The 45,333-nt window shown below is 43.8% G+C and carries 40 protein-coding genes; 19 read left to right on the top strand and 21 right to left on the bottom strand.

The genetic code is table 11. The features are described 5' to 3' along the window. Window positions 1-334: 334 nt before the first annotated feature. The 4 genes from F9817_RS18095 to F9817_RS18080 all read right to left on the bottom strand — a co-directional run bounded on the left by F9817_RS18095 (window position 335) and on the right by F9817_RS18080 (window position 3,892). Window positions 335-658, bottom strand: a complete 324-nt coding sequence (locus F9817_RS18095) for an HrpW-specific chaperone (protein WP_161157566.1) — start codon at window positions 656-658, stop codon at window positions 335-337. A 79-nt stretch (window positions 659-737) separates the two neighbouring features. Next, window positions 738-1,550, bottom strand: a complete 813-nt coding sequence (locus F9817_RS18090; RefSeq protein WP_161157565.1) for a hypothetical protein — start codon at window positions 1,548-1,550, stop codon at window positions 738-740. 171 nt (window positions 1,551-1,721) lie between these two features. Next, entirely contained in the window at window positions 1,722-2,357 is a 636-nt protein-coding gene (locus F9817_RS18085; protein WP_161157564.1) for a response regulator transcription factor, read from the bottom strand. Then, window positions 2,354-3,892 (bottom strand): sensor histidine kinase, encoded by a 1,539-nt coding sequence (locus F9817_RS18080; protein ID WP_161157563.1) that lies wholly within the window; start codon window positions 3,890-3,892, stop codon window positions 2,354-2,356. Before F9817_RS18080 ends, F9817_RS18085 begins: the two co-directional genes overlap by 4 nt. Window positions 3,893-4,365: 473 nt before the next feature. On the opposite strand from F9817_RS18080, the gene F9817_RS18075 reads away from it, so the two are divergent. The 6 genes from F9817_RS18075 to F9817_RS18050 all read left to right on the top strand — a co-directional run bounded on the left by F9817_RS18075 (window position 4,366) and on the right by F9817_RS18050 (window position 8,283). Then, complete coding sequence (locus tag F9817_RS18075; RefSeq protein WP_161157562.1) at window positions 4,366-4,587, top strand: type III secretion system major pilin HrpA; 222 nt, start codon at window positions 4,366-4,368, stop codon at window positions 4,585-4,587. 86 nt (window positions 4,588-4,673) lie between these two features. Next, complete coding sequence (locus F9817_RS18070; RefSeq protein ID WP_161157561.1) at window positions 4,674-5,690, top strand: hypothetical protein; 1,017 nt, start codon at window positions 4,674-4,676, stop codon at window positions 5,688-5,690. 68 nt (window positions 5,691-5,758) lie between these two features. After that, window positions 5,759-6,145: an EscI/YscI/HrpB family type III secretion system inner rod protein gene (locus F9817_RS18065; RefSeq protein ID WP_161157560.1), complete on the top strand. Its 387-nt coding sequence runs from the start codon at window positions 5,759-5,761 to the stop codon at window positions 6,143-6,145. A gap of 13 nt (window positions 6,146-6,158) precedes the next feature. Further along, window positions 6,159-7,016 carry a type III secretion system inner membrane ring lipoprotein SctJ gene (gene sctJ, locus F9817_RS18060; RefSeq protein WP_202436516.1) on the top strand — a complete coding sequence of 286 codons (858 nt, stop codon included), beginning with the start codon at window positions 6,159-6,161 and terminating at the stop codon, window positions 7,014-7,016. Next, a complete protein-coding gene (locus F9817_RS18055) occupies window positions 7,013-7,585 on the top strand; it encodes a hypothetical protein (RefSeq protein ID WP_161157559.1) in 573 nt (190 codons plus the stop codon). Before sctJ ends, F9817_RS18055 begins: the two co-directional genes overlap by 4 nt. Window positions 7,586-7,599: 14 nt before the next feature. Continuing rightward, window positions 7,600-8,283, top strand: a complete 684-nt coding sequence (locus tag F9817_RS18050) for an HrpE/YscL family type III secretion apparatus protein (RefSeq protein ID WP_161157558.1) — start codon at window positions 7,600-7,602, stop codon at window positions 8,281-8,283. Between the two features lie 145 nt (window positions 8,284-8,428). Here F9817_RS18050 and F9817_RS18045 read toward each other — a convergent pair whose 3' ends face one another. Then, window positions 8,429-13,354 carry an AvrE-family type 3 secretion system effector gene (locus tag F9817_RS18045; RefSeq protein ID WP_161157557.1) on the bottom strand — a complete coding sequence of 1,642 codons (4,926 nt, stop codon included), beginning with the start codon at window positions 13,352-13,354 and terminating at the stop codon, window positions 8,429-8,431. 67 nt (window positions 13,355-13,421) lie between these two features. Beyond that, the gene (locus F9817_RS18040; protein ID WP_202436515.1) at window positions 13,422-14,630 is read right to left on the bottom strand and encodes a pectate lyase; all 1,209 of its coding nucleotides are present in this window, start codon (window positions 14,628-14,630) and stop codon (window positions 13,422-13,424) included. A gap of 193 nt (window positions 14,631-14,823) precedes the next feature. On the opposite strand from F9817_RS18040, the gene F9817_RS18035 reads away from it, so the two are divergent. Then, window positions 14,824-16,404, top strand: coding sequence for a hypothetical protein (locus F9817_RS18035; protein ID WP_161157556.1), 1,581 nt, complete (start codon window positions 14,824-14,826; stop codon window positions 16,402-16,404). A 63-nt stretch (window positions 16,405-16,467) separates the two neighbouring features. Here F9817_RS18035 and F9817_RS18030 read toward each other — a convergent pair whose 3' ends face one another. The 5 genes from F9817_RS18030 to F9817_RS18010 all read right to left on the bottom strand — a co-directional run bounded on the left by F9817_RS18030 (window position 16,468) and on the right by F9817_RS18010 (window position 21,126). After that, the gene (locus F9817_RS18030; protein ID WP_161157555.1) at window positions 16,468-17,703 is read right to left on the bottom strand and encodes an NRAMP family divalent metal transporter; all 1,236 of its coding nucleotides are present in this window, start codon (window positions 17,701-17,703) and stop codon (window positions 16,468-16,470) included. Between the two features lie 148 nt (window positions 17,704-17,851). Then, window positions 17,852-18,802, bottom strand: a complete 951-nt coding sequence (locus F9817_RS18025) for a 5-oxoprolinase subunit C family protein (RefSeq protein ID WP_237476287.1) — start codon at window positions 18,800-18,802, stop codon at window positions 17,852-17,854. After that, complete coding sequence (gene pxpB, locus F9817_RS18020; RefSeq protein WP_161157554.1) at window positions 18,802-19,554, bottom strand: 5-oxoprolinase subunit PxpB; 753 nt, start codon at window positions 19,552-19,554, stop codon at window positions 18,802-18,804. The genes F9817_RS18025 and pxpB overlap by 1 nt, the downstream gene beginning before the upstream one ends. Continuing rightward, entirely contained in the window at window positions 19,545-20,294 is a 750-nt protein-coding gene (locus tag F9817_RS18015) for a 5-oxoprolinase subunit PxpA (protein ID WP_161157553.1), read from the bottom strand. Before F9817_RS18015 ends, pxpB begins: the two co-directional genes overlap by 10 nt. Before the next feature lie 37 nt (window positions 20,295-20,331). Continuing rightward, window positions 20,332-21,126, bottom strand: a complete 795-nt coding sequence (locus F9817_RS18010) for a putative hydro-lyase (RefSeq protein WP_161157568.1) — start codon at window positions 21,124-21,126, stop codon at window positions 20,332-20,334. Between the two features lie 172 nt (window positions 21,127-21,298). Between F9817_RS18010 and F9817_RS18005 the strand changes: the two genes are divergently transcribed. After that, a complete protein-coding gene (locus F9817_RS18005; protein ID WP_161157552.1) occupies window positions 21,299-22,207 on the top strand; it encodes a LysR family transcriptional regulator in 909 nt (302 codons plus the stop codon). A gap of 19 nt (window positions 22,208-22,226) precedes the next feature. Here F9817_RS18005 and xylB read toward each other — a convergent pair whose 3' ends face one another. Beyond that, window positions 22,227-23,678, bottom strand: a complete 1,452-nt coding sequence (gene xylB / locus F9817_RS18000; protein WP_161157551.1) for a xylulokinase — start codon at window positions 23,676-23,678, stop codon at window positions 22,227-22,229. 199 nt (window positions 23,679-23,877) lie between these two features. Here xylB and F9817_RS17995 point away from each other — a divergent pair, with 199 nt between their 5' ends. Then, on the top strand, window positions 23,878-25,050 hold the full coding sequence (locus F9817_RS17995) for a XylR family transcriptional regulator (RefSeq protein WP_161157550.1): 1,173 nt from the start codon (window positions 23,878-23,880) through the stop codon (window positions 25,048-25,050). Between the two features lie 44 nt (window positions 25,051-25,094). Here F9817_RS17995 and F9817_RS17990 read toward each other — a convergent pair whose 3' ends face one another. Next, window positions 25,095-26,486: a sugar porter family MFS transporter gene (locus F9817_RS17990; RefSeq protein ID WP_161157549.1), complete on the bottom strand. Its 1,392-nt coding sequence runs from the start codon at window positions 26,484-26,486 to the stop codon at window positions 25,095-25,097. Window positions 26,487-26,768: 282 nt separating this feature from the next. Here F9817_RS17990 and xylA point away from each other — a divergent pair, with 282 nt between their 5' ends. From xylA to F9817_RS17955, 7 genes are all read left to right on the top strand, one after another. After that, window positions 26,769-28,085, top strand: coding sequence for a xylose isomerase (xylA, locus tag F9817_RS17985; protein WP_161157548.1), 1,317 nt, complete (start codon window positions 26,769-26,771; stop codon window positions 28,083-28,085). Window positions 28,086-28,605: 520 nt separating this feature from the next. Then, window positions 28,606-29,238 carry a hypothetical protein gene (locus F9817_RS17980; protein ID WP_161157547.1) on the top strand — a complete coding sequence of 211 codons (633 nt, stop codon included), beginning with the start codon at window positions 28,606-28,608 and terminating at the stop codon, window positions 29,236-29,238. A gap of 395 nt (window positions 29,239-29,633) precedes the next feature. Continuing rightward, window positions 29,634-30,341, top strand: a complete 708-nt coding sequence (locus tag F9817_RS17975; RefSeq protein ID WP_161157546.1) for an ABC transporter permease — start codon at window positions 29,634-29,636, stop codon at window positions 30,339-30,341. Beyond that, window positions 30,338-31,057 carry an ABC transporter permease gene (locus F9817_RS17970; RefSeq protein WP_161157545.1) on the top strand — a complete coding sequence of 240 codons (720 nt, stop codon included), beginning with the start codon at window positions 30,338-30,340 and terminating at the stop codon, window positions 31,055-31,057. The genes F9817_RS17975 and F9817_RS17970 overlap by 4 nt, the downstream gene beginning before the upstream one ends. Window positions 31,058-31,065: 8 nt before the next feature. After that, window positions 31,066-31,842, top strand: coding sequence for a histidine ABC transporter ATP-binding protein HisP (gene hisP / locus F9817_RS17965; RefSeq protein ID WP_427916722.1), 777 nt, complete (start codon window positions 31,066-31,068; stop codon window positions 31,840-31,842). A 190-nt stretch (window positions 31,843-32,032) separates the two neighbouring features. Continuing rightward, window positions 32,033-32,968: an L-lactate dehydrogenase gene (locus F9817_RS17960; protein WP_161157544.1), complete on the top strand. Its 936-nt coding sequence runs from the start codon at window positions 32,033-32,035 to the stop codon at window positions 32,966-32,968. Between the two features lie 26 nt (window positions 32,969-32,994). Continuing rightward, window positions 32,995-34,089, top strand: coding sequence for an iron-containing alcohol dehydrogenase family protein (locus tag F9817_RS17955; RefSeq protein ID WP_161157543.1), 1,095 nt, complete (start codon window positions 32,995-32,997; stop codon window positions 34,087-34,089). Here F9817_RS17955 and F9817_RS17950 read toward each other — a convergent pair. Continuing rightward, window positions 34,059-34,937 carry a LysR substrate-binding domain-containing protein gene (locus tag F9817_RS17950; RefSeq protein ID WP_161157542.1) on the bottom strand — a complete coding sequence of 293 codons (879 nt, stop codon included), beginning with the start codon at window positions 34,935-34,937 and terminating at the stop codon, window positions 34,059-34,061. The genes F9817_RS17955 and F9817_RS17950 overlap by 31 nt on opposite strands. 129 nt (window positions 34,938-35,066) lie before the next feature. Here F9817_RS17950 and F9817_RS17945 point away from each other — a divergent pair, with 129 nt between their 5' ends. The 3 genes from F9817_RS17945 to F9817_RS17935 are packed head-to-tail and all read left to right on the top strand — an operon-like array spanning window position 35,067 to window position 37,855. Further along, complete coding sequence (locus F9817_RS17945) at window positions 35,067-36,233, top strand: methionine aminotransferase (protein WP_161157541.1); 1,167 nt, start codon at window positions 35,067-35,069, stop codon at window positions 36,231-36,233. Between the two features lie 12 nt (window positions 36,234-36,245). Beyond that, window positions 36,246-37,049, top strand: coding sequence for a carbon-nitrogen hydrolase family protein (locus F9817_RS17940; protein WP_161157540.1), 804 nt, complete (start codon window positions 36,246-36,248; stop codon window positions 37,047-37,049). A 32-nt stretch (window positions 37,050-37,081) separates the two neighbouring features. After that, window positions 37,082-37,855, top strand: a complete 774-nt coding sequence (locus F9817_RS17935) for an ABC transporter substrate-binding protein (protein ID WP_161157539.1) — start codon at window positions 37,082-37,084, stop codon at window positions 37,853-37,855. Window positions 37,856-38,127: 272 nt separating this feature from the next. Here the strand turns inward: F9817_RS17935 and F9817_RS17930 are convergent, their stop codons facing one another. The 7 genes from F9817_RS17930 to F9817_RS17900 all read right to left on the bottom strand — a co-directional run bounded on the left by F9817_RS17930 (window position 38,128) and on the right by F9817_RS17900 (window position 45,018). Continuing rightward, a complete protein-coding gene (locus F9817_RS17930; RefSeq protein WP_161157538.1) occupies window positions 38,128-38,466 on the bottom strand; it encodes a cytosolic protein in 339 nt (112 codons plus the stop codon). Window positions 38,467-38,546: 80 nt separating this feature from the next. Then, window positions 38,547-39,026: a MarR family winged helix-turn-helix transcriptional regulator gene (locus F9817_RS17925; protein ID WP_161157537.1), complete on the bottom strand. Its 480-nt coding sequence runs from the start codon at window positions 39,024-39,026 to the stop codon at window positions 38,547-38,549. A gap of 180 nt (window positions 39,027-39,206) precedes the next feature. Further along, window positions 39,207-39,965, bottom strand: a complete 759-nt coding sequence (locus tag F9817_RS17920) for a class II aldolase/adducin family protein (RefSeq protein ID WP_161157536.1) — start codon at window positions 39,963-39,965, stop codon at window positions 39,207-39,209. A gap of 95 nt (window positions 39,966-40,060) precedes the next feature. After that, entirely contained in the window at window positions 40,061-40,834 is a 774-nt protein-coding gene (locus F9817_RS17915) for an ABC transporter ATP-binding protein (protein WP_161157535.1), read from the bottom strand. Then, entirely contained in the window at window positions 40,831-42,648 is a 1,818-nt protein-coding gene (locus F9817_RS17910) for a branched-chain amino acid ABC transporter ATP-binding protein/permease (RefSeq protein ID WP_161157534.1), read from the bottom strand. The genes F9817_RS17915 and F9817_RS17910 overlap by 4 nt, the downstream gene beginning before the upstream one ends. Then, a complete protein-coding gene (locus tag F9817_RS17905; RefSeq protein ID WP_161157533.1) occupies window positions 42,645-43,685 on the bottom strand; it encodes a branched-chain amino acid ABC transporter permease in 1,041 nt (346 codons plus the stop codon). Before F9817_RS17905 ends, F9817_RS17910 begins: the two co-directional genes overlap by 4 nt. Before the next feature lie 181 nt (window positions 43,686-43,866). After that, window positions 43,867-45,018, bottom strand: coding sequence for an ABC transporter substrate-binding protein (locus tag F9817_RS17900; protein ID WP_161157532.1), 1,152 nt, complete (start codon window positions 45,016-45,018; stop codon window positions 43,867-43,869). Between the last annotated feature and the right edge of the window lie 315 nt (window positions 45,019-45,333).

Genomic DNA, 45,333 nt, shown 5'->3' with positions numbered 1-45,333 from the left:
TGATGATGTCAGTGAAGTCTATTTTTCCTTCATGAAAATAGGATTATTGGATGAAAGACAGAAGAGAATTGTTCGACTAAGCTAGGTACAGGTGTAAACCATGTCCCCGGTTTAAAACGTAAACGATGTCCACTTTGTACAAGGGGGATTGCAGCGAGTTAGTGGGCGAGGGGATTTCGTATCTTGAAGAGTGTTTTTATAACTTATGTAAACGAAGTCTCCAGATCATTTTGTAAAGTATGTCTCCAGTTTGTACACCCCCTCTAACTCCCCCTGAAGGGGGAGAACCAGATCGAGCAGGCAGGGATTGCAGCGAGTCCGTGGCTCAAGAAAACTAAGCGTTTTTCTGAATGATCTCAGCAATATGAGTGACAACTCGCGCAGCGGTCAGAGCGGCATCTTGCTCGAGTTCATTTTCACCTTCTGCATCAGCGATAAAGCGAGCTTCAAGCCCCTCGATATAACGGGCGAAATCAAAATTGTCTGGGGCTTCTTGAGTCTGGTTGCCTTTACCTAGCGTAATCGCTAAACGTTCAACGACCATATTGATCGCTTTTTCAAAGGCTTGTCTTTGTTCTGGGGTTAAATAGCCATCGCCTTGTTCGACGAGTTCTAGCCAAGTTTTAGGCGAAGTTGGATTAGAAAGTAATTGAGTCATTGATAGGGTCTCTTTGAAGTAGTAACCACAAGCTCTGCCCAAGTCAAAGCGAGAGCTTGGGTTTTATAACTAAGGTTGATTAACTCATTCCAATGGAAAGAGAAACAGACGCGTCTCCGCCCATTGAGTTCCCCATGCCTCCACCTAAACCAAGTGAAGAGCTATCAAGGCCGGAACTACCAAATGATGAACCATTGTTATCCATCATTTTGGCAACCATTTTTAGCACATCGGTGAGCATTTCATTCATTTGACCGCCACCGTCTTGAGTCGGGCTAATGGCACTATTAAGTGCACTTTCACCAGAGCCTTGCATCAAGCTGTTACCGATATCAACCAAGCTTTGACCTAGGTTCTGCATCAAGCTATCTGAACCTGTGCCGCTTGAATCGCTTAAGCCACTGCTGCTACCTAAGCCACTATTGCTGCCTAATCCACTGACACCACTACTGTCTGAACCTGATGAGCTGGAATCTCCCATCATCATTTTCATCATTAGCATCAGCATTTTCATTAGGTCTTCAGTGCTCATTTGTCCTTGAGAACCAGAGCTGCCATCTGAACTGCCTGATGATGAATCTGACGTGCCATTGCCTTGAGTTAGCTGTTGCAACATGTCTTTTAGCATATCGCTAATATCACTACTGCCACTGCTGCTACCGTCTTGCGAACCAAGACCTTGGCTACTACCACTACCACCTTGCATCAAGGCTTGAACCATCATACCAACCAGTTGTTCTAATGGATTGGATTGGCCACTTTGACCCAGTAGGCTCGATTGACCTAAAGACTGTGAACTTGAATTTGAAGAGAGATCTGATGAACCTAAACCACCAAGGCCTCCACCCATTCCCGCGCCGGACGTTCCGGCTTGAATAGTTAACGACATCATCCGTTATGTTCCTATTACCGTTTCATTGATTGTGCAGCTGGTGGTGTTGATACCAGTGCAATGGGGGAGCAAACATCACAGCTCAACGAAGTAGTGATGTTGCTCTTTGGGTAAGTGGCAGAAATAACGAGGAGGTTCCACCTAAACAGGAGGAATTGAATGTTTTATAACTTATTGAATTAGGTTGTGATTGAGGGCGTAACGCACGATTTCACTATTGCTCGACAAGTCCATTTTTTGCATTAAACGAAACTTATGCGTACTCACTGTTTTATTGCTTATATGTAATTGATCGGCAATGTCATTGACCGTTAATCCACGCGCTAACAGGCAAAAAACATGAAATTCACGTTTGGAAAGCACTTGATGTTTTTCTTGGGTTTCAAACGGTTCTGGCTCGAAAGCCAATTTTTGAGCCACTTCTCGTTCGAGATAGCGGCCGCCGTTTGCAATTGAACGAATAGCTTCAAGTAAGGTTTGTGCATCACAATCTTTGGTTAGATAACCTTGCGCCCCAGCGCGTAATGTACGGCGAATAATTTGTGTTTCATTATGCATACTCAAAATTAAAATCGGCACTTGAGGATACTGAGATTTAATGTTTTCAATCAAAGGTGTACCGCTCAACCCCGGCATAACAATATCTAAGGTAATAATATCTGGCGTTTGGTGTTGAAGCTTTTCTAACAGCTGTTCGCCGTTATTCGCTTCATTAATAATGTCGATATCTCCATAGAGGGAAAGTAACTGTTTTAGTCCTTCGCGGACAATCGAGTGATCATCAACAATTAGCAGCTTAATACTCATTCCCATGACTCCTTATCTAAATGGCAAATGGTAAGCGTGATTTGTGTACCGACGTTAGGCTTGCTCGTAACCTCTAAATCTGCAGACATGTTGAGCACTCGCTCTTTCATCCCAATCAAACCAAATGAGTCATGATGAACTTGAGAAGGGTCAAAGCCACAGCCATTGTCTTTAATGATCACAGAGAGCTGTTCCCTCTCTTTGTGCAAGGTGATCTGTACTTGATCCGCAGAGGAATGTTTTAAGGCATTGTTAAGGGATTCTTGAACAATTCGAAAAATAGCGACGGCACTATCTTCATCAAATTCCACATCGATATGGTTATGGCGCAGGGTATAACAACAGGTTGGATTACGTTGCCGAAAATCATCAACCAGCCATTCCAGGGCTGCCATTAGCCCCATATCTAATGCACCCGGCCGCAGGCGAGAGACAAGGTGACGAGCAAAGGTAATGGTTTCAGTTAGGTGGTCATGTAGCTGAGAAAATAAACGCTCACTGGTTTCTGAAGGCGGTAACTGAAGAGCCAAACTTTGAATGCCCATTTTTAAAGCGGTTAGGCGCTGACCAAATTCATCATGCACTTCTCGGGCAATATGTTTACGCTCATTTTCACGTACTTTTTCGTTATGTGCGGTAAGGCGACGCAGTTGCATTTCAGATGCTTTCAGTTCCTGAGAGCGAGCTCTGCGCTCTTGCTCACGTAAAATTTTATCGGTGATATCACGTTTCACCACCACCACTCGTTTGATTTCAAGATGATCGTCCAATAGGGGCGTCATAGTGAGGTCGTAATAGAGATGGTCTAAGTGACAAAAAATGTTGTATTGATGACAGGTCGTCTTTGTAGATAAGCATTCGCGTTGTAACTGTTTTAAGTCATCGATATTTTCTTTAGGCAGTAAGTCAACGAGCTTTTGACCAATGTACTGTTTTACGGTGCGATGCTCAGGGAAATGTTTGGCCGCCGAATGATTAATATCTACGACTCTGAGGTCATTATTTTCATCGAGCTCAAGCAACAAAATATCGTCTGCCATATGGGAAAACACATTATGGTATTGCTGCTCAATGTGCAGCGTTTGGCTATGAATACATTGTTGAGCGTGTTCAAGTTGAACGGCCTTTTCTTGGGTGATATCTCTTAAATACACAATGATTTTGTGTGGTGAAGGACCGGAAAAATCGTTAGCAATAATCTCGATTAAACGTGGCTCTTGTCCTTCGAGATGAGACGTCATTTCCAGCCGGAGTGTTCCTTTACGCCTTAGTTCCATCCATTGTTCGACCACATATTCCCGATTAAATTCTGGATTAATATGCCACGGCTGAAGTTGATAAAGCTGAACTTTATCTAATTGAAATAGGCGGCAAAATGCCTTATTGACGAAGGTGAAATGAAAATCACTGTCTGGGTCGATAATCGCAATGGCGGGTGAATATACTTGTTCTACTAATGTATTTAATAACGCATTTTCTTGACGAAGAGCGGCGAGGGGTTCCACGTGTAGTGAAGAGGAGGTTAATCTATCCATAATACCTAAAACTTATCTGTGAACTGATAAAAAATTCATATAATAACTAATTTGTTAGTAATTACAGTGATTAAAAAAGATGCGAATCTAACATAATATGTGGCACTAAAATGAGTGTCTGAGACAAGCAAAGGATGATTAAAAATTAATCCTCTGCATTATCGGACTATCTCCACTGATATTCTTAATGCAGAGCAAAAGAGTTAGGTCATTTATGTTGGAGATGACGCTGACAAACCGCTTTAAAGCAGAGCAATTACCTTTCCATATCTCACCCAAGTGACTTGAGTATAAGTAACAAATGAAATCAATCAGTTCCTGTTGATGAAAAAGACAATGAATAAAAAATCTTGGAAAAATGTAATTCGTTATGGAACTGAACGAGATGGCCTACCACTTAGAAAGCGAGACATGCATGAGGCATGTTGAGTGAAAATTAAGTTTTTAATTGTCTGATATAAAAGGAATATACCATGAGTCTATTAAGTGGTTTAGGTGGTGCAGGTCTAGCAGCTTCTCAATCAGCACTAACAATGTTGGATCAAACATCAGCACAAACAACAATGATGAATGCGACAGCTCAAGCTCAAAAAATGCAAACTGATACCGTGAACAGCATCATGAACGGTTACGTTGACTCTGCGAACAAAGCGAACAACGCTGCGACCCAAAGTGGTAAAGCAATTAACTACTAATCTTCGGATTAGCTCTATGGCGGCCACTGTGTCGCCATTTATTTTGAGCTAGCTATGAATAAACGTAACTCCTCAAGGAGGAATGTATGATTAATGCAACGCTTACCCTTTCTATTACCAGTTCTTCTGGTTTTGGACAAATGGGTGGTTTGAACTCATCAGGTATGGGCTCAAGCCGTGGCGGTATGAGTTCTAGCTTTGGTGGTTTGGGCTCTAGCAGCAGTAGTATTGCTGACACAATGGCAGACATTCTGACTAAAGCACTATTTAAGAAGAATGATAACGGTGCCACGTTCGATGACACGACCGATAATCCAATTATGGAAATGGTCGCGAGCTTTATGGACAAACAAAGCGCTAAATACGCAGGTCCAACTGGGGCTTTTGGTGGAAAAGACCACTGGAAAAATGAACTGAAAGAAGATAATGGTCTTAACGCAGATGAATTTAAGCAATTTAAACAGGGCTTAAAAGATGCGCTTAACAGCATTATGGATGGCAGCTACTCGCAAATTATGAGTGGTGGCTCTTCAAGTTCAAGTTTAGGTGGGGGCTCTAGCCTTGGTGGGGTATCTGGCCATTCTTGCGGTGATCTAGGACAGAATAGTTTTGGCTCATCAAATGGTTTTGGTTCCATGGGGATGGGATCAAGCGGTTTTGGTGCAGCTGGTTTTGGCTCTTCGTCTATAGGGGGAACATCCCAAATAAGCTCAGATCTCACTACTGTGGGTGAATCGGGTTTCTCTATGGGAGGCAATTTCGCTGCTCATGTTGGGGAAACGGCGATTGATGGCCTCGATATCAAAGAGCGTCACGGTCGTTATAAATTTGGTCGAGAAGATAAAGATTTAGCTAAATCGATTGGCAAATTTATGGATCAACATCCAGAGAAATATGGCGAGCCACCGAAAGGGGGGTGGGCGAATCGTATTGAAAAACGCAAAGACTTTAATAGTGAAGAAATGGGTCAGTTTAAAAATGCGATGCAAGACGTTAAAGGGTTGATGAATGGCAAAAGCATGGGCAATTCACAATTGGATTCCGATGGCATGATGCTATGTAACTCAATCATTAGTGATTCACTGTATAAAGTGTCTCAGTAAAACGATATAGGATGGGCAGGTTTGGCCGCATCCAACCTGCTTTTTCCATGGGCCCAGGAGAGGAACTCATGTCATTTGAAGCTATTAAATCAAATCATTCGGCTGTTACAGCGACTCACACCGAGTCATCATCTTTATCACTTTCTCGCCCTACTCAATCACCGACTCAAGATGATATTTCTTGGTTTAGTGCCACGATAAAAAGCCAAAATACGGCAACCGATCCTAACGTGGCTGAGAGAATTGTCGATCAGTTAGCTGGATCATCTAAAGAACTGCAGAATCTGTCTAATGATGCCAACCGCGCACTGAGAAAAGCATCGCGATCGAGTGATCCCAAGGATGTTATTCAAGCTAACCGTGCTTTGTCATCTTTTTACCTGGAAAGTTTACTGACGACTAAGTTAATCAGCAAAGGTACGCAAGCCATTGAAAAAGTAACGAGTTTGCAGTAGTTGGAGGAGAGTTATGCGATCTCTAATGCACAGTTTGTTGTTTAATAGTCGCGGTTTATTGTGTCTGCTAGTTTTAATTCTGTGTGGCTGTCAGCAGAGCGTAGAACTGCATAGAAAATTATCTGAAAATGATGCCAATGATGTGATTGCTGAATTGGCATTTCATCATATTGAAGCGGATAAAACAGCGGATAAAGAAGGGGTTACGGTATCTGTTGATGCTAGCGATATGGCCCGTGCTGTGCGTATTCTAGAAGCCGCTGGACTGCCAAAGAAAGCGCGAGCGAATTTAGGTGAAGTGTTCAAAAAGGAGGGGGTGATTTCATCTCCGCTGGAAGAGCGAGCTCGTTACATTTACGCCTTATCACAAGAGCTGGAATCAACTATTTCTCAAATTGATGGTGTGGTTGTTGCCCGTGTGCACGTGGTTTTACCTGAACGAGTTGCCCCTGGTGAACCAGTTCAACCTGCATCTGCTTCCGTGTTTATTAAGCATCGCCAAGGTTTGGATCCTGATGTTATCCGTCCGCGTATTTTACGTTTAGTGAGAACCAGTATTCCTGGCTTATCGGATCACCCTGATGACCTTAGTGTTATCTTTGTACCTGCTGCGGTCTACCATGAGCAGCAACAGTGGGTGAACTGGGGGCCATTTTTAATCGAGAAAAGCCAAATTGCCTTTTGGAAGACGATGGCCGGTGTTTCGATTATCAGTGTATTCATTTTGTTTATCGCTTTGGTGTTCGGCCTAAAACCTGAGTGGCGTGAGCGGGTGTTTTCGCGTAAGAAAACTCAAACAGGTGCAGAAAACCGCGGTGAAGTGACCAATACCGCTCAAAGTTCAGATCCTGTTTCAGGTGAATCTTTATGACAATAGAGCACGATGCTGTTTGGCTCACGTTTTGGTATACACCTTGGAGAAATATGGATGCCAGTTGGTTAGCTGAGCTTACGGAATATCATGATCTTATTGCGACGTCGCAATGTCTTGATGCCATGACACCGCAAGGGTTAAGAGCTAAATTGGCCCTTAACTCTTCTCATGCTCCAAGCCCTGATAACACGCTAATAAGCTGGTTACAAGTTGATGAGCATCAGCGGCAAAGAGCATGTTATTTAGCGTCTGAAATTGCGCAAAGAGGTAGTGCTAATGAGCGGCTATCTCCATCAGATACGGAGTGGTGTCGGCATATTGCTAAAGCATTACGTCCCAATGTCTGGTTACCTGCTGAGATGATGAGTAATCACCAAGATATCCTTGGTCTTTGGCTTCTCAAACAATGGGTTGCTGAGGATATCTGGCAGCGTCTTCGGTTATGGTTACCGTATTCCCAGATTGGTAAATTGAATCAACTTGCCGATGCCACATTGCCAGAGCTACGCATACAACCGCTTTGGCACAGTATTCTTTGGCGTATCAATTCTTCCCCACAAGCATAGAAAGAGTAATGGTCATGTTTATTAGACGAGAGCATAATTTTGCATGCCTACAAGGCCGGCAGATTCCAACGCAGCTTAAAGCGCGCGATTTTCGCTTGCTCTATCAAGCTGATTCTATGTTAGATGAGGCTCGTGAACAGGCACAAACGATTATCGACCAAGCCCAGCAAACGGCGCAAAATATTATTCAGGAAGCAAAAGAGCAAGCTCAACAGCAGGCTGCTGAGCAAGTGACAGCGATCGAACAGGATACGTGGCAACAAGCCAATTCGTTGCTCCAAGCTTTGCATGACAGTGATGAGCAGCGTTGGACCATGATTGAACAATCAGCCAGTCAGGTGCTCCATTCATGCTTAAATCAATGGTTTAGCTCGTTAGATAGCAGCGAAAAAATGCGTGCCGTTGTGGAAAGGATCATGGCAACCCAAAAGCCTGTTTCAAGTGGTAGCATCGCTTGTCATCCACAAGATGAGGCAGCGATTCAAACTTTGCTTGATGAATACACGCAACTGCCTTGGACATTAGAAACGGATACAAATATAGCCCCAGAAGCCATTTGCTTATCTGTTGAATCTGGGCAATTTACCTGTTCATGGAAAGCGATTGAAACCGCCATTCTTAATACGTTGACCAGTGATGTGGAATCCGATTCATCGGAGAGCGAACTAATATCGAATGAACATTTACCACTGGATTAAATTATTCTGAGCACCGCATGGGCTGAATTTCTGATTGTCTGGCAATCTAGATATAAAAAATCACCGTTTTTGCGGTGATTTTTTATATCTATGGTTATTTTAACGGGTTGTAACGCGGTTAGCAGACATACCCACCGCGTTACGTTTACGCTTTCACTTCCATTCCTTGTTTTTTCAGATCAACCAACGCAGAGGTAATATCTGTTTGATGGTTGGTGATTTCCCCTCCCACTGTATAGGTGCGGGGCACTTCTTGGTCGCGGCCATATTTGAAGTTGATACTGCCTGCATCACGTTCCATGTAAATAGTGGCGCTGCTTGAGCCGCTGATTAGTGGCGTTGGAGCCGAAAATCCTTCTTTATGAGAGCCTTTCTCCATTACCGCAATCGACTTTATGCGGCGGTTTTCTGGATTTTCTAGTGTCTTTTTCACCTCATCCATATTGATCTTACCTTTCGCGAAGTTCTTTTCTAACTTCTGGCGCACATCATCTTTGAGCTCTAATGTCACCATAGTGTGCGTGTTAGGATGTGAACGTGCTTTATTTACTATCGAGGCAAAATCTGGGTCTTGCTGCATCATATGAGTGATTTTCTCAGTTAACGCACGTTTATGTGATGGGGCGATAAGTGATGCGAGGAAGTCAATCGCACCCAGTTTATCCATCTGCTGTGGGTTGTAGTTAGTGACGGCCATTTTGCAGTCGCCCAACATAGAACCGTTAATTTTAGCAGCATCATGTTGGATGTTGGTTTTGTGCAGATCATTAAGGGCGGAATGCTGAGTATCATTAAGCGCTATGCGTGGTGAATCGCCAGCAAACAGTTTATTTATTGCCTCTAATTTTTTATCCACGGTGGGAAGTTTTTCGATTTCTTTAATCGCATGAGCGGTTGATTTATCTGGGAAGGCACCGGTGAGTGTTTCACCTAATTTGGTGATGGCTTCATCGGTGACGGGCTCAGCTTGCTTAGTACGCATTTCACCTTTGACACGCACGGCATTATCAATGGCTGCTGAGGCACTGACGGCCATTTTGCCCGGCATAGGTAATAGCCCTGCGTCGAATGATTGGTTATTACCTAGGGTGACATCAGCACTAGCCCCGGCTGTAGCTGCATTGAGTAGGCCATTTTTAGAGGTGACCGCTGTTTTACCATTATCGATGCCCTGAGTTTGCAGGTGATCTTTGGTGGCCGTTGCTAAGTTTAGTCCAGCACTTAAACCAACGCCTGCACGCAAATATGTGGTGTGATCGTCGGTTTTTTTTAGGTCCAAACGGGCGCGAGCACCAATGTTAACCGCCATATCTAAAGTAAAGCTGGTTTTCGTGCCATGAATGGATGCGTGCTCTTGTCCTTTAGCAATTAAGTCATTGGCCTTGAGCGTGCCATTGGTGAGGCCATCGACAAATTCATCGATATCGTTCCCTTTAAGGGTAAATGTGATTTCATTGTCTTTTGCGTGACTGGCATTCGCAGTAATCCCTGCGCCGACCATCACGTCTGGCTTAAAGGATTGTTGGCCGTTATTAAGGCTCGTTTTGAAGTCATTTCCTGGCTGATTCAGAATATAAGGCAGCGTATTTTTGCTGATCCCGAAGTTGGCCGATGCTGCTGGGCCTAAGTTTCCTGCGAGTGTCACCTGAACGCCATCTTCTTGACCGTTAAAATCGATAGAATAGTTACGTTTTTCACTGACGCCAGCAGTAGGGAACATATTGACCGCTTGGCCTTGTAACGGGGTCGGAACAAATGTGACGGAGGCGTCGACACTGTATCCGCGGCTGACATTCACATCATCACTTGGCTTAAGGCTATGCAGTAGTGACTTAAGATCTTGATTGAGCTCAGTTTGGTTTTTTGATTCAAGTGACGTTCGTGTTATTAAATTAACCCCATGATTTTCATCTTTCATCGCCCGGGTAAAATACTTAGTGACGTCGTAGTTTTCTTCAGCTTGCTTACTGCTTTGCATGCCTTTGTCGGATGCTTGTTTGACTGGTGATTGCTCGTAGCCTTTATCTGAGATGGCAAGGAAATCTTTTTCCAATTTAGCTAACTGCTCTGTTGACGGTTTACTGCCAGATAACAGCTCGGCTTTTTCGACTAATCCGTCGAGTTTTTGCAGGGTTAAAGAATCGAGCACCAAACGGGCTTTCACCAGTGACATCTGATCGTTAGGATCGCGTCGACGGCCGAGTGGTATCTCCGTTTGCTCATGGCTCATATTCAGTTTTAATGCTGAAAATGAGGTAAGAATATCGCCAGGAACAGACTCTTTCGACGCTGGAGTGTGTTTCCATAAAGGAAGAAGTTCATCCGTTAGGCTGTGACCACTACGGTTGATATTGAACGATTGGGTAAACGCTTTTGTTTTCGATGGTTTGTAATCAAACTTCATCGCGCCTTCGTCATCAATGATGCCTTGGTGTTGTCCAAGCGTCATCAATTGATGTTCAGCACTGCTCTCTGCATGGTGTCGCAAGTTTTCGATAGCCGCTTTCAGCCCTTTGGCCCCATCGCCCAAATCCAACTTCTCTAAGCGGGTTTTAAGATCGATAGGTGGACGTTCAGGCACATCGCCCGCTTGGATTTTTTTGCTGGTTAGATCGAGTTCTTCATAAAGCGCATGTTGCTGTTTATATAATCCATCGAGGCCGTTACGACCTTTCCAGTTATGTTGAGTTGAATCTGCAAAGGTTTTCAGTGGACGTGGTACATCCATCGTGGGCTGAAATACGTGTGCTTTAAGGCGAGATGTCCATTTACTATTTATTTTTCCGCCTTCCGCGCCAGACATTCCGCCCATCTGTGCTGTGACGTTAACTTGTGCCCCATGCTTGGTGACTTTTGTTCCTTTGGTTGCGTGTGACAAACGTGAAAAGAGATGATCACGCTTACTAATGTTGGTGGTTGGATCTTCCGTGTGGGTTGATTTCCAATCAGCTTTGCCGAGTTCTAACGTTTGGTGATTATCGGTAGTTAGGGTGACTTTACGTTTGGCGTTCAGTGATAGTTGTTGAATCTCGCCATCACTTTGAGGCACATCAACAGGTTTCCACGTATGATTCTCCTGCGGAGTTAACACACCTTGCCAATCTTTTTTACTGAGCTTAAACACTTTGCCTTCATCGTTAAGCGCATAAAGGTTGGCATTTTTATCGATAGTCAGCTGTTTGACTTCACCCGTTAACCCTTTTTGTGTGACAGGGTGGGCTGGGTTGATGGGCTGACTAGTGCCCGAGCGTAAGTGTGTATGTACTAACTCACCTTTATCTGTCAGTGCTACATGTTGGTTACTGTTGATGACCGCTGCCGCTTTGATTTTTCCTTCCGGCATCGCTTTCGGACCATCATCTAAGCTTAAATCGCCTTTCGTGTGGTGCAGAGAAAATAGGTTGTCTTTACCAAAGCGAATGGCACCAGATTTTTCGTTGACTGTGACTTTTTTTAACTGGCCTTTTTGTAAGGCGTAAGCTTGACCATCTTGACCACGTTGTAATGAATCAATGTTGTCGGCTTGTTCGCGCCATGTTTGTGTTTGCGGATCTTTCGCGAACAGTTTGTTGTCGTGTAAGGCCATTTTTCCTTGACGACCAAAATCTTCAACATCCAGTGTTTGCTGGTCAACGCTTTTTAAACCTTGTATATTATCAATGTGTAATACATCCGAAAGGTTCCACCCAGGGGTAAACGCTTCACGATGGTTCATCATCGGACACGCATGTTCTTGACTTGAATGATCTTTGACTAATAACGCGACCTTACCATTGTCATCGGGTAAAAATCCTTGTAGCTGAATGTCATCACCTAAATGCGTTTTCAGTTCAGACGGTTTCATCTCATGGAAAGTGAGCTCATTTTGACCTTGTTGGGGTAAATCCGCTTTTAAAAGGCGATTTTCTTTATCGATGGCATAGACATGATGGTCGTCTATTCCCAAAGATTGGATATCTGGTGATTCATCTTTTGTCTGCTCAGTTTTTAACGCCGGTTCAAAATGTAGCTTGGGTGATTGGGCATTTTTATCATCGATTGATGAATGAAACTCGATGGTTGCGGGTTTGTCATCGCCACTTTTAAATAGCAAAGCAATCTTGCCTTGTTGGTTGACACCAAAGCCATCAATCGATTTATCTTCTGAATTGAGTGAAGATTGAGTGCCGAGTTGAGTGAGGTGCTTGCCGTCAGCAACCGCAAATAATGCCCCTTGAGGCTGTTTGGCCAGTTTGCTCAGCTTTCCTTGGGCGTGGTCTTGTTCTTGCCATGTACCATGTTCGCCTAGTGTGTACAGCTTACCATCGTGCAAACGCGCTTGTTGGCCGGACTCATCTTTATGAATACCGCTGGTATGACTCAACATCGCATTGGAAGGTGTGTGGGTGCTTTCAAGATCTCGACCCATGACTGGCATATGCGCCGTCGTAATGGGTTTGGACTTGTGCATTGCCAGCAAACCAGCCTGTTTATCTGTTTCTATAAAGGTAATGCTACCTTTGGTGTCTTGTAGCCACTGGTGAGCGCCATCTTGAGCAGAATGATGAACCATGTAGGACTGCTGAGATTTTCCTAAAGTGCCTTTTAGTAATGCCGCTACCGGTTTTGCTGTTCCTTCGCCGATAGAGATTTTGCCATTTTTCAGCGTGAGTTCCGGTGCATCTAACACATCGGGCTGTTGCGTTTGAGAAGCTGAGTGGGCAGACGTTGATGTTTGATCAGGCTGTTCAGCCATGACGGCTGATGAAGAACTCGCTTTATTTGATTGCCCTGATTCTACCTGTGCATCGTTTTGTGCTTCTTTTTTTAACAATTCCGCTAGGGAGTGATGCTTTTTATGTTGATGCTTAGCAACAGGGAGACCATCTGGTGCGCTTTCAAGCTGTGCGACATCTTTGGGAAGCGGTAAATGACTTCCTTCTGCGGCAAGTGTCGCAACTTGATTATGCTGTGGCTGGGCGTTTTGTTGCACAAGTTGGAGATTCGGGTGATTAGATTGGGTAGTCGATTGTGCGGCCTGACTGGCTTGTAATGTTTCAGCCAATATATGGGCACTGTTACCTATTTTCATGAGTAATCCTTATCTGTGAGCGATGCAAAAAAGCTTATGCTGCTCAAGGCGACATAAGCTTAAATCGTTAGGAGATATTGAGTGAGGCTGAATCGGGTAGTTTGTACATACCTTTAACGTTATCAGTCGTGACATTATTGGCATTAACGTTGACGGTATTACTGTCACTTTGTACCAGCGCACTGTGACCGTTGGTAGCTTTAACGTTGTTGAGATTAATATCCCAATCGGCTTGTTGGCCGCCATTGGTGCGCACCAGTTTGCCAAAATCATCCGCTTGAACGTTATCAAGTGTTAAAGTCCCGGCGGCATTCAGCTGGAATATTTTGTCGTCTGCACCTTTAGCACTACTATTTTTGATAGTGACATCACCACTGTCTTTCATGGTCAGTGCATCTTCACCGACGTTAGTCCAGTGCACATTATCGACGGTGGCATCGCCATGGGTATGAACGCCATCAGCTCCGTTATCACCAATCACAACATTCTTCAGGGTTGCCCCATCTTCTAATTCAAACAGAGGTTTTTGATCTTCCGCTTGGTCACCACTACCTAGTTTTGAACCTGCTGTGAATGTTTTACCTTGTCCATCAAAGGTTTCTCCGGCCTTAACGACAATCGGTTTGTTGACGACCGTGGCATCCGATGATGCGGTTGGGAACATATTGACGCTGGTACTGCTGGTATCGCTGGTGGCATTGGAAAGGGGTTGGGCTGCTGTAGAATCCGGTGTTATTTGGGTTGTATCGCTGCTTTGAGTGGTGACTCCTGCGCCAGATTGAGGCGTGACCGCGGAAGTATCGGCGAGTGATGATGTTAATGCACTCGAGTCTGTGGTTGATGGGCTGGATAAGTCGGTTGGGGAAGAAAAGGTTGAGGATTGGTTATCCATCATCTTCCCGACCTCTTGATTGAGTGGACTTGCCGCTTGAGAAAGCTGGCTTCCTCCTCCTTGGGTTCCTGTTGAACTGCCTTGCAATAATTGGTTAGTTAGCTGCTGTAACGCATTATCAGAAGAAGATGATGAGCCAAACGGATCAGAACTTCCGCCCTGATTGCTTCCTTGGTTAGTGCTTCCTCCTTGCTGCATCATTTGCATCGCTGCCATTACCAGCATCGCAAGTAGCATGGTTGCACCGTCACTATTTCCTTGAGACTGAGAGGTATTATTCTCCCCTAATGCTGACGCTGAGCTTTGCCCTTGATTATCTCCCGAGGTCGCGGAGTTTTGCTGCCAACTCGATGAGTCAGAGAGGCTAATACCCAAATTAATCATGTTGTACATTCCTTTTGTTGGGGTAACAGTTAGTTTAGATAGTTGAGAATGAGGGTTTGGTGTATGTGTGGGTAGCGGTAGGTAATGGTTCCCATAAGTAATCAATATGAGAACTCTCTTATTTACAAATAAATCAATAATGGAACTATATGCAATCTGTTTCTACATAAAAGAGAAAAGGAGTCATTTAGTAATGAGTTTGATTCATTCTCTTTTCCCTTCGCATCATCACGCAATTTCAAGTACTTCCGATGCCGAGCCATTAAAAACGAAATCGACTCAAGCCGAGACCGTTGATACATCAGCCCATCTGCAAGCGAAACGCAGTCCCATCGACAAAATGATGGCAAAATTTCATGGTGAGAGGATGGCCTACGAATTAAATCTGCAAGTGGGTGACAAAAAAGGAGGGGAACAAACCAGCAAAGGATCCGAAGCAGAGGCCTTAAAACCGGTTCTTAATGAGGATTACCAGCGCCAATTCAAAACGCATTTAACGTTGTTTAAAGATATCGCTGCAATATGTGATGCTCTAGAGCAGCAAGGTGAACCATTTTCTAAGCAACAGAATTTGCAGCGTCAAGAGCTGAATACAACCATTGATAAATTAGAGTCGATGGCACCGTTACTATTACATGGTGTAAGAGGGGCTAATGAGGATCTGTCGAAAAACAGTTTGGCTGATGTAAAAGCGATGGCGCAGTATGCGAAGCAGGATGTGTTGTCGGAACGTAATGTCATAGCTCTTTTACAAGAAAAACCAAGGCAAATTTTACCATTAGTCAATAATATGGATAGTTTGTCGCTGTTGTCTAAATATGTAAAAGATCAGATGTCTAGCTTAGCGGGTTCTTTAAGAAAACAGTCGCCGGAGGTGATTCACTTTTTGGCGCAACGTAAACAGGCGTTAGGTCAGCGTACGGACAAGTCTTTATCGGAAGCAGGTGTGCAACAAAATATCTCACAACTGCTCAGCAGTGCTGTAGAAGGTTTTAATCAGGCTACGCTTGATAGTCACTCTCATGGCGGGCGTGGTTGGTTGGCAAAACACGCCAAGGCTCTTCATCATCTTGGTTTTCATATCAAAACGCCGGATGAATTTCGTACCAAGATAAAAGATCATATTGAGTCTGAATATGGCCGCTTATTTCAAGTTGAGATAAATAAAGATAAGACCTTAAGTGTTCATGTTAACGAGAACACGATTGGCGCATTGCCAACCAAAGATTTCGTCCGTGGTCTTGATGATATCTACCATATGATGACAAAAAACTATGATAAAACGACAGTGAAAGAAGCCATTAAAGCGAGTGATGATGTTGAATGGCGTAAAGGCACTGGTGGTGAAAAAGTGCTGTCATTGACGGATAAAGCGGAGCAAGCACTAAAAGAGGCGCATGCCATTGATGAATTAGCGCCTCAGAACAAATTGCAAAGTAGCATTATGCGGGGAGTGAATGACTTAAAACTGAGCCATCTTAAAGTCGGCCTGCAGCAAAGTTTTCAGCAGCGGGCCAACGATATCAAAAATAGTGCGGATAGTTGGCTCAACCTTGACTCGAAAGTAGCGGCAGGTAAGGCATTGATTGTGGATAGTCTGATGAAAGATTTGATGGATAGTGAATCGCCACAAGATATGCTGAATTTGATTCGTACCGCCTTCGATATGAATAACCAGTTATGTGACAGTTCACCTTTGATTCGTAATTCGGGTAAAACCGGTGAGTTAATTAATGATCTTTATCATGCGATTTCGCGTTTTATGTCTGAGTAAATAAGCGATTGGATAATAAAAAGGGCTTCTCTGGAAGCCCTTGTCACTTAATGAATAACAGAATTATGCCAAGACCATTTTATAGATACTGTACAGGCTCATTAGTGCCATCATAATCGTGATGATCCAACCGATAGCAGATAGCCATACAGGGTGTTGATAGTCACCGACAATGCGTTTTTTATGTGCGGCTACTAGCATCGTGCCCAGTGTCACTGGAAGAATGAAGCCGTTAATCGCTCCTACCAATACCAATAGCGCAATTGGCTTACCTATTGAGCAGAAGATAAAGGTGGAAATAACAATGAAACCAATAATGAATCCTCGGCTATGGCGTTCAATGACTGGGTGGAGTGTTCTTAGGAATGACACTGAAGTATACGCAGCGCCGATCACAGATGTGATGGCCGCAGCCCAAAGCACTAAACCAAACAGCTTGTAACCAATATCGCCTGCGGCGTGTTGGAACATTGAAGCAGGGGGATTGCTTGGATCCAGTGTCACACCTTGACTCACGACACCTAATGCTGCCAAAAATAGAATAATACGGACAATCGATGCCACACTAATAGCAGATAAAGACCCACGGGTCACCTGTGGAAGAGACTCTTTGCCCACCACACCTGCATCAACTAGGCGGTGTGCCCCCGCAAACGTAATGTAGCCACCGACGGTGCCTCCGACTAACGTGACAATCGAAATCACATCTAAATGCGCTGGCGCTACCGCGCGATATGCGGCTTCAGCAACGGGAGGGTTGGTTGAAAACAGCACGTATAAGGTCATCAAAATCAAAGCACCGCCCAGAATAATGGTAAAACGGTCCATGACCTTAGTGGCATCTTTGAGTAGGAAAATCGCAACTGCGATGACCGCACTCAATGCTGCGCCACCAATAGGGCTGATACCTGGAAAGAGAACATTAACGCCAAGGCCGGCTCCGGCAATATTACCGATGTTAAATGCTAGACCGCCCAATGCGACGGCCGCTGCAATAGCAATACCAAGGCCGGGTAATAGATCATTGGCAATATCTTGGGCACGTTTTTTAGAGACGACAATAACACGCCATATGTTGAGCTGAGCACCGATATCAAGCAAGATGGAAATGAGAATAACAAAGGCGAAGCTGGCGCCAAGTGTTTGAGTAAAAACAGTGGTTTGTGTTAAAAACCCGGGACCTACTGCCGATGTGGCCATAAGGAACGCGGCACCCATGATAAGCGACCAATCAAAACCAGATTTACTCTTGGTTTGAGAACCGACGCTCGTTTGCGTAATGACTCTTTCTGAGGACATAGTATCAACTCCTGTATTGTGCTTGTCACGATCCTGTGACAAGGGCTCTTGGGGTTCTTTTCAGAGTGAAATCGTTTCAAACTCTCAATAATTGAACGACAAAATTCATCTCTTTCACTTCTAAATAAAGAGAAAGGTGTGCACTCCTTTAAACCGTTGTGCGTTGGTTTCGACTCACATAATGATTGAAGAACTGCAGTTCCAAACGGCGTTCTTGAGTCGCTTGCTCTAAGCTCTTTTCCACAAAGCGCACGGTAGTACCGGGTTGGCTTTGGGCGAGTTTACTTAAATCTTTGGCGCAGACGCAGCCCATTTTTGGATACCCGCCAATGGTTTGTCTATCGCGCATCAAAACAATGGGTTGCCCATCGGCTGGAATTTGAATCGCGCCGAGTGCAATACCTTCTGATATTAGTTTCTGTTCTTGGCATTGAATGGACTCGCCAGATAAACGATATCCCATACGATCGCAGTTGGTTGTCACGGTATAGTCATGATTAAAGAATCGCTCACGTTGTTCTGGAGCAAAGCGATCGAACTGATAACTTGGAATAACATCTAATTCAATATTGGGTCCATATTCAGGGACAAACTGGCTTGGTACTTGGCGCAGTGGAGCGTCATCTTGCTGAGTGATGTATGGCACTTCATCGCCAGCCTTTAAAGCGCTGCCATGTTGATCTAATCCACCAAGTTGATCGCGAACCACCGTGGTGCGGCTATGTAAAATAGGATCTGATGTAAATCCGCCTTTAACGGCAAGATAGCAACGTGTACCGTAACGTGCGCCTCGAAGAGCAATGGTATCTCCGGGCTGGGCGTGATAGCTCTGCCAAGGTACTATGGATTTATCGTTGAGTTTTGCGCCCATATCTGCGCCAGTCAGAGCAAAGGTGATCTCTGCGGTAAACTCTGCACGAAATTGTCCCATCGTGATTTCGATTTGCGCATCATTTAACATGTTGTCTAATAGACGGTTTGCCCATAAGAATGCGTGCTCATCCATTGGTCCGCCAGGGCTAACACCAATATGTTGATGACCCTGACGACCTAAATCTTGTAGCAGACTCAAAGGGCCGGGGGAAAGAATACGTAACATCAGGCGATCTCCTTATCACGCTGAGGCTTTTTTGCCGAATTGCCCTCGTGGCGATGGTTTAACTCCGAGTCGAGTGAGCCTCCTAGCTCAATAAACTCTTCTCGAGTGATTGCTTTAAATATCACTTTTGCACCCATCTCAAACAAAGACAGATTAGCGCGCTGATAATCAATCAGTTCCATTGGCGTTTTACCAATGACTTGCCATCCACCCGGCGAGACTTTTGGATAAATTGCAGTTTGTCGATCGGCAAGGGCAACACTGCCTTTAGGAATCGATAAACGCGGTGTTTTCTTCCGGGCAATTTCTAACTCAGCGGGCGTATTACCGAGGTAAGCAAAGCCCGGAGTAAAGCCAATTGCATAGACTCGGTATGCCTCACTGGTGTGCAGACGTACCACTTCTTCAAAATTCAATCCAGTATGTTCACAGACGTCATCGGCATCCAGTGCTACTTCTTTTCCGTAATACACCGGAATTTCAATCAAACGTGACGGTTCTTTATCACTTTGCGCAGAAGTTATATTGGCTAATACAGGAGTCAGCTTGGCAATGCATTCAGTGCAATCCATCGCCATTAAATCAAATGTCACGAGGATCGATGTGTAAGATGGAACAATATCGACCAAGTGTTCATTCAATTCTGCACGAATTAAAGGTACAGCCGCACCGATAGCATCGGCAACTTCAGCGCTAATGACGTCACCAAAATAGAGAATGACTGAATTTTCATTAACCGCGTTTATTTGCATACGGCTTGTCCCTGATGAATCAAGCTATCCAACAATTTCGCCGTTGGGAGTGCTTGTGGGCCATCACCGTGAATACATAGCGTATCTGCTCGAACTGGAATAACGGTACCAGAGAGTGTGGTCACTTGTTGGTGTTCAATCAGAGATTGTGCTTGTGCTCCGATGGTGTCTAGATCGGCGTATGCCGAGCCGGGAACGGAGCGAGGAACAAGGCGTCCATCTTCACCGTATGCGCGGTCTACAAACGCTTCAAACCACAAGGTAATCCCATATTTTTCAGCAGTTGCTTGATACTGTTGGTGATTAGGTACAGCCATGACAACGAGTGGTAATTCTGGCGCGGCTGATTTCATCGCTTTTAATAGCGTCTCAAATAGTTCGTCATCTTTCATCATGGTGTTATAAAGCGCGCCGTGAGGTTTTACATAACTCAGTGGAACGCCTTCACTGGCACAAATGAGTTTTAATGCCCCAATTTGATAGATAAATAGGGCAGTGAGTTCGTCACTGCTCAATGCCATATTTCGGCGGCCAAAGCCTTGCAAATCAGCATAGCCGGGGTGAGCGCCAATAGTGACACCGTGTTGTTTGGCTAAACGGACAGTATTTAGCATTACTGTTGGGTCAGAAGCATGCATACCACAAGCGATATTAGCCATATCGATATATGGCATGACCTCACTGTCATGTCCTATTTTCCAGTTACCGAAACTCTCACCCATATCGCAATTGATCTTCATCCTTGTCTCCTGTATTGCTTCAGATGTTGTTATCAGGTTAAAGCACTGCGTGTGCATTATTCAATAGATCAGTGATTAACATCTTGCCTGGTGAGTGAGTGATACAAAAGGGTGGCTTACTGTGGCGTACCACGTTTTGTGGTGTCACGCCGCAAGCCCAAAATACTGGCACTTCGCCATCATAAATATCGACAGCTTCACCATAATTAGGTTGCGTAATATCTTTAATGCCAATGGTTTCTGGAGAGCCAAAGTGAACAGGGGCGCCATGCGCTTTGGGAAAACGACTGGTGACTTGAATCGCGCGAATGGCATCTTTAGGCGTAAATGGTCGCATCGAGACCACCATGTTGCCCGAGAATTTTCCAGCAGGTAAGCATGCAATATTGGTGTCATACATGGAGACATTGGTCTTCTGTTCGATGTTACGAACTTTCAATCCTGCTTGCATCAAGGCATCTTCAAATGAGAATGAGCAGCCTAAAGCAAAAATCACCAAATCATCACGCCAGTGCTGGCCGAGATCGTTTACTGCTTCGGAAAATTCGCCATCATGGAACACATGGTATTCCGGTACATCGCGGCTAACATCGATATCATAGCCAAGCTCTGGAATGTAAGGATTACCAGGTTCAGACACCCCAATCAGTGGACAAGCGACCGGGTTTTTTTGACAAAACAGCAGAAAATCAGCGGCCCAATCAGCAGGAAGAATCAGTAAGTTAGCTTGTAAATAGCCTTTAGCTAATCCACTGGTAGAACCTTTATGTTCATTGGTTCGAATGAAGGCACGCACGTCGGCGGGAGAAAGAGAAGCTAGTCCATTTGTCATCGTCATATAACCAGTCCTTGGTTTATTTATTCGTTATATACAAAATAACGATTATGGTGATAATGTCTATTAATGAATATTTAGTTATTCNTAGTTATTCTGATAAATATTTTTTATGAAGTGTCTGAATAACGATTTATCACCTTGGTCTTGGCATGAATAGGGAGATTAAATGCTAAACCTTAAACAGTTGGAAACGTTTGTTTGTATTGCTAATTTGGGGAGTTTTCGCCAAACAGCTGAACAGCTATGTACCACTCAACCTGCTATTTCGACCCGGATTGTCAATTTAGAGAATTCATTGAATACCGTGTTATTTCACCGCGATGGTGGCAAGGTCTCTTTAACGGCGAAAGGTCGAGAATTATTGCCATTGGCAGAGAGTATCGTATCGGGCAGTCAGAATTTATTACAAAAAGCGAATCGAGGGATAGAACTCTCCGGCTTATTGAAAATAGGAGTGTCTGAAACCTTAGTTCATACTTGGATTCCGCATTTTTTGGAACAGCTCCATCAACTGTTACCTCAAGTTGAAGTGGAACTGTCAGTTGATGCCACCGTTAACCTAACCAAAGATTTATTAGCCCGCAACTTGGATATTGCGATGATGATGGGGCCGGTTAATGAGCCATCTGCGGTCAATAAACCGCTCAGTAGTTATGAACTGTTTTGGGTTGCTCGTCCTGATATCGCCGAACAAATAGAACATAAAGTAAGTAATTTTGTGAGTTGGCCAATTATTACTTACGGACGAAATACATCGCCATACCATGAAATTGCTCATTATTTTAAGCTGAATAATATTCACAATATTCGCTTTTATTCTTCCGCTTCTTTATCCGCAAGTTTGAAGTTGGTTGAAAATGGGGTAGGAATTGCTTCCTTACCTAAGGAAGTGGTTCAGCAGCAATTAGATAACGGACAACTGGCGGTCATTAATGCCGATTGGCAGCCCAACCCGCTGAATTTTACCGTGACCTATTTAAACTCGAGCGAAAGTATACGTAATAACACGTTGATCAATCAGGCGGTTGATATGGCTTTGACTGTAGCTAATACAAAGGCCAGCTCTATGAGCTAGGCCTTTGTCGATGTTGTGATTAAAATAAGGATTTCAGTTGGTCGTATAAGGCTTTATATAGCTGGCGTTTTGCTGCATATCCTTGGTGTTGTTCTAAATCTGGATGATGTTCTGCCAATACTGGTGGTTGAGGGCAAATATCTCTCGTGTTAGTTCCCGGAGTGGCGAGTGCTAACTGGGCTAAACGTGCAGCACCTAAGGCAGGGCCAACATCACCACCTTGACGGTAAACAAGAGTTTGATTAAAGATATTTGCTAACATCTGGCGCCAATATGGGCTTCGAGCACCTCCACCAATTAAAGATATCTCATTAGGATGTTTACCTTTGGTATGCATCGCATCTAAGCCATCAGCAAGTGCAAATCCGACACCTTCTAATACTGATTGTGCTAATTGATAACGGTCAGTGGTATGAGTCATTCCAAAAAAAACGCCCTTTGCATCAGGATTATTGTGTGGCGTTCTTTCCCCCGATAAGTAAGGTAAAAATACAATATCAGTGGTGGGTTTTCTTTGTTCTAGTTCTTCCATCATACTTGGTACATCATTGAAATTAGTCAGATTAGCTACCCAATTCAAACAAGAAGCTGCACTTAAGATCACCGACATTGTGTGCCAAGTGTTAGGAAGTGCGTGACAAAAGCTGTGCAGTGCTGCTTCAGGGTTGGTTACTACACCATGACTGACAGCGAAATAAACCCCAGAAGTACCTAGTGATATCATTGCTTGTCCTGGTTCAATAGTACCTACTCCGATCGCTCCTGCAGCATTGTCACCACCACCAGCTATAACGGGAATTTTAGACAATCCAAGCTCTTCGGCCACGTTAGGAAGTAAAGTGCCAGTCACCTCAGAACCTTCATATAGCTTTGGCATATTTGAGCGGTTTAATCCGGTCGCCGCTAGCAACTTATCGCTCCAATCTCTTTGATCTATATCGAGCCACATGGTGCCTGCTGCATCAGACATGTCAGATGCGTATTGTCCGGTTAATCGAAAGCGTAAATAGTCTTTAGGTAGCAGAACCTTAGCAATCTTGGTAAATACTTCCGGTTCATTATTTTGTACCCACTTAATTTTAGGTGCACTAAATCCAGGCATCATTAAGTTGCCGGTTATTTCTCTACTATCGGGAACGGCTTCTTCCAACCATTGGCATTCTTTAGCGCAGCGACCGTCGTTCCAAAGAATTGCAGGCCGTAGGATGTTGTTGTGGCTATCAAGTAATGTCACACCATGCATTTGTCCCGACAAACCAATAGCTTTTACGTTTGTTAACGAATGCTTTTGTCCCAATTCTTGAATAGATTGGCAAGTTGCTTTCCACCATTGATTTGGATCTTGTTCTGACCAAAGTGGTTGTGGACGAGAGACAGACATAGAAACCGTAGCAGACTGCACTACCTCTCCTTCTTCAGTCATTAGAATACTTTTAACGCCTGAGGTGCCTAAATCAATACCGATATACATCGTTGTACCCCTTTTGTTTCACTAAATTTGTTATGAGTTTTTATCCTTTTGTTTCGATTTTAACTCGTAAATTCATGACCTCAATTACGTTTTTTAGCAACCAAATTAACGGATTTAACGACTGAGTTAAGGATCACATTGATAGGGAACAGCGGTTGTTAAAATCCTGTGTTTCAATAAGGGAGTGCTAAAGTTGGCCATGAATAAGAACTATCAGATCTCGTTATTGTTTAATGCCAATAAAGCTTATGACCGTCAGGTCATAGAAGGCATTGGTGAATATTTGCAAGCATCTCAGTGTCATTGGAATATTTTTATTCAAGAAGATTTTACGACTGATATAAAGCAGTTCCAAAATTGGAAAGGAGATGGCGTTATTGCCGATTTTGATAATCCTCACATAGCAACATTACTTGCCCAATCTGATATTCCTGTCGTTGGAATTGGCGGTTCCTATGACAATTTAGAAGATTATCCTGCTGTTCCTTATGTTGCGACGGATAATGCATCTTTAATTGAGGCGGCTTTCGTTCACCTTAAGCAAAAAGGTTTACAACGTTTTGCTTTTTATGGAATACCTCATGATTCTTGGGAGCGTTGGGCATGTGAAAGAGAAAAAGCCTTCGTTAATTTGGTTAGTAGAGAAGGGTATTACCATTCTATTTTTCGCGGTAGTGAAACTAATTCTGAAACATGGCAATTCGACATGAATAGATTATCTGATTGGTTACAGCAGTTACCAACACCAATCGGTATTATCGCTGTGACGGATGCCAGAGCACGCCATTTATTACAAGCTTGTGATGCACTTAATCTTGTTGTGCCAGATAAAATTGCCGTAATCGGTATTGATAATGAAGAAGTGACTCGATATTTAACTCGAGTTTCCCTTAGTTCTGTTGGTCAAGGGACCAGAACCATGGGGTATTCAGCTGCAAAGTTGTTACAAAAGATGCTTGAAGGAGAGCGATGGGTTGGGAAATCTTTTCCTCGTATTCTTATCCCTGCTACTCGGGTATATGAACGTCAAAGCTCCGACTATCAAGGCGTTGATGATCCTTATGTAGTTCAGGCTATGCATTACATTCGTCAAAATGCTTGTAAGGGAATAAAGGTTGAACAAGTTTTAGATCATATTGGTATTTCTCGAACCAATTTGGAGGCCCGTTTTAAACAAGAAAGAGGTCACTCAATTCATCATGAAATTCATCAAGTCAAATTAAATAGAGCGAGTTATTTGCTGGCAAGTAGTGAGCTAACTATTGCCGATGTGGCTGAGGTGTGTGGCTACCCATCAATACAGTATATGTACTCGGTTTTTAAAAAGGCGTTTAATCAAACGCCTAAAGAGTATAGAACTGAACGTAACTGACAGCGATCTAGAGTGTAGATCGCTGCAAAGAAGCGAAAGGTAATTTAGTGAAGGGCAGCTTCACCATGAATGTGTTGTTTTTTGTGCCAGAGCTGCTCTAGTTGTTCTAAAGAACGACCTTTTGTTTCGGGAACCCACCGATAAATAAAAAATACTGTAAATAAGCCAAAAATCCCATAAAGCCAGAATGGGAAACCACCATTAAAGGTCTGATAAATAGTGCTTTGATGGTCATTCATCATCGGGAAGGTTTGTGATACCAAGAAGTTTGCAGCCCATTGAGCAAAAACAGCAATTGATAATGCTTTAGAACGGATGTTGTTAGGAAAGATCTCTGCTAAAAGTACCCAAACAACAGGGCCAAGAGATAAAGCAAAAGCAGCAATATAGAGCAACACAAACACGAGAAGGTAGCCACCAATAGCGTTCATATATGCAGCAGTACCAATGGCTATCATACTAATTGCCATTAAAAATGCACCAATCATCATGAGAGGACGGCGACCAAATTTGTCCACGGTAAAAATCGCCACGGCGGTAAAGCTCAGGTTGACCGCACCAACCAAAATAGTTTGCAGTAATGCTATATCTATTGAAGAAGAACTAAAGCCTTTCAAGATAGTAGGAGCATAATACAAGAAGACGTTAATACCGGTAACTTGTTGTAAAACACTTAACATAATCCCAATGATGAGTACTCCTAGCATCCCTGCAGCTACAATTGACGGTTTGTCTTTGTGACTTAAAGAAGCTTGAATTTCATGCCATTGGTTTGAAACATTTTCACCAGGACTGAGCGCTTGCAATAGCTTTTGAGCTTGTTCATCACGGCCTTTCATTGCGAGCCAACGAGGTGTTTCTGGAATAAAAAATAGCAGAACAAGGAACAGGCCCGCAGGGATGGTTTCAGAGGCGAACATGTAACGCCAGCCAGTATGATTTAGCCATTGCTCAGTGCCAATAAGTGCGATGCCGTAGTTGACAAAATAGACCACTAACATGCCAAAAATTATTGCAAATTGGTTACACGCGACCAAACCACCTCGACGGGCTGGTGGTGCTACTTCGGCAATATACATGGGGGATACCATTGATGCGATCCCAACACCAATCCCTCCGATAATGCGATAGACAACAAAGGTCCAATAGTTTTGTGGAATCGCAGATCCGATAGCAGAAATTAAGAACAGTAAAGCAGCAATAAAAAGTGCTCCTCGACGGCCAAAACGCGTACTGGAATCACCAGAAATTAATGCACCGATGACACAACCGATAAGAGCCGAGGATGCGGCAAAACCTAGCTCAGTCGAAGTTAACTGAAAGTAATTTTGTAGTGCTTCTGTCGCCCCAGAGATAACGGCTGTATCGTAGCCGAACAGCAGTCCTCCTAATGCGACAACTAGCGTTAGTCTAATAACACTTAGTTTAGTTTCCATGATTTATACCTCGTTATTTTTTATAGGGCACTATCTATTCTGGAAACCCGCAGCAATTTATAAATTACTTAAAAAGACTTCATGATTACGATATTTCGCTATTGTGAGTGTGGCTATAAATCGAACAATAAATCGGGTTGTGTAACGTAAAAAACGTCAATTTGGGTCCTAATTCACACAAGATAAATATAGAAAATTTGGTGTGAAAAATCGTAATTGTTCAATTTTCTGTGAGGTACAAAGATAGTTAGCAGAGGACAAAAACGATAAGAGGATAAAATCATGACTGAGTTCTTTTCCAACGTGAAACCTATTCAATTTGAAGGAAAAAATACCGACAACCCACTCGCATTTCGATACTACGATGCAGACAAAATGATCTTGGGAAAACCAATGAAAGATCATCTACGTTTTGCTGCTGCATACTGGCATAGCCTCACTTGGCCAGGAGTGGACATTTTTGGGCAAGGAACATTTGAGCGACCTTGGATGCAACCGGGTAATGCGATGGAACTGGCACATCTCAAAGCTGATGTCGCATTTGAATTTTTCTCAAAATTGAATGTGCCTTATTACTGTTTCCATGATGTTGATGTGTCTCCTGAAGGGGCTAATGTTCGTGAATATGTGAATAACCTAGCGCAAATGGTTGATATTTTGGGGAATAAACAAGAACAAACCGGTGTGAAACTGTTGTGGGGGACCGCTAATGCTTTCTCAAATCCGCGTTATATGGCTGGAGCTGCAAGTAACCCCGATCCTAAAGTCTTTGCCTATGCTGCTACTCAAATTTTTAATGCGATGAAAGCGACGAAAACATTAGGTGGTCAAAATTATGTGCTTTGGGGAGGACGTGAAGGATACGAAACGTTGCTCAATACTGATTTACGTCAAGAACGTCAACAGCTGGGACGTTTGATGCAAATGGTTGTTGAAAATAAGCATAAAATCGGTTTCAAAGGTACTATCTTGATTGAGCCTAAACCTCAAGAGCCAACTAAACACCAATACGATTATGATGTTTCAGCAGTTTATGGGTTCTTGAAACAGTTCGGCTTAGAAGATGAAATTAAAGTCAATATTGAAGCAAACCATGCCACTCTTGCTGGTCATAGTTTCCAACATGAGGTTGCTACTGCAGTTTCTTTGGGAATTCTAGGTTCGATTGACGCTAACCGTGGCGATCCTCAATTAGGATGGGATACTGACCAATTTCCTAACAGCGTAGAAGAAAACAGCTTGGTGCTATATGAAATCCTCAAAGCTGGGGGATTAACAACGGGTGGATTTAACTTTGATGCTCGTTTACGTCGTCCATCTATTGCACCGGAAGATCTTTTCTATGGTCATATCGGTGGTATGGATACGATGGCTCTCGCACTGGAAAAAGCTGCTGCCATGATTGAAAACGATCAATTAGCGAAGAATATAGCTCAACGTTACGCCGGATGGAATGAGCCTCTGGGTAAAGGTATCTTAAATGGTGATTACTCATTAGAATCTTTAGCAAGCTATGCAGTGGATAATAATATTCAACCTGTGAAAGAGTCTGGGCGTCAGGAGTATTTAGAAAATATTGTTAACCGGTATATTTTCTAATTTTCATTAGCTCCTGAGTTAAGCGGCTATATCAATAACCAAATGACATCAAGATGCAGGATTTAGATCTACATCAACGAGCACAGAGCAGCTCAATAGCGGAAGGAATGGCATTCGCTTTCACCGTGTCAGGGCGAATAAATGGGCTTGTTGATGATCTACTAAAGGTCGGATTTTATTCTCTCTTGTGCTACGTGGTTGATTTTCTATGTAGAATGACTCTATCTTAAAATCAGCACTTTGTATAAGAGTGAATAGTAATCTCGCAAAACATTATCTTAGAGTTATTTGGGGATCATAATCATCCCCGTAGCCGCTTGATATTTTTTAATAACTGAACTTCTATTGTTAAAGTCTGAATAATGTAAAAATAAACTGTGATCTTTACCCAGACTAACTATTTTTTGTTCAATTCTTTGTTAATTCTCTCCTAGCCTTATGGGAAAATTCTTTCCTCAAAATAAACCTGAGCAAAGTGACTCGGGAATCAAAAAATATAAAATAATTGGCTAGGTAAAACATGAATAATCAGATCATCAATTCGATGAGTCTTGAAATAAGTGACATTTGGAAACGGCGTTTTGAGCTGTTTGATTCACTCAGTGCTCAAGAACGACCTCGTAATGACGTTTTTAAATCAGTTGCTTATAAAAGTTTAAGTATTAAAGAGCGTTATATTCTGTCTTTCAATCCCTTGGCATTTTTCGGCGGATTCATTTATTACCTGTTTAAAGGTATGACTGAAAAAGCGGGCGTATTGTTTTCTGCAACGGCGATATGGTGTGCTTTATTGGCCGGAGTGGAGTACCTACTAGGAATTCGCATTCCATTAGTATTCTACTGGGTGATCCCATCGTTACTCAGTGCTCAGCTTGCGAATTTTGATTACTACTGCAAGCTTACTCAAGGTGAATCTTTATGGCCGGATATGCCGCGTTGGATTTATCTGCGCTACGGTGTTACTCAGATGGTATTAGCGGCGAGTTTGATTTGCGGAGGCGTTGTGACTTTTGTGTCTAATCACCAATACTCGACAGCAGATGCACGTCATTCAATGCAAGCCATTCGCATTAATTGTGGTTTAGACAAAGTTTATGTGATGCCTAACGAACTTGATTTGTTTGGTAAACAGGCGTTGTGTCGTAATTTTTAGGTAAATCATGAGAAATCATCATACTGTTTGAGTGTTATGTTGCATACAGAATTAAGGTTGTTAATGAATGATGCCTTACTCTCTCGAACATATTAAATATTTATGCAATTCTAGCCGCCAAAATTTTTTGGCGGCTTTTTTATGGAAAAACATTAGCTAAGTTACAGAGTCTAATGTGAATTTTTAATATCATGCATAGATATTCAGCTGAAATATGCCAGATTAATAGAGAATCCACCTTTTTATAGTGTTTAATCATTGAAAATAAGTGTGATAGACTCTGCGTCTCTTATTACTATTTTGCAATTTATTGCACTTTTATTCGATTTTTAGTGATGTTGAGCGCTTGGTTGTATATCAAGAGGAAACACACTTTTTAGTCAGGAGCTTTCCAGATGCTACACGAGTATGTAAGCATATTACATGACTATCAAAGCATAATTTGGCAGAGTTCATTAGTCACAGTTCAACTCGCACTGCTTTCTGTTGTGGTTGCGATCGTATTGGGGCTTGTCTCTGCAGTTGCTAAACTTTTCGGTTCAAAGCCTTTAGGCGTGATCGCTGATTGTTATACCACCTTAATCCGCGGAGTCCCGGATTTGGTATTAATGTTGGTGATTTTTTATGGCCTGCAGATGGCATTGAATAGCGTGACAGAATCGCTTGGTTGGGATCAAATTGACATTGACCCATTCTCCGCCGGCGTGATCACCATCGGTTTTATTTACGGTGCATATTTCACCGAAACCTTCCGCGGCGCATTTATGACTGTTTCTAAAGGTCAGATCGAAGCGGGTGTTGCTTACGGTTTCACTCCGTGGCAAGTCTTTATCAAAATTATCTTCCCACAAATGATGCGCTTTGCGTTGCCCGGCTTATCCAATAACTGGTTGGTTACCATGAAAGCGACTGCTTTGGTGTCGATTATCGGTTTAATTGATATTGTTAAAGTCACCCAAGATGCTGGTAAAGGGACCTATCACTTCTTTTTCTTTACCTGCGTAGCGGGCGTGTTGTATTTGCTGTTTACTACTGTATCCAACGTTGTGTTCTGGTGGTTAGGTAAAGTATTTTCAACTGGACATAAGAAGGCGCAGCTATGATCGATATTCTCCAACAATATGGAATAGCCTTCCTGTGGACAGATGGATACAAATGGAGTGGTGTTGCGGTTACGTTGTGGTTACTGGTTATATCAGTTTCGATCGGTTTTTGTATCTCGATTCCACTTTCTGTTGCGCGTGTTTCTAAATACAAAGTGATTTCTGTACCTGTATGGATTTTCTCGTATGTATTTCGTGGTACGCCACTGTATGTGCAACTGCTGATTTTCTACACAGGTGTGTACACGCTAGATTTTGTACGCGCGAGTGAGTTCCTTAACTGGTTTTTCCGCAGTGGTTACAACTGTACCTTGTTAGCGCTGGTATTAAATACTTGTGCTTATACTACAGAGATCTTTGCTGGCTCGATTCGTGAAACTAAAGCGGGTGAAGTAGAAGCTGCGCGTGCTTACGGTTTTAGCACTTGGTCGATGTATACAAAAATCATTATTCCATCAGCGCTACGTCGCGCAATGCCTGCTTATAGTAATGAAGTGATTATGATGCTTCACTCGACATCTCTGGCTTTCGCTGCAACCGTTCCAGATATTCTAAAAGTAGCTCGTGATGTTAACGCTGCAACCTACATGCCATTCCACGCATTTGGTATTGCTGCGGTTATCTATTTAATGATTTCTCTAATTTTAATTAGCTTGTTTAAACGAGCAGAAAAACGCTGGTTGAAGCATTTAGCTCCCTCGTCACAGAATGCATAGTGAGGCCCATGATGAATAACACAAAACTTGCCGTAAACGGTCTGCATAAAAAATATGGTAATCACGAAGTACTGAAAGGCGTTTCTTTAGAAGCGAAAGCGGGCGATGTGATCAGTATCATTGGTTCGTCTGGTTCAGGTAAAAGTACCTTCCTACGTTGTTTGAATTTCTTAGAAAAACCATACAAAGGCGAGATCTTTGTGAATGGTGAAGAAATCAAAATGGAGAAGGACAGCAATGGTGAGCTAAAAGTCATTAACAACAAAGAGCTACAAAAGTTACGCACACAGTTGACTATGGTGTTCCAACACTTCAATCTATGGGAACACATGACAGTGTTAGAGAACGTAATTGCTGCTCCGGTTAATGTATTAAAAATGCCAAAAGCCGAAGCAATTAAGCGTGCCGAAGCCTATTTAGATAAGGTTGGTATTGATAAAGACGCTCGCCAAAAATACCCAGCACAACTTTCTGGTGGTCAACAACAACGTGTATCGATTGCTCGCGCGTTGACGATGGAGCCTGAAGTACTACTGTTTGACGAACCAACATCAGCACTTGATCCTGAGCTTGTGGGTGAAGTACTAAAAATTATGCAGCAATTAGCGGAAGAAGGAAAAACCATGGTTGTTGTGACTCACGAAATGGGTTTCGCGCGTCACGTATCGAACCACGTTGTTTTCTTACACCAAGGTAAGATTGAAGAGCAAGGCAATCCTGATGATGTGCTCGTCAATCCGAAAAGTGAACGTTTACAACAATTCCTATCAGGGGCGCTGAAGTAATACAATCGATATTGCCGACAGCTGTTTCTCTAAAAGCCTGACCATGTTGTCAGGCTTTTTTGTACCTACTTCAAGCCGTTAAGGTAGGTCTGACTTTTTCTCATGGCTACTATGATAACAATTCGCTACTCAGCCAGAGAGTGATCATCTAAGTTGCCGTACAACTGTATATATAAGGCAGGGAAAGAATATGAGTATCAAAACCAGAAAAGTAGCAGTGATTGGGGTAGGGCGTGTTGGTTCTCACGTTGCGAGTCACCTTGTTACGAAAGGACTTTGTGATGAATTGGTTTTGATTGATACCGATGTACAAAAAGCTGAGAGTCATCGCATTGATTTGCGAGACTGTGCAGCATTTGGTGCGCACCGTTTAACCGTAACATGTGGTGATTATGCCGATTTGGATGATGCCGACATTGTGGTGATAAGTGCCAGCGGTCCAATTGTAGAAGAAGAACGTTTGTTAGAGTTGGATAATAACCTTAGTATCGTTAGCGATGTCGCGGCTAAGCTTAAAGCCACTCAGTTCAATGGTATTGTGATTTCCATAACCAATCCATGTGATGTGATTGCCCAATACATGCATGCGTTAACCGGGTTGTCTGTGATTGGTACAGGTACATTGATTGATTCTGCACGTTTAAGAGCTGCATTGTCTCGAGAAACGGGCATCTCTCCTCGTTATATTCAAGCGTATTGCTTAGGTGAACACGGCAATAGTCAATTTGTCGCAAAAAGTCATATTTCTTTTATGGGAGTATCACTTGAAGAATGCTTGCAAGATGGTTCTGGTCGTTTTGAAGGGCTAGATTTCGCTGCGTTGCAAAAAGAAGTGATTGGTGCCGGATGGGATATCTATCGAGGCAAATTAGCTACTGAATTTGGTATCAGTACCGCAGCTTGTGAATTGATTGACGCTATTTTCCATGATGATGCGCGTGTTCTCCCTTGCTCTACCATGTTAAAAGGTCAATATGGCCAAAGTGATGTGTATGCAAGCACTCCTTGTGTTATCGGCAAAGATGGCGTGCAAACTATCCTTGAGCTTAACTTAACTCAAGAAGAACAAGCGTTGATGACGCAAAGCTGTGAGATCATCAAGCAGCACCGCCCAGCAGTAAATTAACCACGAATAAATTGAGAATATAATAAATGTCAAACACAACAATGAAATTGCCTTTTACTGCCCATGTATTGCGTGGTAAAGGTGCCTTGAACGATTTTTTGCCTGCGGTTGCTACACGTGGTCAACGCCTATTTATCATTGGTGGTGAGCGTGCACTCTCAAGCTTTATGCCTAAATTTGATTTATGCCTAGCGCAACATTCGGAGCACAACTTTGTGGTTGAACAGCATTGGCATGGCGGCGAAGTATCACAAACCAATATTGATCAACTGACAGCGAAAGCGCGTGATTTTAAAGCGGATGTCATCATCGGTGTGGGTGGTGGTAAAGCGATCGATATGGGCAAAGCAGTAGCGGAAAGTGTAGGTTGCCCAGCAGCAACCATTCCAACGATTGCCGCAACCTGCGCAGCTAACTCATCAGTCTCTGTGGTATATCACGATAATGGCCATTACGATTACATTTACATGTTAAGTAACGCGCCAGAATTTGTTGTATTAGATAGCGAACTGATTGCTGATGCTCCTGTGCGTTGGTTATCGGCGGGTCTTGGCGATACGTTGGCGAAGCTTTATGAATTCCGAGCCATTGCATCAAAAGCCCCTGATTGTAGCTTGAACATGTCTGCCTTCAGTAACGGCAAATTGTGTTATGACGTGATCGCGAAATATGGCGAAGAAGCGGTCGCTGAAGTCAATCGTAAAGAAGCGGGATTTGCTTTAGAGCAAGTGATGGATGCCATCTTTATTTTTGCGGCTCTAACATCAACGATGGGAGTAGGCGATCACGTTGCTGCCGCTCATGCGATATATGATGGTTTCACTGTGATTGATAAAACGCGCCACTTTGGTCATGGTCTATTGGTGGGCTTTGGTAATCTGTGTTTACTTTCACTAGAAGAACGCTCAGACGAAGAGATCATTGAAGAAATCAAACTGGCTAAAAAATGTGGTGTGCCAGTGACACTAAATGAAATTGCTGATCTTACTGAAGAAGAACTTACTCAAGTGTGTGCCGCTGCCGTTGCAACCAGCGACATGGATAACATGCCAATGAGTGTGTCAACTGAGCAAACTATTGCAGCAATGCATCATGTGTCTAAACTTGCTTCATCACTTTGAAACCATTCAATAAATTCATCTAGTACTTGTGATGATTGATGAGAAGACCGGTGTACCAGATAATAGCTGGCACCGGTTTTTATTTGCGTATCGAACGGAGCAATTAAGCGTTTCATCCGAATGTCATCCGCCACAAGATGAACATCGGCCATCGCGATACCAAAGCCTTGCACCGCTGCACTGATCGCTAAATCCATGGTCGTAAAGTATTGATGTTTATGAGATTGTGGCTTTTCATGTTGGGTTTCTTTAAACCATAACGACCAATCCGTTTGATCTTGAGTCGGGTGAAGGAGCGTATAGTCATCTAAGTTAATCGAACGTCCTGCTGGCACAATATGTGGCGCTATCACAGGGCCGATTGACTCATCAAATAATTTTACCGCATGACCTTGCTCTCCATGAGCAGTACGAAACACAATGCCCGCATCAAAATTCTCGGTACGAAAATTCACATCGTGATCAGTCGTTGTGGTCAGAGAAACATGAATATGTGGTTTCTCATTTTGGAAAGCCATGAGTTTTGGTACTAGCCAGCGCATTGAGCAAGTTGGTGCTTTGAGGCGAATTTCACTGCGCTGCATGCACGCCTTTTCGGTCACTGCGAGTAAGCGCTCATAAGCCTTTTGTAACTCAGGTAAAATCTCTTGCCCTTGCGTTGTCAAAGATAAACCACGCGCATGCCGATGAAATACCGTAAAGCCCAAATACTCTTCTAAGGTGGCAATTTGGCGACTCACCGCACCTTGCGTCACACACAGTTCGTTAGCTGCATGGGTGAAGTTCAAATGTTTTGCCGTAATAACAAAAGCATAGAGAGCATTAAAGGGAGGAGTTCGTCGTGACATGGTCATTTCACCAGCTATGTGTTTTTCTCATGCCTATTATGACAAGATTTCGTTACTCGTGACAACGGTGAACACGGTAAATTATCCCATTCTGAACTATCAGATGATGGTTATTGTTAAGAGGTTTTCATGATTCAAACACCCGTAACATCGCGCACTAAACTGGATAACGTCGGTACCACTATATTTTCTGTTATTGGTGAGTTATCTCGTCGTCACGATGCGATTAATCTTTCACAGGGCGCTCCTAATTTTGCTTGTGATTCAGAGTTAATCAAAGGGGTAACGCTAGCTATGGAAAACAATCATAACCAGTATGCTGTTATGACGGGTTATGAGCTGCTGCGCCAACGTATTGCAGAAAAAGTACAGAATGTTTACGGGCGTTGTTATGACGTAGACAGTGAAGTATTGGTCACTGCAAGTGCAAGCCAAGCGATTTACTCAACCATCTCTGCTTTAGTTCATCCTGGTGATGAAGTGATTTATTTCGAGCCGTCTTTTGATAGTTACGCACCTATTGTGCGTCTACAGGGGGCGACGCCAATCCCACTCAAACTGGTTGCACCAGAATTTAAAATAAATTGGGATGAAGTAAGAGCGACCATCAGTAGCAAGACCAAAATGATCATCATAAATACACCGCATAACCCAACGGGTCAGGTGTTATCAAAACAAGATCTTGATGAGCTTGCTGCAATTACCAGAAACACGGATATCGCGATTCTTTCTGATGAAGTATACGAACACATCGTTTTCGATCAGCAACCTCACTGTGGTATGGCTAGTCATGAAGAACTGGCTGCACGCAGTGTCATTATCTCTTCGTTTGGTAAAACGTTTCACGTCACTGGCTGGCGTGTAGGTTACTGCGTTGCACCGCAAGGGTTGATGGATGAAGTGGTGAAAGTGCACCAATTCTTAATGTTTGCTGCCGATACCCCGATGCAATATGCGTTTGCTGAATACATGAAAGATCCCCAGACTTATCTTCACCTCGGTCAGTTTTATCAGCATAAACGCGATCTGATGATAGAGTCTTTGGCAGACAGTCCGTTTCACATTATACCTAGCAGTGGTTCTTTCTTCTTGTTGGCCAGCTATGGCCATCTTAGCCAAGAGAAAGACAGTGATGTTGTCACCCGACTCATAAAAGAACAAGGTGTGGCAACTATCCCGCTATCAGCGTTTTACACTGATAGCACTGATAATAAAATGATTCGTCTTTCATTCGCAAAAGACGACGCAACGATTAAGTCTGGCGCAGCTGCGCTTTGTCAGGCTCGATTTGATTAGGGATAACGCTTCATGAAAGTATCGGTAGCAGCCATTCAAATGAACAGTGGCGATCAGGTTGAGCAGAATCTTGCACGCGCACGTATGTGGGTGCTTGAGGCGGCATCACAAGGTTGTCAGTTTGTGGTATTGCCCGAATACTTCTGCTTTGTTGGCGCAAGTGATGAAGAGCGCTTGAGCCATGCAGAGTTAGCAGAACTAGGTCCTATTCAAAAAGAGTTACAAGCAATAGCAAAAGAAGCACAGGTATGGTTATCTGCAGGTACTGTGCCTCTTTTAAGCTCAACGTCAGACAAAATCTATAACGCCAACTTACTGTTTAATCCTCAAGGAGAGCAGGTTGGACGTTACGACAAAGTACACCTCTTTGGCTTCGATAACGGCCAAGAAAGTTACAAAGAGTCGGATACGCTGCTTGCGGGCAAAGAGATTCAAACGTTTGAATTACCTTTTGCTAAAGTCAGACCCTCTGTGTGTTACGATTTACGCTTTCCAGAGCTTTATCGACACCAGTCTGGGTATGAACTGATCACGGTTCCTGCTGCTTTTACCTACACCACAGGTGAGGCACACTGGGAACTGTTATTACGCACTCGCGCTATTGAAAACCAATGCTTTGTGATTGCTGCAGCCCAAACGGGTTTTCATCCAAATGGCAATCAAACCTTTGGTCATAGCATGATCATTGACCCATGGGGCAAAGTATTGGCAGTACAAGAAGACGGTGAAGGTGTTATAAAAGCAGACATTGATTTCGCCGTATTAAATCAAAGTCGACAACAATTACCGGCATTAAAAAACCGGATATTTTATTAATTTTTATCATTATTGATATCAAGGGAATACTTATGAAAAAAGCACGTTTAGTGATGCTTGCTCTAGGCTTGTTGGCAACGACTTCTTCTTTTGCTGCCACGCTGCGTTATGGCTTGGAAGCTGAATATCCACCGTTTGAAAGTAAAAATGCTCAGGGCCAATTGGTCGGTTTCGATATTGAATTAGGTAAAGCGATTTGTGAGCGCATGAATGAAAAATGCGTTTGGAAAGAAAACAGCTTTGACTCATTGATTCCAGCGTTGAATGCGAAAAAATTTGATGTAATCAACTCCGCAATGAATATCACAGAAAAACGTGGTAAAGCGATTGATTTCACTAACCCAATCTATCGTATTCCGACTCAGCTGATTGCGCGTAAAGGTCAAAACTTAAAACCAACCGCAGAATCACTACGTGGTAAAAACATCGGTGTTTTACAGGGTTCAATCCAAGAAGTGTATGCCAAAGCTCACTGGGAACCAAAAGGCGTGACTATCACCGCGTATAAAGACCAAAACATGGTGTACTCAGACATGGCAATGGGCCGTGTTGATGGCACATTAGTTATGGCTGCTGCGGGTCAATCTGGTTTTCTAAGTAAACCAGCAGGTAAAGATTACGAGTTCGTTGGCGGTGCACTGAACGATGAAAAAATCCTAGGTAGCGGCATCGGTTTTGGCTTGCGTAAAGGCAGCGATGAGCTAAAAGCAAAACTCAACAAAGCTATCAAAGAAGTTCAAGACGACGGCACCGTTACCCGTCTTGCTAAGAAATACTTCACCGGTTTTGATGTAAGCGTTAACTAATCAAAACCTAGCGATTTTCGCAAACACAATATCTCTAAAACAAAGCACACAGATGGCATCCACTGTGTGCTTTTTTTGTTGGCTGGTGTTGGAGTATTCAAACCTAGCAGAATCAATATTCGAAATTGGCAGCTAGTAAAAATCGACAATCTTTAATACCGGAAGACTGCCTTATGGTTTTAATTAGTGTAAAAAAAGTTACTGTAATTTTTTTTACAGTAACTTTATTTACACTAAATATCTCATGCTCTACTCAATTGGCCTGAACTATGTCAGTTCATGCGGGTAATAAATGTCTGCTCATCATCGACAAACGCAACATAGCCGCCGTGATAGATAAATACCCGGCCACGGCCTTCAACTAAGCAGGCCAGTTGTGGGTTTAAATCTTCTTCAAGTTGTTGGCTTTGGAACGTTCCGGTGTCGGTGATTATGCCGCTGAGTGCAGGCAAATATCCATAAGTGCGCTTGGCTTGATCGATCAGGCTCAATTCGCTGGTGATAGAGAAGCAAGAAGGAATCGCACCGGCATCTTCGATAAATAAAGGTTTTAGCTCTTCGAAAGCGGTAATCACCAGCCAGTCGATGCCGTTAACATGATGGATAAACATAGAGTTACTCGTTAATTCTGATGCGAATATTTTATCATTATTAAACCTAAAGTTGCTAACGCGGTGCTATTTGGGCACACCTACTCAGGCAAATTATGAAACAGCTGTTCGAGCAATTTATTTAAGCGTTTGATTTGTGCTTCGGTCATGCCTTTGAAGCTTTGTTTGAAGAGTGGGGCGGTAGTGTCTTGAATTTCGTTGAGAGCGTGGATGCCTTTTTCAGTGATCATCACTTCAGTCACTCGGCCATCGTCGCTGCTGATTTGGCTTTCGACTAAGCCTTCATCTTTCATGCGTTGCACGATTTTTGTCACGGTAGGAAGCTTGGCAATGGAATGCATTGCGATTTGAGAAATGCTGCAATGACCTTCCTGGTTCAAAGTGGCGAGAATGCGCCAGCGAGGAATATCTAGGTTTACTTTTTTAAGTGCTTTTTCCATCGCTTGTGAGTAGCGACCATGAACTTGAGCAAGCCAGTAAAAAGGAAAGTCTTCTTTATGAAAATCGTCACTAGATGGATTGTAGCGCTGACTTCTTGGCAGACGAGGTTTTTGAGTCATTAAACAGCCTTGTAAAATATCGTGATCCGTAATGTCGTATCAACAGCGTTGAAACCGGTCAAAATAATACACAAAACCAGGTCGCTAAGCGAACAAAACTCCTCCAGAGTGGTACGTAACGCAGAATCACTCCAGAGAAGATATATTACGCGATTATATACTGTTTAATGGTGTGGGAGCTTACCAGCAGGCGCCGCGTTCTGCTTCCATTTTACGTGCCATGGCGGCAAACCATTTATCCGCAAAGCCACTTTCGTCCACCAGCATTTTGGTTAATCCCGCGCATTTTTCACCAATCGCCTCAGGAAGTATGACATCTTTGCCGCCCATCGCACCGGCGGCAAGTTGGATTTCTGCTGCGCGTTGCACTGTCCAAAGTAGGAACATACAACGTTCAATATCGTATTCACCCACGGCAATACCATGGTTACGCAGGACTAAAACGTGTTTATCCCCTAGGCTAGCCAACATACGAGATTTTTCTTCAGCAAATAGCGTGATCCCTTCAAAGGTATGATAGCCCACTCGACCATAGAGCTGTGCACCATAAAAGTTATCGTGCGAGAAACCATCTTCTTTCATTGCTACGGCAGAGACTTCATTGGTATGGGTGTGAATGACACAGTGAACGTCTTCGCGAGCCCCATGAATAGCACCATGCAGTGCAAAACCTGCCGGGTTACCATCGTATGGTGAGTCGTCGAGTTTATTACCGTTTACATCCACTTTGATGAGATTAGCTGGCGTGATTTCGGTGTAGTTTAAACCGAATGGATTAACGAGATATTCGCCTTCAACTTCTGGGCGGCGTGCAGAAATATGGTTAAAGATGGTTTCGGTCCAACCAAAAAAGTCGACCAAATGGTAGCAATAAGCGAGTTTAATGCGTAGATCCCATTCAGCTTGAGAAATATGTTCAGGGCGTGTGACATTACTCATCGTATCTTCCTTGTTATCTAGATGTGTGATGTAGGAGCACGAAGACCAACCGTGCTCGATAAAGTATGGGTTAATCGGATAATGCGAGTAGGGGATTAACCGGTTAAGCGTTCTTGGTGTTTACTGGCAATACCCAAGTAAGCATCAATCACGCGTGAATCGTTGGCGAGTTCATGGGCTGGGCCTTGCAATGAGACTTTGCCCCCTTCTAGAACGTAGGCGTAGTCCGCGACATTTAACGCAGCACGAGCGTTTTGCTCGACCAGCAAAATCGATACGCCTTGATTGCGTAAGTCGTTAAATATTTTGAATATCTCGCGAGTAATCAGCGGTGCTAAACCTAAGCTAGGCTCATCGAGCATCAATAATTTAGGTTGGCTCATCATGGCACGACCAATCGCGAGCATTTGTCGTTCACCCCCCGATAAAGTGCCCGCTTGTTGGTGGCGGCGTTCCCATAATCGAGGAAACAAGCTGTAGATCTCTTCCAGCGTGATTTTGTAGCTGCCATCCCCTTTGCGATAACGCAGAAATGCGCCAAGTTTGAGGTTGTCTTCCACGGCCATCGAGGCAAACAGTTCGCGTTTTTCAGGTACGAGGCCAAGGCCTTTGCTGACTAACCCTTCTACGGATGCATGACCATGATTCTCGCCGTCAAAGCGAATCGTGCCGCGCGACGGGAGCATGCCCATAATGGCGGAAAGTAGGGTGGTTTTGCCTGCGCCGTTAGGGCCAATCACCGTCACCAATTGGCCTTTTTTGAGTGATAAATCGATATTGTGCAACGCATCCACTTGGCCATACGAAACGCATAAATTCGATACGTTTAATAAGGCCGGTTGAGTATTGAGTGGGGTAACTAAGCTCATGCGGCACCTCCTAAGTAAGCTTCTAAAACGGCAGGGTTGGTTTGAATCTCTTCAGGTAATCCTTCTGCGATTTTTTCGCCAAACTCCATAACCACAATGCGATCGACCAAATTCATCACAAAATCCATATCGTGTTCGACCAGTAAAATCGCCATACCTTCTTGGCGCAGTTTATTAAGCAGTTCACTCAGTGCTTGTTTCTCTTGCAAGCGCAGCCCCGCAGCTGGCTCATCGAGCAGCAGCACGCATGGGTCGCTACAGAGCGCCCGTGCAATTTCCAAAATCCGTTGCTGGCCAAGGGCTAAACTGCCTGCTTCGTGGTAGAGGTATTCACCTAACCCGACTCGTTCAAGTTGGTATTTGGCTTCGGCTAAAATCTGCTGTTCTTCTTGGCGTTCAGAGTGAAATGCAGCACTTAATACGCCTTTTTGTCCGCGTTGGTGCGCACCGAGAGCGACGTTTTCTAGTACCGTCATGCTTGGAATCAGTTTGACGTGCTGGAAGGTACGGCTCATTCCCATATGAGAGACTTCACGAGCGGTTTTTCCTTTGAGGTTTTCGCCAAGAAAATACACGTCACCATCGCTTGGCGTATCGACCGCCGAAAGCTGATTAAACATAGTGCTTTTGCCTGCGCCATTAGGGCCGATTAAGGCCAATACTTCGCCAGAATAAAGGGTGAAACTCACTTGGTTGTTTGCGACTAAGCCACCAAAGCGACGGGTGATGTTCTTTGCTTCGAGTACCTTGGTGCCTTTGGTTGGCAGTGAGCGTTTATCTAGAGGCGCGGCATTGGATAAATCTGTTTTGGCGGTAGGCTGGGCTTTTTTAGTGTATGGTTTCCAGCTTGCAGGTAAGCGTTTGAGCAGATTTGGCCAGAGTCCTTCGGGGCTTTTTTGCATCAAGAGTACAATCAATAAACCAAGAATAATGGTTTCATATTGGCCATCGCTGCCCAAAATACTTGGCAACCAATCTTGCAGCCATTGTTTGAGCATGGTGAGAATGCCTGCTCCCAAAATCGCGCCCCAAACATGACCCACACCACCAACGAGAGCCATAAATAAATAATCGATTCCCATGCCTAACCCAAATGGTGTTGGGTTGACGAAGCGCTGCATATGCGCGTAGAGCCAGCCAGACGTGGCAGCGAACAGGGCCGAGATTAAGAAGATGATCATTTTCGAGCGAAAGGTATTAATCCCCATGGATTCGGCCATCAGCTGACCATTTTTTAGCGCGCGAATCGCGCGACCTTCACGGGAGTTAAGCAAGTTAGCGGTAATCAGTACAGCCGCCAGCAGCAGGGCCCAGAGCAGATAAAACATATCTTCACTGCTTTTCAAACTGATGCCAAACAGGGTTAGGGATGGAATACCGCTAAGCCCAGTGTGGCCGCCCATGGCAGGCAATGTACCGAATAGGTAATAGAGGGATATGCCCCACGCAATCGTACCGAGAGGTAAATAGTGCCCAGAGAGTTTTAATGTGATGCTACCAATGAGTAGTGCCACAACCGCAGTCAGAACCAAACCGACGATCAGAGCGATCCATGGTGATCCCGCTGTCCATGAAAGCCAAGCAGGTAATTGCTCGCTGGTGGTCAGGTAAGCGGTGGTATACGCGCCCAAGCCAACAAAGGCCGCTTGGCCAAAGCTTGTCATGCCCGCCACTCCAGTGAGTAGCACTAAACCTAATACGACTAAGCTATAAAGACCGATATAGTTCAACAGAGTGACTTGATAACTTGGCAGCGCCAGCGGCGCTACAATAGCGACAACCAATAAGGTGCCAATGATTAAACGCAATTTCATCCGTCGTTCTCCTCGAGTTGTTGGCCGTGCATTGAGCGCCAAACTAAGAACGGAATAATCAACATAAACACTATGATTTCTTTGTAGTTACTGGCCCAAAACATCGATAAGGCTTCGACCAAGCCAACGGCAATTGAGCCAAAGGCCGCCAGTGGGTAACTGACTAAGCCGCCAATGATGGCGCCAACAAATCCTTTCAGGCTAATCACGAAACCGGAGTCGTAATAAAGAGTGGTAATTGGAGCGATAAGGATGCCGGAAGCAACGCCAATAAAGGTGGCTAACCCAAACGTGGCTTTGCCAGCAAAATCAGGAGAAATGCCAATCAATCGTGCGCCAGTGCGGTTAATCGCTGTCGCTTTTAACGCTTTGCCATACAAGGTGCGATCAAAGGCGATAAACAGCATCACAATCAAACAAAGTGACGCCGCGATAACCCAAAGGGTTTGGCTTTTGAGCATGATATTACCCAGGCGAAATACACTGCTGGAGAACGGTTCGGTGCGGGCACCTTCGGGACCAAACATTAGCAGTCCAACCCCAACCATCGCTACATGCAGCGCAATAGAAACAATCAGCAATACCAGTGAGGGAGCAGAAGCCAGCGGCTGAAAACAGACGCGATAAATCATCGGCCCTATAGGAACAATCAGTCCCAGAGTCAAAACGCCTTGGATAAACATTGGCATATTGGCGAGCGGCAGAGTGTAAGCGCCAAGCAGCATTAAGCCGGCGTACGATAACTTGACCACCATGAAAGGCAGTGCTTTGGGGTTAAATCCTTGTGATTTCATAGTGTAGAGATCCATCACACAAGTAATCACAGTAAAGGTCACCAATAACCAAACCGTCATTGGTGTGTTATTGGCTTGAATCATCGCCATGGTGAGTGCGCCATAGGTGACAAACTCCCCTAATGGGATAAGTAAAACTCGGGTGACGGTAAAAACCAGTAAGATCGACATTGCGAGTAACGCGTAGATCGCGCCATTGGTTATTCCATCCTGTCCGAGCAGTACAGCAATCTGAAAATTCATACGCCTGATTTCCTCGGTATCTTCCTTGAAGTGTGACGCTGAAGTAGTGCACTTCAGTGTTGAGGATGTCGTGGATTGCACGCATCCTTCTGTTATTGTTCATTCAGTTGGGTTTTAAGAGCACAATGGATTGAGCGTTCCTGTGCTCACTCAACTCGGTTGCTGGTGTCTTTGCGACGTATTATTTCAGCAGGACCCAGTGATCATTTTTCACTTGAATCAATTCTCGGCCACGTTCATCAAAACCGCTGTGGTCTGCTGGGCTCATGTTATATACCCCTTGCGTACCCGGTAGATTTTTGGTGTTTTCTAACGCTGTGCGCAGCGCAACGCGAAAGGCTTCCGTCCCCGGTTTTGCGGTTTTCAGTGCAGTAGGAATTGCGTTTTGTAGCAGTAATCCCGCGTCATAAACGTTGCTACCAAACGTAGGTGGCGTCACTTGATATTTGGCTTTGTACGCATCGACATATTTTTGCGCGACTTGCTTTTCTGGGCTGTCTGGAACTTGATCCAAAACCAACATGAGGCTCGCAGCAAGAATGGTTCCGTTAACTTCTTTACCACCTAACTTCAAGAAGGAATCCAAAGCTGCGCCATGAGTTTGATACATCTGACCGGTATAGCCTTGTTCTTTCAACGTTGTTTCAGGCATCACTGAAGAGCTGCCTGGTGCGGCGATAAGAGTTGCATCTGGATTGGCCATTAACACTTTGAGTGCTTGTCCGGTGATCGAGGTGTCTTGACGTTGGAAGTGTTCATCGGCGACGATTTTGATTCCTGCCTTCTCGGTTAGGCCTTTCATGACTTTGGACCAGTTTTCCCCGTAGGTATCCGCAGTGCCGATCATCCCGAGTGTTTTGATGCCGGAAGCTTTCATTTGATCCACGAGCGCTGATGCAATTAAGTCATCATTTTGGGTGGTCTTAAACACCCATTTCTTCTGCTCGTTCATGGGCAATACCACGGCTGCGGTGCCTACTGGCGCCAACATAGGCGTTTTCGACTCAGCCGCAAATTGAATCACGCCCATTGCATTGCCAGAGCCACTTGGGCCAATGATGGCGTCGACATGTTCTTCACTGATGAGTTTCTTGAACGCTTTCACTGTCGCGGTAGGGTCGCTGCCATCATCTAAAGGCAGGTAGGTAATTTTTTCGCCCGCCACCGATTTGGGTAGTAAATCGATAGAGTTTTTCTGTGGAATTCCGACGAGTGCAATAGGGCCTGTACTCGACGTGACCACCCCAATTTTAATCTCGGCAAAGCTGGAATAAGAACTTGCTAGCAGTGATGTACCGATAGCGAGGGATAGCAACGATTTTCTCGTAAGCATAACGATCTCCGTTCATTGGAAATGGGCATACATCCTGTTCAACTCAAACCTTTTGGTTGATCACCAATGGGCGATTTGAGTTGGCCCGACTTTATGACATTGGTGGTTTATCGTGCACGTTGTGTGCCACATCTTGTTGGTGCATCAAGTTGGACATTTGGATATGAGCTGAAAAAACCGGAGAAATGGTGCTGTTTTTTTGTGCGACCAAATGAGCGTGAAACCCGCGTAATACATGGTGTTGCATAACGTTCAAATGTTATTAAAAAAGTCATTTTTTAACATTAAAAAATAGTGAAAAAATTTTTTGAATAT

Origin of the sequence: Vibrio eleionomae, assembly GCF_009874545.1 — a bacterium.
In the GTDB taxonomy this organism is placed as follows: Bacteria; Pseudomonadota; Gammaproteobacteria; order Enterobacterales; family Vibrionaceae; genus Vibrio; species Vibrio nitrifigilis.
This window is presented reverse-complemented; position numbering and strand designations above follow the sequence as displayed.

Coding starts and splice junctions, on each gene's coding strand:
- F9817_RS18095 (WP_161157566.1), bottom strand. CDS start 658: ATGACTCAATTACTTTCTAATCCAACTTCGCCTAAAACTTGGCTAGAA.
- F9817_RS18090 (WP_161157565.1), bottom strand. CDS start 1,550: ATGATGTCGTTAACTATTCAAGCCGGAACGTCCGGCGCGGGAATGGGT.
- F9817_RS18085 (WP_161157564.1), bottom strand. CDS start 2,357: ATGAGTATTAAGCTGCTAATTGTTGATGATCACTCGATTGTCCGCGAA.
- F9817_RS18080 (WP_161157563.1), bottom strand. CDS start 3,892: ATGGATAGATTAACCTCCTCTTCACTACACGTGGAACCCCTCGCCGCT.
- F9817_RS18075 (WP_161157562.1), top strand. CDS start 4,366: ATGAGTCTATTAAGTGGTTTAGGTGGTGCAGGTCTAGCAGCTTCTCAA.
- F9817_RS18070 (WP_161157561.1), top strand. CDS start 4,674: ATGATTAATGCAACGCTTACCCTTTCTATTACCAGTTCTTCTGGTTTT.
- F9817_RS18065 (WP_161157560.1), top strand. CDS start 5,759: ATGTCATTTGAAGCTATTAAATCAAATCATTCGGCTGTTACAGCGACT.
- sctJ (WP_202436516.1), top strand. CDS start 6,159: ATGCGATCTCTAATGCACAGTTTGTTGTTTAATAGTCGCGGTTTATTG.
- F9817_RS18055 (WP_161157559.1), top strand. CDS start 7,013: ATGACAATAGAGCACGATGCTGTTTGGCTCACGTTTTGGTATACACCT.
- F9817_RS18050 (WP_161157558.1), top strand. CDS start 7,600: ATGTTTATTAGACGAGAGCATAATTTTGCATGCCTACAAGGCCGGCAG.
- F9817_RS18045 (WP_161157557.1), bottom strand. CDS start 13,354: ATGAAAATAGGTAACAGTGCCCATATATTGGCTGAAACATTACAAGCC.
- F9817_RS18040 (WP_202436515.1), bottom strand. CDS start 14,630: ATGATTAATTTGGGTATTAGCCTCTCTGACTCATCGAGTTGGCAGCAA.
- F9817_RS18035 (WP_161157556.1), top strand. CDS start 14,824: ATGAGTTTGATTCATTCTCTTTTCCCTTCGCATCATCACGCAATTTCA.
- F9817_RS18030 (WP_161157555.1), bottom strand. CDS start 17,703: ATGTCCTCAGAAAGAGTCATTACGCAAACGAGCGTCGGTTCTCAAACC.
- F9817_RS18025 (WP_237476287.1), bottom strand. CDS start 18,802: ATGTTACGTATTCTTTCCCCCGGCCCTTTGAGTCTGCTACAAGATTTA.
- pxpB (WP_161157554.1), bottom strand. CDS start 19,554: ATGCAAATAAACGCGGTTAATGAAAATTCAGTCATTCTCTATTTTGGT.
- F9817_RS18015 (WP_161157553.1), bottom strand. CDS start 20,294: ATGAAGATCAATTGCGATATGGGTGAGAGTTTCGGTAACTGGAAAATA.
- F9817_RS18010 (WP_161157568.1), bottom strand. CDS start 21,126: ATGACAAATGGACTAGCTTCTCTTTCTCCCGCCGACGTGCGTGCCTTC.
- F9817_RS18005 (WP_161157552.1), top strand. CDS start 21,299: ATGCTAAACCTTAAACAGTTGGAAACGTTTGTTTGTATTGCTAATTTG.
- xylB (WP_161157551.1), bottom strand. CDS start 23,678: ATGTATATCGGTATTGATTTAGGCACCTCAGGCGTTAAAAGTATTCTA.
- F9817_RS17995 (WP_161157550.1), top strand. CDS start 23,878: ATGAATAAGAACTATCAGATCTCGTTATTGTTTAATGCCAATAAAGCT.
- F9817_RS17990 (WP_161157549.1), bottom strand. CDS start 26,486: ATGGAAACTAAACTAAGTGTTATTAGACTAACGCTAGTTGTCGCATTA.
- xylA (WP_161157548.1), top strand. CDS start 26,769: ATGACTGAGTTCTTTTCCAACGTGAAACCTATTCAATTTGAAGGAAAA.
- F9817_RS17980 (WP_161157547.1), top strand. CDS start 28,606: ATGAATAATCAGATCATCAATTCGATGAGTCTTGAAATAAGTGACATT.
- F9817_RS17975 (WP_161157546.1), top strand. CDS start 29,634: ATGCTACACGAGTATGTAAGCATATTACATGACTATCAAAGCATAATT.
- F9817_RS17970 (WP_161157545.1), top strand. CDS start 30,338: ATGATCGATATTCTCCAACAATATGGAATAGCCTTCCTGTGGACAGAT.
- hisP (WP_427916722.1), top strand. CDS start 31,066: ATGATGAATAACACAAAACTTGCCGTAAACGGTCTGCATAAAAAATAT.
- F9817_RS17960 (WP_161157544.1), top strand. CDS start 32,033: ATGAGTATCAAAACCAGAAAAGTAGCAGTGATTGGGGTAGGGCGTGTT.
- F9817_RS17955 (WP_161157543.1), top strand. CDS start 32,995: ATGTCAAACACAACAATGAAATTGCCTTTTACTGCCCATGTATTGCGT.
- F9817_RS17950 (WP_161157542.1), bottom strand. CDS start 34,937: ATGTCACGACGAACTCCTCCCTTTAATGCTCTCTATGCTTTTGTTATT.
- F9817_RS17945 (WP_161157541.1), top strand. CDS start 35,067: ATGATTCAAACACCCGTAACATCGCGCACTAAACTGGATAACGTCGGT.
- F9817_RS17940 (WP_161157540.1), top strand. CDS start 36,246: ATGAAAGTATCGGTAGCAGCCATTCAAATGAACAGTGGCGATCAGGTT.
- F9817_RS17935 (WP_161157539.1), top strand. CDS start 37,082: ATGAAAAAAGCACGTTTAGTGATGCTTGCTCTAGGCTTGTTGGCAACG.
- F9817_RS17930 (WP_161157538.1), bottom strand. CDS start 38,466: ATGTTTATCCATCATGTTAACGGCATCGACTGGCTGGTGATTACCGCT.
- F9817_RS17925 (WP_161157537.1), bottom strand. CDS start 39,026: ATGACTCAAAAACCTCGTCTGCCAAGAAGTCAGCGCTACAATCCATCT.
- F9817_RS17920 (WP_161157536.1), bottom strand. CDS start 39,965: ATGAGTAATGTCACACGCCCTGAACATATTTCTCAAGCTGAATGGGAT.
- F9817_RS17915 (WP_161157535.1), bottom strand. CDS start 40,834: ATGAGCTTAGTTACCCCACTCAATACTCAACCGGCCTTATTAAACGTA.
- F9817_RS17910 (WP_161157534.1), bottom strand. CDS start 42,648: ATGAAATTGCGTTTAATCATTGGCACCTTATTGGTTGTCGCTATTGTA.
- F9817_RS17905 (WP_161157533.1), bottom strand. CDS start 43,685: ATGAATTTTCAGATTGCTGTACTGCTCGGACAGGATGGAATAACCAAT.
- F9817_RS17900 (WP_161157532.1), bottom strand. CDS start 45,018: ATGCTTACGAGAAAATCGTTGCTATCCCTCGCTATCGGTACATCACTG.